Annotated in this window: 49 protein-coding genes and 1 pseudogene (2 of these 50 running past the window's edge); 20 read left to right on the top strand and 30 right to left on the bottom strand. The window is 63.7% G+C overall.

From position 1 onward, the window contains the following. Together LPA36_RS23730 and LPA36_RS23725 are read left to right on the top strand one after the other, a co-directional pair. Positions 1-854: the 3' portion of a helix-turn-helix domain-containing protein gene (locus LPA36_RS23730; protein WP_228882234.1), read on the top strand. The gene continues 91 nt to the left of window position 1, outside the view; the window shows 854 of its 945 coding nt (coding positions 92-945); its start codon lies beyond the left edge, outside the window; it ends in the stop codon at positions 852-854. A 92-nt stretch (positions 855-946) separates the two neighbouring features. Next, positions 947-3,769: a bifunctional diguanylate cyclase/phosphodiesterase gene (locus LPA36_RS23725; protein ID WP_228882232.1), complete on the top strand. Its 2,823-nt coding sequence runs from the start codon at positions 947-949 to the stop codon at positions 3,767-3,769. Between the two features lie 54 nt (positions 3,770-3,823). Here the strand turns inward: LPA36_RS23725 and LPA36_RS23720 are convergent, their stop codons facing one another. After that, positions 3,824-4,300: a VOC family protein gene (locus tag LPA36_RS23720; RefSeq protein ID WP_228882226.1), complete on the bottom strand. Its 477-nt coding sequence runs from the start codon at positions 4,298-4,300 to the stop codon at positions 3,824-3,826. A gap of 148 nt (positions 4,301-4,448) precedes the next feature. Then, entirely contained in the window at positions 4,449-5,759 is a 1,311-nt protein-coding gene (oxlT, locus tag LPA36_RS23715; RefSeq protein WP_228882224.1) for an oxalate/formate MFS antiporter, read from the bottom strand. 481 nt (positions 5,760-6,240) lie between these two features. Here oxlT and LPA36_RS23710 point away from each other — a divergent pair, with 481 nt between their 5' ends. Then, positions 6,241-6,990, top strand: coding sequence for an SDR family oxidoreductase (locus LPA36_RS23710; protein WP_228882223.1), 750 nt, complete (start codon positions 6,241-6,243; stop codon positions 6,988-6,990). Between the two features lie 61 nt (positions 6,991-7,051). Here the strand turns inward: LPA36_RS23710 and LPA36_RS23705 are convergent, their stop codons facing one another. The 4 genes from LPA36_RS23705 to LPA36_RS23690 are packed head-to-tail and all read right to left on the bottom strand — an operon-like array spanning position 7,052 to position 13,211. Beyond that, complete coding sequence (locus tag LPA36_RS23705; RefSeq protein WP_228882220.1) at positions 7,052-8,179, bottom strand: hybrid sensor histidine kinase/response regulator; 1,128 nt, start codon at positions 8,177-8,179, stop codon at positions 7,052-7,054. A 7-nt stretch (positions 8,180-8,186) separates the two neighbouring features. Then, on the bottom strand, positions 8,187-8,828 hold the full coding sequence (locus LPA36_RS23700) for a chemotaxis protein CheB (RefSeq protein ID WP_228882219.1): 642 nt from the start codon (positions 8,826-8,828) through the stop codon (positions 8,187-8,189). A 1-nt stretch (position 8,829) separates the two neighbouring features. After that, positions 8,830-9,690, bottom strand: a complete 861-nt coding sequence (locus LPA36_RS23695) for a CheR family methyltransferase (protein ID WP_228882213.1) — start codon at positions 9,688-9,690, stop codon at positions 8,830-8,832. A gap of 11 nt (positions 9,691-9,701) precedes the next feature. Continuing rightward, positions 9,702-13,211 carry a response regulator gene (locus LPA36_RS23690; RefSeq protein WP_228882211.1) on the bottom strand — a complete coding sequence of 1,170 codons (3,510 nt, stop codon included), beginning with the start codon at positions 13,209-13,211 and terminating at the stop codon, positions 9,702-9,704. A 267-nt stretch (positions 13,212-13,478) separates the two neighbouring features. Here LPA36_RS23690 and LPA36_RS23685 point away from each other — a divergent pair, with 267 nt between their 5' ends. Then, positions 13,479-15,134 carry a methyl-accepting chemotaxis protein gene (locus tag LPA36_RS23685; RefSeq protein WP_228882210.1) on the top strand — a complete coding sequence of 552 codons (1,656 nt, stop codon included), beginning with the start codon at positions 13,479-13,481 and terminating at the stop codon, positions 15,132-15,134. A 71-nt stretch (positions 15,135-15,205) separates the two neighbouring features. Here the strand turns inward: LPA36_RS23685 and LPA36_RS23680 are convergent, their stop codons facing one another. The 4 genes from LPA36_RS23680 to LPA36_RS23665 form a co-directional block, all read right to left on the bottom strand. Beyond that, entirely contained in the window at positions 15,206-16,561 is a 1,356-nt protein-coding gene (locus LPA36_RS23680; protein ID WP_228882207.1) for an MFS transporter, read from the bottom strand. An 85-nt stretch (positions 16,562-16,646) separates the two neighbouring features. Beyond that, positions 16,647-17,600 carry a hydroxymethylglutaryl-CoA lyase gene (locus LPA36_RS23675; RefSeq protein ID WP_228882206.1) on the bottom strand — a complete coding sequence of 318 codons (954 nt, stop codon included), beginning with the start codon at positions 17,598-17,600 and terminating at the stop codon, positions 16,647-16,649. Beyond that, positions 17,597-18,790 carry a CaiB/BaiF CoA transferase family protein gene (locus tag LPA36_RS23670; protein ID WP_228882204.1) on the bottom strand — a complete coding sequence of 398 codons (1,194 nt, stop codon included), beginning with the start codon at positions 18,788-18,790 and terminating at the stop codon, positions 17,597-17,599. Before LPA36_RS23670 ends, LPA36_RS23675 begins: the two co-directional genes overlap by 4 nt. A 136-nt stretch (positions 18,791-18,926) precedes the next feature. Beyond that, on the bottom strand, positions 18,927-19,862 hold the full coding sequence (locus LPA36_RS23665; RefSeq protein WP_228882202.1) for a LysR family transcriptional regulator: 936 nt from the start codon (positions 19,860-19,862) through the stop codon (positions 18,927-18,929). Positions 19,863-19,978: 116 nt separating this feature from the next. Here LPA36_RS23665 and LPA36_RS23660 point away from each other — a divergent pair, with 116 nt between their 5' ends. The 6 genes from LPA36_RS23660 to LPA36_RS23635 all read left to right on the top strand — a co-directional run bounded on the left by LPA36_RS23660 (position 19,979) and on the right by LPA36_RS23635 (position 25,556). Next, positions 19,979-21,616 (top strand): MFS transporter, encoded by a 1,638-nt coding sequence (locus LPA36_RS23660; RefSeq protein WP_228882201.1) that lies wholly within the window; start codon positions 19,979-19,981, stop codon positions 21,614-21,616. Between the two features lie 139 nt (positions 21,617-21,755). Then, positions 21,756-22,568, top strand: a complete 813-nt coding sequence (locus LPA36_RS23655) for a TetR/AcrR family transcriptional regulator (protein WP_228882199.1) — start codon at positions 21,756-21,758, stop codon at positions 22,566-22,568. A gap of 116 nt (positions 22,569-22,684) precedes the next feature. Next, complete coding sequence (locus LPA36_RS23650) at positions 22,685-23,026, top strand: NIPSNAP family protein (RefSeq protein WP_228882196.1); 342 nt, start codon at positions 22,685-22,687, stop codon at positions 23,024-23,026. A gap of 157 nt (positions 23,027-23,183) precedes the next feature. After that, positions 23,184-23,993 (top strand): class I SAM-dependent methyltransferase, encoded by an 810-nt coding sequence (locus LPA36_RS23645; RefSeq protein ID WP_228882194.1) that lies wholly within the window; start codon positions 23,184-23,186, stop codon positions 23,991-23,993. Between the two features lie 40 nt (positions 23,994-24,033). Then, complete coding sequence (locus tag LPA36_RS23640) at positions 24,034-25,392, top strand: LLM class flavin-dependent oxidoreductase (protein ID WP_228882193.1); 1,359 nt, start codon at positions 24,034-24,036, stop codon at positions 25,390-25,392. Further along, on the top strand, positions 25,389-25,556 hold the full coding sequence (locus LPA36_RS23635) for a hypothetical protein (protein WP_228882191.1): 168 nt from the start codon (positions 25,389-25,391) through the stop codon (positions 25,554-25,556). The genes LPA36_RS23640 and LPA36_RS23635 overlap by 4 nt, the downstream gene beginning before the upstream one ends. 18 nt (positions 25,557-25,574) lie before the next feature. Here the strand turns inward: LPA36_RS23635 and LPA36_RS23630 are convergent, their stop codons facing one another. Together LPA36_RS23630 and LPA36_RS23625 are read right to left on the bottom strand one after the other, a co-directional pair. Further along, positions 25,575-25,958 (bottom strand): cupin domain-containing protein, encoded by a 384-nt coding sequence (locus LPA36_RS23630; RefSeq protein ID WP_228882371.1) that lies wholly within the window; start codon positions 25,956-25,958, stop codon positions 25,575-25,577. Next, positions 25,958-26,134: pseudogene (locus LPA36_RS23625) on the bottom strand (LysE family translocator); the annotation flags it as partial. The gene LPA36_RS23630 and the pseudogene LPA36_RS23625, both read right to left, overlap by 1 nt. Before the next feature lie 174 nt (positions 26,135-26,308). Between LPA36_RS23625 and LPA36_RS23620 the strand changes: the two are divergent. Both LPA36_RS23620 and LPA36_RS23615 read left to right on the top strand, forming a co-directional pair. Beyond that, positions 26,309-27,178: a LysR substrate-binding domain-containing protein gene (locus LPA36_RS23620; protein ID WP_228882189.1), complete on the top strand. Its 870-nt coding sequence runs from the start codon at positions 26,309-26,311 to the stop codon at positions 27,176-27,178. A gap of 127 nt (positions 27,179-27,305) precedes the next feature. After that, a complete protein-coding gene (locus LPA36_RS23615; protein ID WP_228882187.1) occupies positions 27,306-29,786 on the top strand; it encodes a mechanosensitive ion channel family protein in 2,481 nt (826 codons plus the stop codon). Between the two features lie 103 nt (positions 29,787-29,889). Here LPA36_RS23615 and LPA36_RS23610 read toward each other — a convergent pair whose 3' ends face one another. The 6 genes from LPA36_RS23610 to LPA36_RS23585 all read right to left on the bottom strand — a co-directional run bounded on the left by LPA36_RS23610 (position 29,890) and on the right by LPA36_RS23585 (position 35,023). Then, positions 29,890-30,702 (bottom strand): c-type cytochrome, encoded by an 813-nt coding sequence (locus tag LPA36_RS23610; RefSeq protein ID WP_228882185.1) that lies wholly within the window; start codon positions 30,700-30,702, stop codon positions 29,890-29,892. Further along, positions 30,699-32,324, bottom strand: a complete 1,626-nt coding sequence (locus tag LPA36_RS23605) for a b(o/a)3-type cytochrome-c oxidase subunit 1 (protein WP_228882183.1) — start codon at positions 32,322-32,324, stop codon at positions 30,699-30,701. Before LPA36_RS23605 ends, LPA36_RS23610 begins: the two co-directional genes overlap by 4 nt. Next, entirely contained in the window at positions 32,314-32,883 is a 570-nt protein-coding gene (locus LPA36_RS23600) for a cupredoxin domain-containing protein (protein WP_228882181.1), read from the bottom strand. The genes LPA36_RS23605 and LPA36_RS23600 overlap by 11 nt, the downstream gene beginning before the upstream one ends. Before the next feature lie 10 nt (positions 32,884-32,893). Then, on the bottom strand, positions 32,894-33,070 hold the full coding sequence (locus tag LPA36_RS23595; RefSeq protein WP_228882180.1) for a hypothetical protein: 177 nt from the start codon (positions 33,068-33,070) through the stop codon (positions 32,894-32,896). 38 nt (positions 33,071-33,108) lie between these two features. After that, positions 33,109-34,323: a c-type cytochrome gene (locus LPA36_RS23590; protein ID WP_228882368.1), complete on the bottom strand. Its 1,215-nt coding sequence runs from the start codon at positions 34,321-34,323 to the stop codon at positions 33,109-33,111. 88 nt (positions 34,324-34,411) lie between these two features. After that, a complete protein-coding gene (locus LPA36_RS23585; protein ID WP_228882366.1) occupies positions 34,412-35,023 on the bottom strand; it encodes a c-type cytochrome in 612 nt (203 codons plus the stop codon). Between the two features lie 623 nt (positions 35,024-35,646). Here LPA36_RS23585 and LPA36_RS23580 point away from each other — a divergent pair. Both LPA36_RS23580 and tehA read left to right on the top strand, forming a co-directional pair. Beyond that, positions 35,647-36,084 (top strand): carboxymuconolactone decarboxylase family protein, encoded by a 438-nt coding sequence (locus LPA36_RS23580; RefSeq protein ID WP_228882177.1) that lies wholly within the window; start codon positions 35,647-35,649, stop codon positions 36,082-36,084. 38 nt (positions 36,085-36,122) lie between these two features. Continuing rightward, on the top strand, positions 36,123-37,094 hold the full coding sequence (gene tehA, locus LPA36_RS23575) for a dicarboxylate transporter/tellurite-resistance protein TehA (RefSeq protein ID WP_228882175.1): 972 nt from the start codon (positions 36,123-36,125) through the stop codon (positions 37,092-37,094). A 120-nt stretch (positions 37,095-37,214) separates the two neighbouring features. On the opposite strand, the gene norR is transcribed toward tehA, so the two are convergent. Then, positions 37,215-38,801, bottom strand: coding sequence for a nitric oxide reductase transcriptional regulator NorR (gene norR, locus LPA36_RS23570; RefSeq protein WP_228882173.1), 1,587 nt, complete (start codon positions 38,799-38,801; stop codon positions 37,215-37,217). A 138-nt stretch (positions 38,802-38,939) separates the two neighbouring features. Between norR and hmpA the strand changes: the two genes are divergently transcribed. From hmpA to LPA36_RS23555, 3 genes are all read left to right on the top strand, one after another. Continuing rightward, a complete protein-coding gene (hmpA, locus tag LPA36_RS23565; protein WP_228882171.1) occupies positions 38,940-40,121 on the top strand; it encodes an NO-inducible flavohemoprotein in 1,182 nt (393 codons plus the stop codon). Positions 40,122-40,151: 30 nt separating this feature from the next. Next, positions 40,152-40,538, top strand: a complete 387-nt coding sequence (locus LPA36_RS23560) for a hemerythrin domain-containing protein (protein ID WP_228882170.1) — start codon at positions 40,152-40,154, stop codon at positions 40,536-40,538. A 61-nt stretch (positions 40,539-40,599) separates the two neighbouring features. Continuing rightward, positions 40,600-41,562, top strand: coding sequence for a LysR family transcriptional regulator (locus tag LPA36_RS23555; RefSeq protein ID WP_228882169.1), 963 nt, complete (start codon positions 40,600-40,602; stop codon positions 41,560-41,562). Between the two features lie 103 nt (positions 41,563-41,665). Here LPA36_RS23555 and LPA36_RS23550 read toward each other — a convergent pair whose 3' ends face one another. From LPA36_RS23550 to LPA36_RS23510, 9 genes are all read right to left on the bottom strand, one after another. Further along, a complete protein-coding gene (locus tag LPA36_RS23550; protein ID WP_228882168.1) occupies positions 41,666-43,627 on the bottom strand; it encodes a PAS domain-containing hybrid sensor histidine kinase/response regulator in 1,962 nt (653 codons plus the stop codon). Between the two features lie 249 nt (positions 43,628-43,876). Further along, positions 43,877-44,173 carry a hypothetical protein gene (locus LPA36_RS23545; protein WP_228882167.1) on the bottom strand — a complete coding sequence of 99 codons (297 nt, stop codon included), beginning with the start codon at positions 44,171-44,173 and terminating at the stop codon, positions 43,877-43,879. Positions 44,174-44,195: 22 nt separating this feature from the next. Continuing rightward, entirely contained in the window at positions 44,196-44,372 is a 177-nt protein-coding gene (locus LPA36_RS23540) for a hypothetical protein (RefSeq protein ID WP_228882166.1), read from the bottom strand. 284 nt (positions 44,373-44,656) lie between these two features. Beyond that, on the bottom strand, positions 44,657-45,106 hold the full coding sequence (locus tag LPA36_RS23535; protein WP_228882164.1) for a response regulator: 450 nt from the start codon (positions 45,104-45,106) through the stop codon (positions 44,657-44,659). Positions 45,107-45,697: 591 nt separating this feature from the next. Continuing rightward, positions 45,698-46,351 (bottom strand): glycosyltransferase, encoded by a 654-nt coding sequence (locus LPA36_RS23530; RefSeq protein WP_228882162.1) that lies wholly within the window; start codon positions 46,349-46,351, stop codon positions 45,698-45,700. Next, a complete protein-coding gene (locus LPA36_RS23525; protein ID WP_228882159.1) occupies positions 46,348-46,947 on the bottom strand; it encodes a class I SAM-dependent methyltransferase in 600 nt (199 codons plus the stop codon). Before LPA36_RS23525 ends, LPA36_RS23530 begins: the two co-directional genes overlap by 4 nt. Positions 46,948-46,979: 32 nt before the next feature. Further along, entirely contained in the window at positions 46,980-48,059 is a 1,080-nt protein-coding gene (locus tag LPA36_RS23520) for an acyl-CoA dehydrogenase (RefSeq protein ID WP_407674329.1), read from the bottom strand. A 171-nt stretch (positions 48,060-48,230) separates the two neighbouring features. Then, positions 48,231-50,042, bottom strand: coding sequence for a hybrid sensor histidine kinase/response regulator (locus LPA36_RS23515; RefSeq protein WP_228882156.1), 1,812 nt, complete (start codon positions 50,040-50,042; stop codon positions 48,231-48,233). 209 nt (positions 50,043-50,251) lie between these two features. Continuing rightward, complete coding sequence (locus LPA36_RS23510; protein WP_228882153.1) at positions 50,252-50,569, bottom strand: hypothetical protein; 318 nt, start codon at positions 50,567-50,569, stop codon at positions 50,252-50,254. Between the two features lie 279 nt (positions 50,570-50,848). Between LPA36_RS23510 and katE the strand changes: the two genes are divergently transcribed. The 3 genes from katE to LPA36_RS23495 all read left to right on the top strand — a co-directional run bounded on the left by katE (position 50,849) and on the right by LPA36_RS23495 (position 54,263). Next, positions 50,849-52,972, top strand: a complete 2,124-nt coding sequence (katE, locus tag LPA36_RS23505; RefSeq protein ID WP_228882151.1) for a catalase HPII — start codon at positions 50,849-50,851, stop codon at positions 52,970-52,972. Between the two features lie 135 nt (positions 52,973-53,107). Continuing rightward, positions 53,108-53,899: an SDR family NAD(P)-dependent oxidoreductase gene (locus tag LPA36_RS23500; protein WP_228882149.1), complete on the top strand. Its 792-nt coding sequence runs from the start codon at positions 53,108-53,110 to the stop codon at positions 53,897-53,899. Between the two features lie 64 nt (positions 53,900-53,963). After that, a complete protein-coding gene (locus LPA36_RS23495) occupies positions 53,964-54,263 on the top strand; it encodes a hypothetical protein (protein ID WP_228882148.1) in 300 nt (99 codons plus the stop codon). A 28-nt stretch (positions 54,264-54,291) separates the two neighbouring features. Here the strand turns inward: LPA36_RS23495 and LPA36_RS23490 are convergent, their stop codons facing one another. After that, positions 54,292-56,193, bottom strand: coding sequence for a hybrid sensor histidine kinase/response regulator (locus LPA36_RS23490; protein WP_228882146.1), 1,902 nt, complete (start codon positions 56,191-56,193; stop codon positions 54,292-54,294). Next, positions 56,190-57,671: the 3' portion of an ATP-binding protein gene (locus LPA36_RS23485; RefSeq protein WP_228882144.1), read on the bottom strand. Its footprint extends 252 nt past the window's final position; 1,482 of the gene's 1,734 nt are visible here — the last part of the coding sequence; its start codon lies off the right edge, out of view; its stop codon occupies positions 56,190-56,192. Before LPA36_RS23485 ends, LPA36_RS23490 begins: the two co-directional genes overlap by 4 nt.

Below are 57,671 nucleotides of genomic sequence, written 5' to 3'. Positions count from 1 at the left end.
TCGTCGCCCACACCGCGCGCGACGATCACCGGATGGCGGTCACCGAACTGCAGTTCGATCAGCGGCCGCACGGCTTCACCGCGCCGATCCCGCCGGAAGATGCGTTCCTGATCGGCCTGCAGCTGCGAGGCGTCCACTACCATGAGCTGTGGGTGGACGGACGCGCCGTCGATGCGCGCCCCTTCGTCGCCGGCACGACACATTTCTACGATCTGGCGCGCAATCCAGTCGCCTATGTGCCGGAGCCTTCGCATCCGCTCTTCTTCTATCTGCCGCGCGCGGCGCTCGCCGAACAGGGCCGCGAACTGGGTCTCGGTGATACCTCCGACCTGCGCAACACGCCGGGCGCCTTCATCGACGATCCGGTGATTCGCGCGCTCGGCCTTTCGCTGATGCCGGTGCTGCACGCGGAGCGCCATTTCCACCAGCTGTTCGTCGATCACGTGCTGCTCGCGCTGCGCAGCCACCTCGTCATGACGTACGGCGGCACGCGCAAGGTCAGGCCGCTCGCCGCTTGCGGCCTCGCGCCGTGGCAGGAACGCGCGGCGAAAGAACTGATGGACGCGCATGCCGTCGGCGGCACGACGCTCGCCCAGGTCTCGCAGGTGTGCAATCTGGATGCGACCACGTTCGTGCGGGCGTTTACCCGAAGCACCGGACTTTCGCCGCACCGATGGCTCCAGCAGCGGCGCATGCACCGGGCGATCGCGCTGATGCTGGAGACGAAACTCAGCATCGCTGAAATCGCGCTCATGGCTGGCTTCGTCGATGAGGAAGAATTCGTCCGGGCGTTCAGCCACAAGGCGGGCATGACACCCGACGCGTGGCGCCAGATGCCCCTTTCGTCGCGCTGACAGTTTCTCCTCAAGTTCCCCCTCGCCGTGGTCGATATAGCAGGATGACGAGGAAAATATTCGGGAAGACGAGGGGCTGAGTCATGGGGAACATGTCGCCGTCATCCAGCCAGCGGCAGCCGTCGGGGGACAGTCTGCTCCGCGTGGCGCAGGAAAACGGCATTACCCGTTCGTGGGCCTGGTACCGCGCGGGCGAGCAGCTGCATCTTGCCTGTGCGGGAGGCACGCCGCAGGCATGGCCGCGCTTTATCGGCGAGGACGACCTTCCGCAGACCTGTGCGACGCTGGGCTGGCATGCCCGCCCGACCGGCCGCGGCGAAGGCGTGCTCGGCTGGCTGCTGACGGGGGCCGAACACGCCGATGACCCCGCATTCGTGGAATTCGCCCGCCATATCGCCGGAGAAGCGCAGGCCGAGGCGCTCGCACGCGCACAGAACGTGCAGCGCGTGCTGTACGACATCACCTATCTCTCCAGTTCGATCAGCGACCGCGCGGCGTTCCTGCATGCGGTTCACACGCGCCTCGGCGCGCTGATCGACGCCGAAAACTTCTACCTCGCGCTGTATGACCCGGCGACGAGCATGGTGACGTATCCGTACTACGTCGACGTGATCGACACGGACGCCGTCGATCCCGGCCACATGGACCGCGTCGATCCCGAACGGCTTTCTCTGACGGGTTACGTCATCACGACCGGCCAGCCGCTGCTGATCGGCGGTGATGGTATTGCCGCCGCCGAGGCCGCCGGCCACTTCCGCTGCGTCGGCCAGCGCCCCGAATTCTGGATGGGCGCGCCGCTCAAGAACGCGTCGGACCAGGTGATCGGCATGGTGGCGATGCAGGTCTACGACGTTTCGCGCATCTACACCGCCGAAGACCGGGCGCTCTTTCTGGTTGTGGCGCGCCACGTGGCGATGGCGCTCGACCGTATCCTGCATCGCGTCGATCTCGAACAGCAGGTCGCGCTGCGCACCGCCGAACTCTCGAAGCTGAACGACACACTGCGGCTCGAAATCGCCGAGCGCAAGCGCGCGGAACATCTGCAGGCAGCGCTCTTCGAGATCACCGAACTGTCGAGCCAGTCCGTCGAAATCGGCGAATTCTTCCGCAGCCTGCACGAGATCGTCGGCGGCCTGCTGTACGCGCACAACTTCTACGTCGCACTCTACGATTCGTTTACTGGCGAAGTCGTGTTCCCGTATTACGTCGACGAGAAAGTGCGCGAGCGGCCCGCGCCCCGTAGCGGCAAACGCGGCTTCACCGAATATCTGATCCGTCGGGCCGCGCCGTGCCTGATCGACCGCGACGAAGCGATCCGGCTCGTCGAGCGCGGCGAAGTCCAGAACGAAGACATCCGGCTGCAATCGTGGCTCGGCATCCCGCTTTTCGATCGCGACATGGTGTGCGGCGTACTCGTCGTGCAAAGCTATACGACGCGCGTGCGTTACGACGCGCACGATCAGGAAGTGCTGACATTCGTGTCGCGCCACATCGACACCGCGCTCGCGCGCCGCCGTGCGGCGGCCGCGCAGCAGGCCGCGAATCTCGAACTGGAGGCGCGCGTGCACGAGCGCACGCGCGAACTCGACGACGCCAATGCGCGGCTTTTGCACGAAAACTTTCACGACGCGCTGACCGGCCTGCCGAACCGCGCGCATCTGCGTCAGCGGCTCGAAAGCGCATGGCATGCGCACTGCACGGAAGGCGCAGCGCTATCGGTGCTGTTTATCGACCTCGACCGCTTCAAGGTCGTCAACGACAGCCTCGGTCACCATTTCGGGGACGAACTGCTGGTTCAGGTCGCTGGACGGCTGCGCGGCTGCATGCGCCACGACGACCTGCTCGCGCGCCTCGGCGGTGACGAATTCGCCGTGATGGTGCCGGGCGCGCCGCTGCAGGTGGTGCTCGCGATGGCCGAAAGGATCCTCGCCGCTTTCGACGAACCGTTCAACATCGGCGAACACGTGGTGTTTTCGACCTGCAGCGTCGGCATCGTGGATGCGGACAGCCATTTCCATTCGGCGCCGGCCGATCTGCTGCGCGACGCCGATACAGCGATGTATCGCGTGAAGAATCGCGGCCGCGACAGCTTCGCGGTGTTTAACCAGGAGCTGCGCCGCGAGCTGTCCGATCAGATCGAAACGGAAGGCGCGCTGCGCCAGGCGCTCAATCGCGACGACGAACTGCTGCCGTATTTCCAGCCCATCGTCGATGTGAAGACGGGTCAACTCGTCGCGCTCGAAGCGCTGGTGCGCTGGCGTCAGCCGGGCGGCGACGTCTGGGCGCCGGGGCGCTTCCTGCCGGCCGTCGAAGGGCTGAAGCTGCTCGGACGCCTCGACATGTACATGCTCACGCGCGTCGCGGCAATCCTCGCCGAGGCCGATCACGCGGACTGGCCGCCCGTGCATGTGAACCTGTCGAGCTACAGCATCACGCGCCCGGAATTCGCCGACGAGGTGCTCGAACTGTTACGCCGCCACGATGTGCACCCCTCGCGCATCTCGCTGGAGCTGACGGAAAGCGCGCTGATCGCCGAGCCGGAACTCGCGCGCACGACGATGCAAAGACTCGCGAAAAATGGCATGTCGGTGGTGCTGGACGACTTCGGCACGGGGTTTTCGTCGCTGAGCTATGTGCATCAATACCATTTCAGCGGCCTGAAAATCGACAAGTCGTTCGTGCTCGAACTCACGTCGAGCGCGCGCAGCCGCGCGATCGTCCGCGCCATCGTGCGGATGGCCGAATCCCTGGAACTCGGAGTGGTCGCGGAAGGCGTCGAAGACGAAGCGACGCTCGCGGTACTGCGCGGCATCGGCGCATCGCAGGTGCAGGGCTATCATCTTGCGCGGCCGATGTCGCTGGAAAACCTGATGCGCTCCTCGCTCGCGCCAGGCAGGCGCACCGTGGAGCAATAGCAGGCCGCCGGGCGAGCGCCGCATCCAGCGGCCGCCCCGGCCCACGACGCGTGCCTAGCAGCCCTGGCCGCTTGCCATCTTGCTCATTGCTTCTTTCATTTCTTCAGGCGTGACGTCGCGCTGATGCGTCGCGACTGACCAGCGGTGTCCGAACGGGTCCTGCAACTGACCGTAGCGGTCGCCCCAGAACATGTCGGCCGCGGGCATCGTGACCGTCGCGCCGGCTGCCGCAGCCTGCTGCATGACGGCGTCGGTATCCTCGACGTACAGGTGGATCGTCACCGGCGTGCCTTTCAGCGTTTTCGGCCCGACCATGTGATAGTCCGGTGCTTCGTCGACGAGCATGATCGCCGCGTCGCCAATCCGCAGGGTCGCGTGCATCAGCTTGCCGTCCGGCCCGGGCAGCCGAACCAGTTCGACGGCATTGAACGCTTTCTTGTAGAACTCGATGGCCTCAATTGCGCCCGCACAGATCAGATGCGGGGTAATCGAATGCATCCCCTCCGGAACGGGTTTGACGGGGGTGGTCATAGTGGCGGCTCCTTCCATGAGTTGGTGTGAGGAGGCCGTGAACGCCGTGCCTCCTTCTCCACGACGGGCGGCCGATCCGCAAATCGACACCGCCCAGGATTTTTTTTGACCACCCGTGCGTCTGTCCGTTCGATCTCGAGGATCGACGTCAGTCGTTCACCATCGTGCCCCCGCCGTAAGGCAGATCGACTGACGGATTCGCATGCCGCTGGCGATGCGCGCTGCGCATCGGCTTCAGCACGAAGAGCGCGAGAAGCGCCGACAGCGCGGCCATGCCCGAGGCCAGCATGAACACGGCGTGCCAGCTACCGGTCGCCGCCGTGATCACGCTGCTGAACGGCACGAGCAACGCGGCCGTGCCTTTCGCGGTGTACAGCAGGCCGGCGTTGGTTGCCGCGAACTTCGGGCCATAGGTGTCGCCGCAGGTCGCCGGGAAGAGGCTGTAGATCTCGCCCCACGCGAAAAACACGATGCCGGTCAGCACAACGAACGCGACTGGGCTATGTCCATACTTCGACAGCAGCAGAATGCCGACCGCCTCCGTCGCGAAGGCGATGAACATCGTGTTCTCGCGGCCGATCCGGTCGGATATCCAGCCGAAGAACGGGCGCGTCAGGCCGTTCAGCACGCGGTCGATGGTCAGCGCGAACGTGAGCGCGGGTAACGTCAGCCCCAGGAGCGAGACGGGCGTGTCCTGCAGGCCGAAGTCTTTCGCAATCGGGCCGAGCTGCGCGGTGGCCATCAGGCCGCCCGCGGCCATCATCACGAACATCAGATACATGACCCAGAAGATCGGCGAGCTGATCACCTGACGCGGGCTTGCGTTGTAGACGACGCGCTTGAGCGTGCTTTTCGCCGATTCGAGCAGGCTTGCCGGCGGCGCGAAGAGTGCGAGACCCAGCAGGAACACCACGAGCCCCTGGCCCAGGCCGAACCACAGAAACGTCTGCTCGTAGCCGCTCGACTTGATCATGTGCGCAATCGGCACAACCGTGGCCGCCGACCCCGCGCCGAAGCCGGCTGCGGTAATCCCGGCGGCGAGCCCGCGGCGGTTCGGAAACCACTTGAGCGCGTTGCCCACGCATGTGCCATACACTGCGCCCGCGCCCACACCGCCGATCGCCGCCGCGAGATACAGGAGCGGCAACGACGACGCCACCGAGTTCAACGCCCACGCCACCGCGCACAGGAGGCCACCGCCGACCACCACCGGACGGGGACCGTACTTGTCGACGAGATAGCCCTCCACTGGCACGAGCCAGGTTTCCGTCACCACGAAAATCGTGAACGCGACCTGAATGGCCGCCCGTCCCCACTGATATTTCTCGTTGATCGGGTTCACGAACAGGGTCCAGCCGTACTGCATGTTGGCGATCATCGCCATGCAGATCACACCGAATACGAGTTGCACCCACGGTGACGCCAGCCGCGACGTCCTTTCCTGGTGATTCACTCCCATGACTGTCTCCTGAATACCTGCGTTGTGTTTGCGGGCCATACGGTGACCCGAACGGTTTCGCCGAAGTCGCCCGTCCCTGTACTTCCTGCGAGCGATCTAGCATACACAGTATGTGATATATCAAGTAAGTCAAGCGAAAGAAATGACGGGGTTTTCACCAGGTCGTATGCTGCAAGACAGCAAATTGAAAGCAGGCGGGGCCTTCCGGGCAGACAGGCAAAAAAAAGCCCGCGAGCATGGCTGGCGGGCCGAGGCATGAAGCGAGACAAGGCGGTCCGCGTCATGTCTCCTCGTTATAGATGAAAGTTATTCGTAATGTAAAGTTTTTTCTCTGTATGGTTTGATGGCCGGAAGCTGGCTCAGGATGGCAGCACCCAAACCCGTTCGAAAAAATCGAACGTTTGCGTCAGAACCGTCGCATGGCAAACCCGGTGCCGGAGACCACAATGTCTTCACACCCTCCTCCTTCAAGGAAAACATCATGACCCGATTCACTGGCAAGACCGTACTCGTCACCGGCGGCAACAGCGGCATGGGCCTCGTCACTGCGCAGGCGTTCGCAGTCGAAGGCGCGCGCGTCGTCATCACTGGTCGCGATGCGGCCTCGCTCGAAGCCGCGCAGGCAACGCTCGGCGCAGGCGCAATTGCAATCCGCAACGACGCAGGTTCGGTTGCCGCCGCACAGGAACTCGCGGCGCGCATCAAGTCCGAAAACATCACGCTCGATGCAGTGTTCATCAACGCCGGGATTGCCCGCTTCGCACCGCTTTCAGATGTCGCCGAGTCGATGTGGGACCAGACGTTCGACGTCAACGTCAAAGGCCCCTTCTTCCAGATTCAGGCGCTTACGCCGTATCTGAACAACGGCGCTTCGATCGTCCTGAACGGTTCGATCAACGCGCACATCGGCATGCCCGCATCGTCGGTGTATGCGGCCAGCAAGGCTGCGCTCATTTCGCTCGCGAAGACGCTTTCGGCGGAACTGCTGCCGCGCGGCGTACGGGTGAACGTGGTCAGCCCGGGCCCGATCGAGACGCCGCTTTACGGCAAGCTCGGTTTCGACGCGCAAACGCTCGCCAGCACGGCGGAGCAGATCAAGAGCCAGGTGCCGCTCGGCCGCTTCGGCAAGTCAGAGGAAATCGCCGCGACGGTTCTGCATCTCGCGTCGAGCGAATCCGGGTTCATCGTCGGCACGGAAATCGTGATCGATGGCGGCATGAGCCAGCTGTGATCCCGGTGTGAAACTGCAGAAGGGCCGGCCATGACGGCCGGCTCGTGATGCAGCGGCGGCGCTAGGTCCGCACGAATTCCGCGCGTCGCCCGTTGTCGGCACGCGGCAGGTCGAGCGTGAAGGTGGTGCCGTTTGTTTCGTCGGACTGCACCGTCACCGCGCCGCCGTGCATCTGTACGATCTGCTGCACGATATGCAACCCAAGGCCAAGCCCTTCGCGTTGCCGCCCTGCGATGCTGCTCGCGCTGAACGCCTTGAAGAGCGTCGGCATCACGTCCGGCGGAATCAAACCCGCATTGGCGACACGCAGCAGCACGCGATCTTCCGCATCGCCATCCACTTCGACCGTGATCGTGCCGTCCTTCCTGCCGTGATGCAGCGCGTTGCTGACGAGATTCGACATCGCCTGACACATGAGATCCGCGTCCCAGTTACCGGATGAATTGCCGCGATGAGAGAACGCGATACGCTCACCGTTGCCGCGCGTAGCGAATTCGTCGAGCACGGTTCTGCACAATGCGGACAGTTCGACCGTGGCCGGCTGCAGCTGTAAGCGACCGCCCTGCAGGCGCGCGAGATTCAGCAGCTGGTCGACCATGCGCGCCATGCGCATCGAACTGTTGCGGATACGGTTTGCAACGGTCGTGATGCCGTTATCGGTCGACGTGTGCGTCAGGAATTCGGCCGACGTCAGCACCGCCGAGAGCGGCGTGCGCAGGTCGTGACTGAGCACCGCCATCAGCATTTCATTCGCTTCGAGCATCTGGCGCGTGGTGTCGAGCTGCGCTGCAAGCTGCCGCTTCTGCTGCTCCAGCTGCACGAAGATATCGACCTTCGATTGCAGGATGCGCGGATCGAACGGCTTGTAGAGAAAGTCGACCGCGCCCGCTTCATAGCCCTGGAACGTGCGCGAGGCGTCCTGTGCCGTTGCGGTCAGGAAAATGATCGGCACGTGCGACGTGCGCGGGCTGCCGCGCATCAGCGAAGCCAGTTCGAAGCCGTTCATGCCAGGCATGTTGACGTCGAGAATGGCGAGCGCGACCTCGTGTTTGAGCAGCAGGTCGAGCGCGGCCGTGCCGGAGGCCGCCACCAGCAGCGCCACGCCCGGGCGCGCCAGCAGCGCTTCGAGCGCCGTGATGTTGTGGACGATGTCGTCGACGATCAGGATATTTACCGGTGATTGCGCCATGGCATCATCATTGGGGTGGCAGTTGCGGCCAGGCGGCGAGCCGCCCGGCCATCGTGTTGGGATCCAGTACTTCGTTCACCGCGCCGCTCTGGATGGCGGCTTGCGGCATTTCCGGCGAGGTCGCCGTTTCCGGCGACTGCGCCCACGTTTCGCCGCCGGCGGCGCGCACGGCGGCGAAACCGCGCGTACCGTCGTCGTTGGCGCCCGACAGCAGGATCGCCAGCATGCGCTCACGATAAACCCATGCTGCCGATTCCATCAGCACATCGATCGAAGGACGCGAAAACCGCACGGCCGCCCCGACCGAGAGCGCCACCGTGCCGTCGTCCTCCACCAGCGTGTGATAGCCCGGCGGCGCGACATACACCTGGCCCGGCGCGATACGCTCGCCCGCGTCGGGTTCGATCACCGGCAGCGCGCAGCGCCCGGTGAGCGCCTGCAACAGATAGCTGGGCGTTGCGGGCGGCAGATGCGTCACCACCAGCACCGCAGCCGCGAAACGCGCGGGCAGCGCGGGCAGCAGCACGTTCAGCGCCTCGATGCCGCCCGCCGAGGCGCCAATCACGACGACATCGAACGTGCGGGCCGGCGCCTTGTGCGCCTCCGTTTGCTCCAGTCGCCGCTTCGACAATAGTCGGTTCGCAACCATGCTAGCGCTTCTGATAGATGCGCTCGCGCGCACGGAAATCGTCGAACGCCTCGTGACGGCTCGAAAACCGCAGGCTTTCCTTGCTGCCGAGCCCGAGGAAACCGCGCCGCACCAGCGCCGATTCGAACAGACCGAGCGCGCGGTTCTGCAGCGGGCGGTCGAAATAGATCAGCACGTTGCGGCACGACACGAGATGCGCTTCGAGAAAGACCTCATCGGTAGCAAGACTGTGGTCGGCGAACACGACACGCTCTTTCAGCGAACCGGAAAACCGCGCGCCGCCGTAAGCCGCATGGTAATAGTCCGACAACGAGCGGCGCCCGCCGGACGCGATGTAATTCTGCGTGAAGCCCGCGATGCGCTCGAGCGCATAGATGCCCGCTTCGGCGCGCGCAAGGGCATCCGGACTGATGTCGGTCGCGTAGAACAGTGTGCGCTCGGCAAGCCCTTCTTCCTCGAACAGAATCTTGAGCGACCATAGTTCTTCGCCCGTGCTGCATCCGGCTACCCAGACCTTGATCGAAGGATAGGTCTTCAGCAACGGCAGCACATGCTCGCGCAACGCGAGGAAATACGACGGATCGCGAAACATCTCGCTCACCTGAACCGTCAGGTACTGGAAGAGGCGCGAGAAATCGTCCGGGTCCTGAATAATGCGGTCCTGCAACTGCGAAAGCGTCACGAGGCCGAATTCCTCCAGCGCCTGCGAAAGACGACGCCGCAGCGACGACATCGCGTAGTGCCGGAAATCGTGCTGATACTTCAGATAGACCGCTTCCAGCAGCAGCTTGAGTTCGATGTCGAAATCGCTCATGCGCTGCGGCTCTGCATCGTCGGCGGGTTCGATCATGGTGTGACGCATGTCCTTTTCGTCTAGCGCTGCCGCAACCACACGCGGCACAGTGATACCAGTTTATCCACGTCGATCGGCTTCGAGATGTAGTCGTCAGCGCCTGCTTCGAGACAGCGCACGCGATCGTTCGCCATTGCCTTCGCGGTCAGCGCAATCACCGGCAACTGCGCAAAGCGCGGATTGCGGCGGATTTCGGCCATCGCGGTCAGTCCGTCCATCTCCGGCATCATGATGTCCATCAGCACGAGGTCGACGGTCGGTCCGTTTTCGAGCGCGTCGAGCGCTTCGCGACCGTTGCGCGCGATCTGCAATTTCGCGCCGAGCGGTTCGAGCACGTGCGACAGCGCGAAAATATTGCGCACGTCGTCTTCGGCGAGCAGGATCGTGCGGCCTTCGAAGGCATTGTCGCGCTGACGCACCGTGCGCAGCATGCGCTGCTGTTCCGGCGCAAGCGACGATTCGACGCTATGCAGGAACAGCGTGACTTCGTCGAGCAGCCGTTCCGGCGACTTCGCACCCTTGATGATGATCGACTTCGAATAGCGGCGCAGGCGCTGTTCTTCGTCGTCGGAGAGCATCCGGCCTGTGTAGACGATCACGGGTAGCGACAGATGCGCCGGGTCGGCGGCGAGGCGCTCAAGCAGATCGTAGCCCGTGCCATCGGGTAACGCGAGGTCGGTCACGACGCAGTCGAACGCGCCCTTCTCCAGCTGTTCGAATGCCCCGGCGAGCGTCGCGACCGCGACGATCTCGGTGCTGTCGCCGAGCAGCAGCGCGCGGATGCTTTCGCGCATCGCGGCGTCGTCCTCGATCACGAGCACGCGTTTGACCCGCTGCTGCAGGCGCGCTTCGAGACGGCGGATCGCCGCTTCGAGCGTGCTGCGCGCGGTCGGCTTGAGCGTGTAGCCGATTGCCCCGAGATGCAGCGCCTTGTCCGCGTGATCCGTGGCGGAGACGATATGAATCGGGATGTGACGCGTCAGCGGATCGTTCTTCAGCCACTCGAGCACGGTCAGGCCGGAACGGTCCGGCAAACCGACGTCGAGCAGCACCGCCGCCGGACGCATGTCTTTCACGAGTGCGAGGCCCGCGCTCGCGCTCGTGGCGTGCAGGAAATCGAAATCGAGTTCGTGCGTGAGGTCACGCAGGATCCCGGCGAACGCGACATCGTCCTCGATCGCGAGAATCGTACGGTTGCCGCGTGTGCGGTTGTCACGGTCGTCGGGAATGGCGCTGGCACCTTCCTGCGCGCTGCTTTCCTGCTCGCGGGCGCTACCGGCCGATGTGGACCCTGCTGCAAGCCGCTGGGCCGCGACCGGCGCCGGCGCCGACATGTTCTGTGCACCTTGCCCGGAAGCCTCTGCAGCGTCGGGCGCAGCGCCAACCGATGCATCGACCGGCAGCCACAGCGTGAACACGCTGCCCTTGCCCGGTTCGCTCACCACGCTGATGCGTCCGCCCAGAAGCCGCGCGAATTCGCGCGAAATCGAGAGTCCAAGCCCGCTGCCGCCGTATTGGCGGCTGGTCGAACCGTCGGCCTGCTGGAACGCCTCGAAGATCATCTGAAGCTTGTCGGCGGCGATGCCGATGCCTGAATCGCGCACGTCGAAACGCAGCGCGTCGTCGTCCGTGGGCGAAACGGTCAATGACACTTCGCCGTCTGCGGTGAACTTCAGCGCGTTCGACAGCAGGTTGCGCAGGACCTGCACGACGCGCTGGTTGTCGCTTGTGATCGTGTCGGGCACGCCCGGCGTGCGGTCGAACGTCAGTTTCAGATGCTTGCCCGCCGCCACGGGATCGAATGTTTCGCGCAACGATTGCAGCGTGGCGTCGATCGAAACGGGTTCGAGCGCGACCTGGACCTGGCCCGCCTCGACCTTCGAAAGATCGAGGATGTCGTTGATGAGCGCAAGCAGGTCGCTGTTCGACGCGTGGATCGTTTCCGCGTAGCGCACCTGCTCCTCGCTCAGATTGCCCGCGCGGTTCTGCTGCAGCAGCTTCGCGAGAATCAGCGAACTGTTCAGCGGCGTACGCAGTTCGTGCGACATGTTCGCGAGAAACTCGGACTTGTAGCGGCTCGACTGTTCGAGGCGCGCCGCGTTGGTTTCGAGTTCCTCCTGCGCGCGTAACAGGTCCGATTTCTGGCGTTCCAGCCGCTGTGCGTACTCTTCGAGCTGCACGTTGGTCTGCTCGAGCTCCGCCTGCTGCGCTTCGAGACGCGACTGCGATTCCATCAGCGCACGGCCGCGTTCCTCGAGCCCTTCGTTCGATACGCGCAGCTCTTCCTGCTGCACCTGCAGTTCTTCGTTGAGTTGTTGCGTTTCCGCGAGCGCATCCTGCAGGCGCTCGCGATACAGCGCCGCCTCGATGAAGTCGCCCATGCCGCCCGCGATCAGTTCGAGAAATTCGAGGTCGCGCGGCGTAAGCGCACGCATGAAACCGAGTTCGACGACACCGTTCACCTGTCCGTCGTTCTCGATCGGCGACATCACGAGATGCTTCGGCGGGCTCATGCCGAGGCCCGACACCACCTTGACGTAGTGATCGGGCACGTCCTGCAACTGGATCACGCGACGCGAAGCGGCCGCCTGACCCACGAGGCTTTCGGCGTCCTGAAACGCGAGCGCGCCCTGCTCGCTTTCACGGCTGAAACCGTACGTCGCGACCCGACGCAACACGGCGTCGCGCCTGTCGCGGATATACAGCGCCCCAATCGAAGCGCCGAGATACGCCGCGAGAAAATCGAGCATCGCGCTGCCGACCGCCGCCGGGCTCACCTGGCCGATCACCTTTTCGGCGAGCAGACGCTGGCCCGAACGCAGCCACACCTGATGCTGCAACACTTCCGTCTGTTCGGCCTGACGCTGCAGCGCACCATCATAGGTACCCGACAGATTGAGCAGCTCGCGCCGCCCGAGCCACGCGAGGAGCGCGCTTACCAGCAGGCTGAAAACGAGGAATCCGCCGACCACCCACAGCGTCAGATTGCGCGCTGCGGCAGAGCGCTCCTGCCGAAGCCGCTCTTCGATATCGAGAAAAAGGCCGAACTGGCGACGCGTTTCGTCGAACTCGATCTTGCCGCGGCCGCTCGCCACGACGCTGGTGTAGTCCTGATGCCGGCGGCGCAGATCGATGGTGGCGTCCGCGTATTGTTCCCAGCGTGCCTGGATCGCCTGAATGCGTTTGAGGCGCTCGACCTGCGGCGGGTTATCCGCGACCAGCCCTTCCAGCGAAGCGATCTGCGACTCAAAACGCGGCCGGCCGAGTTCATAGGGCGCGAGAAACGTTTCGTCGCCGGTGATCAGGAAGCCGCGCATGCCGCTTTCGCGATCGACGGCAAGCCGCAGCATCTCGTTGGCGTCGCCAATCACACGCTCGGAGTGCTCGACCCAGCTCATCACCGAAACCAGATACACGATCAACGAGACGAACACGGCAGCGGTCAGCAGACCCATGCCAAGGGGCAACGCGATGTTGCGGCGGATGATGCGGCGAAAACTGTTCTGGTCGACGGCAGCGTGAGCGGTCATTTTTTCTGTCTTCGTCCGGGCTGGCGGTTTCAATCGGAAATTTCGACCCGAAAATCGGGCGATTTACCGCGTTTTTCAAGCCATCGCGAGGGGATTTTGCGATCGCTCCGTATCATACAAAAAGTACGAGGGTTCGGGCGAGCGGCACCGCACGACGCGATCCACCCCAGGGTTTCCATCCACACATTTCATGCGGTTTTATGCCGATAACGTGGGGAGGCAGGGTTCTTCAGTCCGTCGTCCCAAAAGGCACACGAGGTTGCCGCAATGCACACACTCAGCTTCCGCAAGAAACTCTGGTTACCCCTCGTCGTCAGTCTGGTCGCACTGCTTCTCGTCTCGGTGGCCGCCGCCTGGCAGTCGCGGCAGACCCGCATCGAGGAGCGCAAGAACGATCTCGTCAACGTCGCGCATATTGGTCTGAGCATTGTCACCGAGTACGCCGCGCTCGCGAAAAGCGGCAAGCTCACCGAGGAAGAAGCACGCAAACAGGCACTCGATCGCCTGCGTGACGTGCGTTACGGCGAAGACGGCTACTACCTCGTGATCGATTCGGGCCCGCGCATGGTGATGCATCCGATCAAGCCGGCCACCAACGGCAAGGACCTGCGCAACACCGCCGATGCCGACGGCCGTCACCACTATGTGACGTTCGCGACGGTCGCGCAGCAGCCCGAAGGCGGCTTTGTCGATTATGTGTTCACACGTCCGAATGCGAAAGACGGGGCAGCGGTCGACAAGATCGGTTACGTGGTGCGCTACGCGCCGTGGGACTGGATCATCGCGACGGGTGCCTACGTCGACGATATCGACGCCGCGCTCGTCCGCTCCCTGTGGTTTGCGGCTGGCGTGTTCGTCGTGCTGGCGATACTGCTCTCGACTTTCGTCGCGTTTACGAATCGCAGCATCCAGCGCACGATCGGCGGCGATCCGGCGGGCGCCGCGCACGTCGCCGACCTGATCGCGGCAGGCGATCTGACCGTCGACATCCAGACCCGCAGCGACGACACCGCGAGCCTGATGCTCGCGATGCGCAGCATGCGCGATGCGCTCGCGCGCACGATCAGCCAGATTCGCGATTCCGCCGACCAGGTTGCGACCGCCTCGCGCGAAATCGCCATGGGCAATGCGGATCTATCCGCGCGCACCGAGAACCAGGCCGCATCGCTCGAAGAAACGGCGTCGAGCATGGAGGAAATCACCTCGATGCTGCGCCAGACCGCCGACCATGCAGGCACGGCGAGCCAGCTCGCGAGCGGCGCGGTGCAGATCGCCGGGCGCGGCGAGACGATGGTGATGGAGGTTGTCACCGCGATGCGCGACATCTCGGAAGAATCGCGCAAGATGGAAGATATCGTCGGTGTGATCGAGAGCATCGCGTTCCAGACGAACATTCTCGCGCTCAATGCCGCGGTCGAAGCCGCGCGTGCGGGGGAAGAAGGACGCGGCTTCGCGGTGGTGGCGGGGGAAGTGCGCACGCTTGCGCAGCGCAGCGCGACGGCGGCCAAGGAAATCCGCTCGCTGATCCAGAGCGCAGTCGGCAAGGTGGGCACAGGTGCCGCGCTTGTCGAACGCACCGGTGAGACGATCCAGGAGACGCGCACGGCGATTGCGCGGGTTACGTCCGTCGTGCAGGAAATCGCGGCGGCAGCGGCGCAGCAGAGCATGGGCGTCGAGCAGGTCAACACCGCCGTCGCGCAGATGGATACGATGACGCAGCAAAATGCAGCGCTCGTCGAGGAAGCCGCAGCGGCCGCGCAGTCGCTCGAGGAACAGGCGCGGCAACTGCAGGCAGTCATCGTGCGTTTTCGCACCGGCCATGCCGATGCAGGTGATGGCTGGCACGACATGCAGGCCACCGGCGCAACATCGAAACCCGCGCATCGCGGCGCGAATGCTGCCCACCTGCGCGCACCGGCCTAGGTCACAAGGTTTGCATGGATGCGGTGCGCAATGGCTGACTGGCTATATGCAGGCCGGTCAGCCATAGAGCCCTACCGTGATGCCGGATGATCCTTGCTGCGCAGCGTAGCAGGCACGCCATAAAGCAGGATTAGCGCGCATACGAGGCTCATTGCACCGATCACATACAGGGCCGGTGTCGTGCTGCCGGTCAGGTCCTTGATGCGCCCCACCATCACGGGGCTCACGATGCCGCCGAGTTGCCCGAGCGTGTTGATGAGCGCGATGCCGCCGGCCGCGCCGGCGCCTGTCAGCAGCTTCGGCGGAAGCGCCCAGAATGCGGGAATCGACGCCACCACGCCTGCGCCCATCACGCCGAGCGCAACGATCAGCCAGGTCGTCTGTTTGTCGAAGTATCCGGCAGCGAAAAACCCGAGCGCGGCCATCACCATCAAACCGCAGACAAACTTGCGCCGCTCGCCCGTCGCATCCGACATCCGCCCGACGACGACCATGCAGATCGCGCCGCACACGTACGGCACAGCAGTCAGCAACCCGATGACCGTCGGATTCTGCGTACCGGCGGCATGGATCAGATGCGGCCCCCAGAAGTTCAGCCCATACGACGCGACCTGAATCAGGAAATAGACCAACCCCAGCATCAGGAAACCCGGCGTTCTGAGCGCGCTACCGAGCGAATGACCGCCCGGGTGGCGCGGTTGCTGCTGCGCGATACGCGCAGCGAGGTACTGCTTTTCGGCGCTGGAGAGCCAGGGCGCGTCTTCGATACGATCCTTCAGCACCTTGAGCACGAGCACGCCCAGCAGCACGCATGGCAGGCCCCCCAGCAGAAACAGCCAGTGCCAGCCGGGCATGCCCCACGTGCCGCTCAGGTGCGCAAGCACGAGCCCTGATAGCGGCGCGCCGACCAGCCCCGAAAACGCCGACGCGAGAAACAGCAGCGACGTGATGCGTCCGCGATAGCTCGCCGGAAACCACAGTGTCAGGTAATACAGCACGCCAGGCGCGAAGCCCGCTTCCATCGCACCGATGAGAAAACGCAGCCCGTAGAACTGCCACTCGGTGTGGACGAACACCATCGCCGCTGTCGCGAGTCCCCACGAAATCATGATGCGCGCGATCCAGCGCCGCGCGCCGACCTTGTACAGCAACATGTTGCCCGGCACTTCGAAGAGCACGTAGCCGATCACGAAGAGACTCGCACCGAGACCATACGCGGTGTCGGTGAAGCCAAGATCGTGCTGCAACTGGAACTTCGCGAAGCTGATGTTGATCCGGTCAAAAAACGCAAACAGGTAGCAGATCATGATCAACGGCATCAGCCGCAAGGCGACCTTGCGGATGATCGCGTTCGTTCCCTGCCCGGTTTCCGGGATCTGCCCGGCTTCGTAGTTCAACGGATTGCCTGATGCGCCCAGATCGCTCATGTCTGTCTCCTGTACAACGTGGCTGTTGTGCCGGACTTACGCGTGCGCGGTCCGGTCGTTTGTAGATGGAAAAGTGGGGATTGCGTTAGACGATGCTGCGAACGTAGTCCGGCACGGGATGCACGTCGCAGTTGCGGCCGGCTTTCGCGAGTTGGCCCGGCACTTCGTGACCGAGCAGCGCGGGCAACGCACGCGACAGTTCCAGCAGCTTCACGAGATCGATGCCCGTCGGAATGCCCATCTCGTCACACAGGTTGACGAGGTCTTCCGTACAGATGTTGCCCGACGCGCCCGGCGCAAATGGACAGCCGCCCAGACCGCCAAGCGCCGCGTCGAAGCGGCGTGCGCCGGCTTCATACGCGGCCAGCACGTTCGCGAGACCGAGGCCGCGCGTGTTGTGAAAGTGCAGCGTCAACGCGTCGGGTCCGAGACGTTCGAGCGCGCGCCCAACGATGCGTGCCACCTGACGCGGATTGGCCATGCCAGTCGTGTCCGCAAGCGTGATGCCCTGCAGCCCGAGTTCGAGATACGTATCGACGATCGCCATCACGCGGTCTTCGTCGATCGCGCCTTCGAACGGACAGCCGAACGCGGTCGCCACCGTGCCGTTCAGTGACACATGCGAACCCCTGACGAGGCTCACGATATCGCCGAAGCCGACGAGCGACTGCTCGCAGCTCATGCGCATGTTCGCCCGGTTGTGCGTCTGGCTTGCGGACATCACGAGGTTCAGTTCGTCGGCAAGTGCGGCGACCGCGCGCTCCGCACCCTTCACGTTCGGCACCAGCGCAACGTAGATCACATCGCGATTGCGCCTGATGCCATGAAACACCGCGTCGCCGTCGCGCAATGCGGGAATCGCTTTGGGCGACACGAACGAGCCCGCTTCGATACGGGAAAATCCTGCGCCCGAAAGCTGGTCGATCAGCGCGATCTTGTCGACGGTGTCAACCCACGTCGGTTCGATCTGCAGCCCGTCGCGCGGCGCGACTTCCTGCACGATCAAGGCGTCCTGCAATACGTTGAATGTGGCGTTCATTGCACGGCTCCCGTGTTGCGCAGCTGTTCGATTTCAAGCGGGCTGAAACCCAGATCCGCGAGCACCGGGTCCGTGTGTTCGCCGAGCGTTGGGCCCTGCCAGTTCACCGCGCCTGGCGTGTCGGACAGCTTCGGCACGATGCCCGGCATCCTGACCGGCGTGCCGTCCGGCAGGCTCGTCTGCAGCAGCATCTCGCGCGCTGCGTAATGCGGGTCCGCGACGATATCGGCAATCGAATAGATGCGGCCGGAGGGCACCTGTGCAGTTTCGAGCGCCGCGAGAATGTCGCTCGTCGAATGACGAGAGGTCCATGCGCTGATCGCCGCGTCGAGCATCGCGCTCTGCGCGACACGGCCGTCGTTGTGCGTGAGCGCCGGGTCGTCGGCGAGATCGTCGCGGTCGATCACCTGCATCAGGCGCCGGAAAATCGGATCGCTGTTGCCGGCGATCACGACGAAGCCGCCATCCTCGCTGCGATACGTGTTCGATGGCGCGATGCCCGGCAGCGCACCGCCGCTGCGTTCGCGCACGTGGCCGAGCAGATCGTATTCGGGCACGAGGCTTTCCATCAGGTTGAACACGCTCTCCACGAGCGAGACGTCGACCACCTGGCCGTCGCCCTGCCCCGTCTTTACGCGCAGCACCGACATCAGCGCGCCGATCACGCCATGCAGCGAAGCGAGCGAATCGCCGAGACTCACGCCGACGCGTGCCGGTGCGCCGTCGACGTCGCCCGTCGTGTAGCGAATGCCGCCCATTGCCTCGCCGATCGCACCAAAGCCCGGCCGGTCACGATACGGGCCGGACTGGCCGTAGCCGGAGATGCGCACCATCGTGAGTTTGGGGTTGATGCCGTGCAGCACGTCCCAGCCGAGGCCAAGCCGTTCGAGCGCGCCGGGGCGCAGGTTTTCGATGACGATATCGGCGTCTGTGGCGAGCCGTTTGACGACGTCGACACCTTCGGCGGACTTCAGGTTCACGCAGATCGACTTCTTGTTGCGCGACTGCAGATACCACCAGAGCGACGTGCCTTCATGGAGCTTGCGCCATTTGCGCAGCGGATCGCCGTCGTTCGGCGCTTCGATCTTGATGACTTCGGCACCGAATTCGGCCAGCATCCTGGCGGCGAACGGCGCGGCGATCAGGGTGCCGATCTCGATGACCCGGATACCCTTCAGAGGTCCACTCATGATGCTGTCTCCCGACTGTGTTTCGTATGGGAGACAGCTTATGGGCGACGCAGCGGCGCCGTCCAACCGCATTCCGGCAACGAGCGTTCGCCAAACGCGAACGCTCGCCTGCCGGAGTGCGTGTGGGCGATCTGGTTCAGGCGGCCGGCGCCCCGCCGGTGCGCGCTTCGACCGTGCTCAGGTGATCGAACAGCAGACGGCTCACGGGTGAAAGCGTGTCAGGATCGCGCACGACGATCAGCAGGCTGCGCGCGGCCCATGCTTCATCGAGCGTCACGGCGGTAAGCCCAAGCGAGCGGCCGATCGCGTTGTACACGTCGAGCGGCAATACACCGACGCCCATGCCCGCCTGCACCATGCGGCACACCGCGTCGAATCCGGGCACGTGAATGCGCAGCCGCAACGGTTTGCCCGCCTGGCGCGCGGCGAGATGCGTGCGCATGTTGATCGAACTCGCGGCATGCAGGCCGACGTGGTCGCTGTCGAGCGTATCGGCAAACGTCACGCTTTCGCGCGTGGCGAGCGGATGATCGTCGCGCATCACGATCACGAGACGGTCGTGACGGTAGTGCGTGGCGTGCAGGCCCCGCGTATCGGCGTCGCCCGAGCAGATGCCGAGATCGACAAGACTGTCGGCCACGCCGCCGATCACACCGCCGCTAGGCCGCTCTTCGAGTTCGATGCGCACGCGTTCGTTACCCGCAAGAAACGCGCGCAGATCTTCGGGCAGGAATTCGACGATCGCCGAAAGGTTCGCCATCATCCGTACGTAGCCGATCACGCCGCTCGCGTGCTCGGCGAGCTCAAGCCCAATGTTCTCGATGTCGCGCAGCACGCGGCGCGCATGATGCAGCAACGTCTCGCCAGCTGCGGTCAGCTCCATGCCGCGCGCCTTTCTCACGAAGAGCGCCGAACCCACCGCATGTTCAAGTTCGAGCAGACGCTTGCTCGCGGCCGACACCGCGATGGCTTCGCGTTCGGCCGCCCGCGTGAGCGTGCGCTCCTCATACACGGCCAGAAAGAGCTGCAGCGTCGTGAGGTCCAGCTTTCTCAGGAGATTTGTCAGGGCCATACCGGGTTGGCGGATCGCTGAAAGCCGCATTTTGACCCGAATCGGCAAGGATCGTCTGTCGCCTGGGGGTCCGGGTTGCTATGCTGGAGCATCGATCGACCGCACAGGAGTCGTTTTTGGCTGCTCACGAGCGTCCCGCCGGGCCCGACAGCGCCGTGCATGTGGTTGCCGCACAGGCGAGCCCCTGCGATGAACTCGTCATCCGCTCGCAGCCTTCGATCGTCGACCGCCCATGCCGCGGCAAGCGCCTTGCGCTTGCCGCGGCGATACTCGGCTCCAGCATGGCGTTTATCGACGGCTCGGTGGTCAACGTCGCGCTGGCGTCGATCCAGAGCGAACTCGGCGCGAGCGTCGCGGCGATTCAATGGGTCGTCAACGCGTATCTGCTGTTTCTCGGTTCGCTCGTGCTGGTCGGCGGGTCGATGGGCGACCGGCTCGGCCGGCGCACCGTCTTTATCGCCGGCATCGTGCTTTTCATGCTGGCCTCGATTGCCTGCGGCCTCGCACCCGGGCCCGGCACGCTGATCGCCGCACGCGCCGTGCAGGGCATCGGCGCGGCGCTCCTCGTACCCGGCAGTCTCTCGATCATCGGCGCCGTGTTCGACGACCATGAACGTGGCCGTGCGATCGGCACGTGGGCGGGCGTGGGCGCGATCACATCGGCCGCCGGCCCGGTGGCGGGCGGCTGGCTCGTCGATGCGTTTTCGTGGCGCGCGATTTTTTTCCTCAACGTGCCGCTTGCGTGTCTGACCGTGGCGCTCGCCCTCATCGCCGTACCCGACAGCCGCAGCGCCGATGCGCCGCGCAAACTCGACTGGGCCGGCGCCCTCACCGCCGCAGCCGGTCTCGGCGCGCTGACGTGGGGCTTGACCGTGGCGTCGTCGCGCGGGTTGTCCAGCGCTTCGGTGCTGGGAGCGATGAGCGCGGGCGTCGTTCTGCTGATCGCGTTCGTCGTGATCGAAATGAGGAGCCGCAATCCGATGATGCCGCTCGACGTGTTCCACTCGCGCGATTTCACCGGCGCGAACGTCGTGACGTTGCTGCTGTATTTCGGCATGAGCGGCATCTTTTTCTATTTGCCGTTCACATTGATACGCGCTCACGCTTTCACCGCCACCGAAGCCGGCGCGGCGATCCTCCCGGTGCCCGTCATTATTGGTGTGCTGTCGCGCGTCACCGGCGGCCTCGCCGACCGCTTCGGTCCGCGCCTGCTGCTGACGGTCGGGCCCGTCATCGCGGGCCTTGGCTTTGCGATGCTCAGCCTGCCGTTCGTGCGGGGCAGTTACTGGAGCGGCTTCTTTCCGGCGCTGGTCGTGATCGGACTCGGCATGACCGTGACCGTCGCGCCCCTGACCACCACGGTGATGGGCGCGGTATCGAAAGAACGTACAGGCGTCGCTTCCGGCATCAATAACGCCGTGGCGCGAGTGGCCGGGCTCTTCGCCATCGCCGTGCTCGGCATTGTGTTCGTGGGGTCTCACAACGCCGCGCTCGCGGTGCGCCTGAAGGCGCTCAACATTCCGGCCGACATCCATCAGGGCGGTCAGCTGCTCGAACCGGAAGCCGACGCGTCCGCGGCCATCAATACGGTTCGCATTCCGCCGCACACGGCGCTCGCCGACGCGCACGACGACGCCATCGACGACGCGTTGCGCGCCGTCGCGCTGGTGTCGGCGCTCTGCGCATTCGCGGGGGCGGCATGCTCGGCGGCGCTGATCCGTGCCCGTCCGGGACGCTCCGATGCGGGCGCGTAAGCATCACCGTGTTGGCGGCCAGACCCGTTGTAATACCGGACATGGCGCGCCAGATTCACCATTCAGTTCATTTTTGATGGGATAATCGTTCCGCTTTCCTATGCATGCACATAAGGGCAAGTGATAATAAATACGACCCATGTCAGGCACGCGCCATTGCGTATTCATCAGACAGCATCAACGAGGTGCCAAGATTCGAGACCAGTCCAATCCGCCTGACACGCCACCTGTACGCAGGCAACCCAAGCAGGCCCGCTCGACCTTCGCGCTCGACGCGATTCTCGAAGCCGTCGCTCGCACGCTGGAAAGCCACGGCAAGGCCGGGTTGACCACGCAGCGCGTTGCCGATACGGCGGGCTTCAGCATCGGCGCGGTCTATCAGTATTTCCCCAACAAGGAAGGTCTCATCGAAGCGCTCGCGCAGCGCGAGCTGGCGCGCCTCACGCGGATGATGGCCGCTACGCTCGAAAAACCCGCGCATTACGGCACGGGTATCAACGCGCGACGGATGATCCGTGTGATCGGCGAGTTCATCGGCGAGCGGCCGCGTCTCTATGGCGTGCTGCGCGCCGAATGGGCCGATGCTCCGCCGCAGTCCGAGCTGGGCATCGGCATGCGCGAATACTTCGCGATGATCTCCAGCTCGCTGCGCAAGGAGAACCCGTACCTGGGCGAGCGCATCGCCACCGACGAAGCGCGCTTTGTGCTGTTTCGCGCGATTTCCGGCGTGATACTCGCGACTGCGCTGGAGCGGCCTGACCTGCTGCGCAGCGTTGCGTTCGAAGACCAGATGGTGCGTCTGATTCTCGGCTTCCTCAATTTCGACATGACGCCGTTCCTGCTGAACGCCGCGCCCGGCAATGCAATCGCGGGCGCGGTCACAGACGCACCGTGTACCGCGCACGATTCCGGGCAGGCCCCCGCAACGGACCCTGCCGCGACCAGCAACTGAGATCCCCGCCCTCGCCACGACGTTTCGGCTCAGCCTGAAACGTCGTCGCCCGCATGCTGCGCATACTGTGAAGACGCACCGGACGTCGTCCGGACGATCCCACAGGAGCGCATCGCATGGCACTGACCTGCTTCATCCGCTATCAGATCGACCCGTTCCAGCGCGACGCATTCAAGGAATACGCCGGGCAATGGGGCCGCATTATTCCGCGTTGCGGCGGCCATCTCATCGGCTACTTCCTTCCGCATGAAGGGACCAACGATATCGCGTGGGGACTGATTGCCTTCGAAAGCCTCGCCGCTTACGAAGCCTACCGGACGCGCCTGAAAACCGATCCCGAATCCGTCGCGAACTTCCGCATGGCGCAGACGAAGCGCTTCATCCTGCGCGAAGAACGCACGTTTACCGAAGTCGTGGACGGGACGTTCTGCATTCCTGCGGTACCCGTTAGCGCCTAACGACGGAACGCATTCAATCGCGACGCTGGCGCGATTCACACGCATTCGACGCTATAGCGACGAATGCGCGCCGGCGTCAGATCGATAGCAGGATTTCTCATTTCAGTTGCGCTCAGGCGGCCTCTACCATGTGCAATCGTCATCACATGGACCCGCTATGTCGACACCGCTCAGCCTTGAACTCGATTCCGTCACGCTCGCGGAACAATACGACCGGCTCGGTACGCGCCAGTTTCATCACGGCCTCGAACTCCTCGATGTGCTCGCGGTGCAGCGGGGCGAGAAGGTGCTCGACATCGGCTGCGGCACCGGCCTCCTGACAGAAGCCGCTGCCGAACGTACCGGCCCGGAAGGCGAAGTGCTGGGCATCGATCCGCTGGCGCTGCGCGTCGAACTCGCGCAAAAGCGCGCGCGAGGGCGCTTCGATGCGCGCATCGGCCGGGCTGAAGCGCTGCACGACGTGCCGGATGCGCACTACGACGTCGTCTATCTCAACAGCGTCATTCACTGGGTGCCCGATCAACTCGCCGCGCTGGCTCACGCGTTTCGCGTGCTGAAGCCGGGCGGTCGCGTCGGCTTCACGACGATGTCGCAGGAAGCGCCTCACGATCTGCATGTCGTGCTACGTGCGTTGCTGGCGCGCGAGCCGCGCTGGCAGGCGGCGCGTGTCGGCGCGCCCCATCAACTCACGCAGGAGCGCGCGGCGCTGCTGCTCGCCGCGGCCGGATTCAACGTGACGTACAACGAAATCCGCGAATTCGACGACGCGTTCGACACGGTCGACGACGTGATCGCCTTTAGCCGCGCCAGTTCGTTCGGCAACTTCCTTTCCGCGCTGGACGAATCCGATACCGCACGCGTGCGCAAACGGCTCGGCGAGGCGCTCGAAGCGAAACGCGGCCCCCGCGGCATCGCGCTGAAACGGCGCATGACGTTCGCCACCGGGCGCAAGCCTGTCGCACAGTAACGCGTGCAGCCGTCCGTCGACACAAGGCACGGAGTACACCATGAGCAATAACAAACGGCAGATCAAACTCGGCGCGTTCCTGATGGAAACAGGTCATCACATCGCGGCCTGGCGACACCCGGACGCACACGCAGGCGGAGGACTCGACTTCGCGCATTACGCCGAAGTGGCGCAGATCGCCGAACGCGCGAAGTTCGACACGATCTTCTTCGCCGACAGCGTCAGCGTGCGCGACACGAACCTCGCATCGCTTTCACGCACCGCACGCGCCGATCATTTCGAACCGTTGACGCTGCTCTCGGCGCTGTCGGTCGTGACCAAAAACATCGGTCTCGTCGCGACCGTCTCCACGACGTTCAACGAACCGTACAACCTGGCACGCAAGTTCGCATCGCTCGACCACCTGAGCGGCGGACGCTCGGGCTGGAATCTCGTCACGTCGAGCACGGAATCGGAAGCGCTCAACTTCAACTTCGAGAAACATCCTGACCATGCGGTGCGCTATGAACGGGCCCGCGAGTTCTACGATGTCGTTGCGGGCCTCTGGGATAGCTGGGAAGACGACGCGTTCCTGCGCGACAAGGCAAGCGGCGTCTATTTCGATCCCGACAAACTGCACGTGCTGAACCATCGCGGCAGGCATTTTCAGGTCCGCGGCCCGCTGAACGTCGCACGTTCGCCGCAGGGCTGGCCGGTCGTCGTGCAGGCTGGCGCATCGGACGCGGGCCGGGAACTCGCGGCGCAAACCGCCGAAGTGATCTTCGTCGCACATCAGACGCTCGAAGAAGCGCAGACGTTCTATCGCGACATCAAGAGCCGGCTGCCGAAATACGGCCGGCACCCCGACCATCTGAAGATCATGCCCGGCATCTTCCCCGTCGTTGGCCGCACGCAGGACGAAGCACGCCGCAAGTTCGACGCGCTACAGGATCTGATCCATCCGACTGTCGGTCTCTCGCTGCTGTCGAACATGTCGGGCGGCGTGGACCTGTCGGCCTGGCCCGTCGATGGTCCGTTGCCGGACCTGCCGGAGACCAACGGCGGCAAGAGCCGGCAACGCCTGCTGTTCGACCTCGCCCGGCGCGAGAACCTGACGATCCGGGATCTGTATCTGCGCATTGCAGGCGCACGCGGACACCAGCAGGTCATCGGCACACCCGAAAGTATCGCGGACCAGTTGCAACAATGGTTCGAGGAAGAAGGCGCGGACGGCTTCAACATCATGTCGCCGTGGCTGCCGGGCGGCCTGTCTGATTTCGCCGAACTCGTGGTGCCGGAATTGCAGCGACGCGGCCTCTTTCGCACTGAATACGAAGGCACTACGTTGCGCGACAATCTGGGGCTGCCGCGCCCGCAAAACCGCTACGTGCAACAGCCACGCGAGGAGGCCGCGGGTTGAGCGACAACTGCTGCGCGAAGGGTGCGCTTCGGGAAACGTATCACCGCCTCGACGAACGCGAGGCGCTGATTGCGCACCTGTTCGGGATTGCGTTTGGCGCCGTCGCGATCGTGAGCCTGGCGATGGCGGTTACTGCATTGATGCGCTGGTTCGTCGAGGGATAGCGCGAGCTTCAGGGCAGATCACGGCTCGCCAAGCTGCTGCGCGAGCGTCTTCGTGAGCGGCGATTCGACGTCGCCGGTGTGTTTCGTGCTGACCGTCTCGATGAGCACGATCCAGCATTCTTCACGCGCGACGGGCTTGTGCAGCACACCACGCGGCACGACGTGCAGCGAGCCCGGCGCGAGGCTCACCGTGCGACCATTTTCGTACTCGATGTCGAGGTTGCCGCGCACGACGTAAAAGAGTTCGTCCTCGCCAGCATGACTGTGCCACGTGAACTCGCCCTGCACCTTCACAACCTTCACATACTGGTCGTTGACCTGCGCGACGACCTGTGGCGACCAGTGTTCATGAATCGCATCGAAGGCCGTTGCAAGATCAACCGTTTCAGCAAACGCACGCATCATTCTCTCCACATTGGAACTATCGAAGCGGCCAGCAGCACACCCAACATTACGTTGAGCACGCGCCACTGCCGCGGCGTTTTCAGTCGCCGCGCGAGCACCCTGCCGGCGGCACACCACAAAGAAAGCGAAGCCAGCGCCGCGATACCGAACGCGGAACCCAGCAGCGCGGCGAGCCACGCGGCGTGACAGTGGCGACGGCCGCGACCAGCAGCAGGGGCACGACGGAACCGGCCAGGATCATGGCGATGCAACCAGTATGGATCGGAATGAGCCAGACTGTAGGGCCGCCATCTGTATTAGTGAAGCCATGTTTACGGATGCACAGCATTAGCAAATATAATGGCTGAATGACCCGAAACCTCGATATCACGCTCGTGCGCACCTTCGTCGCGGCGGCGGACAGCGCCAGCATGACGGTTGCGGCGAACAGCCTGCATCTGACGCAGGGCGCGGTAAGCCAGCAGATTCGCCGTCTCGAAGAAGCACTCGGCGTGCCACTCTTCGAGCGCGAGCGACGCGGCCTGCGCCTGACGCCGGCTGGCGAGCGCATGCTCGGCAAGGCCCGGCGGCTACTCGGCATGAACGACGAAATCTGGCGCGAGATGACCGCGAGCGCGCTGCAGGGACGCGTACGGCTTGGTGTGCCGTACGACCTCGTCGGCAGCACACTGGCCCCCGTGTTCAAGGCCTACACTGAAGCGTGGCCGCAGGTCGAGATATCGCTCGTGTGCGGCTCGTCCCCCGAACTCGTGGATGCGCTTGCCGATGGCGCCGTCGACCTCGCGATCGTCGAAGCGCCCGTGGGCGTGGCGAGCGGCGAGTGTCTGCGGGTCGAGCCGCTCGTGTGGGTGGGCGCGCGCGGCGGCGTCGCGCGTACGAAGCGGCCGTTGCCCGTTTCGATGGTCACCGATACCTGCGCGTTTCGCCCCGTCGTGCTCGACGCGTTGCGCGATCAGGGCGTCGAATGGCGAACCGTGTTCGAGAACGGCAACATCGAGGCGACGACCGCCACCGTGCGCACCGATCTGGCCATTACGGCGTGGCTTGCTTCGACGGTGCCCGCCGATCTCGAGATTCTCGGCGCCGACGCCGCATTGCCCCCACTGCCCAGGTTCGCGATCAATCTTCATCTGCCCGCACACGGCGGCGATGCGACCACACTTGAATTCGCGCGCTTTCTGCGGGCCGAACTGACGCGGCAGCCCAAAGCCGCGTGAGCCGGCATCGCGCGGTATCGGCGCGGAACTTGTGCACGCGCGCCGCTGTCGGTTTGACTGGCGGTGATCCACGGGCCCACAGGTTGCATCCGTGACTGCCGCTGTCTTAAACGTCCACCGGACCACCATGCGCACAATCCTTCTCGCCTTTCTGCTCTTCACGTTTGCGCTCTCTGCGTTCGCTGCAGCGCCACCGTCCGCGGCGCCGGCTGCGGCAGCGAGCGGCGCCACGCCGCTGCGGCTCACGCCCGACGAGGCGCGTCAGGCGCTCGACGTGCTGAACGATCCAAAACGGCGTGGCCAGATCGAGGACACACTGCGCGCCGTGGCCGCGGCTGGCGCGCTCTCCGCGGTACCCGCATCGGCGCCTGCTTCGGCTTCGGCGGCCGCCTCTGGCGCTGCCGCCGCGAGCGGTGTGCCCGCGGCGTTCCAGAGCAATGGGCTCGCTTCGCAACTCGCGCGCCAGGGCGCGCGCTGGCTCGCGCACGGCGGCGCTTCGCTGCGGCATTCGGTGGCGGCGCTGCTCGATGTGTCGTCGGTGCGTGCGTGGTGGCACAACGCACTCGTGAACCCAGGCGCCCGCGCGCTGCTCGGCCACGTCATCCTGACGTTGTACATGGCGCTGGTGCCCGCGCTCGCGTTCGAATGGCTGACGCGCCGCCTGTTGCGTCGTCCGCGTGAAGCGGCCGTCGCCCGTCAGTCGAAACGCATCAGCGCGGCAGAACAGGAAAAACGGGAACAGGACGAGGAACATCAGCAGCAACTGGAGGAAGGCACGCTCACGCCACCCGCGACGCCGGTCGCAGGCATCTCCACGCTCGCCGCCGCGAGCCGCCGGGCGCGCAATGCGGCACATCACTGGGCGTTGCTGCGCCGCCTGCCGGGCGCCCTGCTCCATGCGATATTCAAGGTGCTGCCGCTCATCGTGTTCGTGATCGTCGCGACCGTGCTGATGTCCGTTCTCACCGACGACAACACGCCCGGCGCCCGCGCGCTCGATGCGCTGATCGACCTCTATGTGTCCTGTCGTGGCGCGGTGATCATCAGCGGCTTTTTCCTTCAGCCCGACGCGCCCGCGCTGCGTCTGTGGCGCATCGGCGACCGCTGGGCCACGCTCGTGCACCGCTGGGTGATCGCGATTGCGAGCGTGGTCGGCATCGGCGTGGGTCTTGCCGAACTCGCCGCACAGCTCGGCATGAACGAAGACGCCCATCTCGCGCTGATCAAGGTCGTGACGCTCATTGCACACGTGATGCTGTCGATCCTGATCCTGCAATGCCGCCAGCCCGTGGCGACCCGGATTCGCACGCGCCTCGCACACATACCGTCGATGGAGATTGCCGGCGACTGGTTCGCCGACATCTGGGCTTATGTCGCGGCGGCCGTCGTGATGGCGCTGTGGTTCGTGTGGGCGCTCGACGTGCACAACGGGTATCAGGCGCTGGTGCATCTCGGCGGCTTGTCGCTTGCCGTGGTCGTCGCCGCCCGCGTCGTCGCGATCGTGATCATCGGCGCGCTCGGCCGTGCGTTCAACATCGACGAAGACGCGCAGGCGTCGATCCCGCATCGGCATGCATCACGCTATTACCCGCTCGCAAAGCGCACGGTGTCTACGGTGCTGGTCGTCGTCACCGCGCTCGTGCTGCTGCAGCTGTGGGGTTTCAACGTCTCGCAGTTTTTCACGCGCGGCACGATCGGACATCGCCTCGCCTCGGCGCTCGTGACGATCTCGATTGCGGCGTTTGTCGCGCTCGTTGTGTGGGAAGGCGTGAACGTCGCCATCGAGCGGCGGCTCGACCAGTGGACGACCGGCGGCGACCTCGTTCGCGCGGCACGCCTGCGTACGTTGCTGCCGATGCTGCGCTCCGCGCTCTCCGTCGTGATCGCGCTCGTCGTCGTGCTGACGGGACTGAGCGAGCTCGGCGTCAACACGGCGCCGCTACTCGCGAGCGCGAGTATTTTCGGCGTCGCGCTTGGCTTTGGCTCGCAGAAGCTCGTACAGGATTTCATCACCGGCATCTTCCTGCTGATGGAAAACGCAATGCAGGTGGGCGACTGGGTCACGCTCGCCGGTGTGTCCGGCACGGTCGAGTATCTGTCGATCCGGACGGTGCGTCTGCGCGGCGGCGACGGCTCGCTCTATACGGTGCCGTTCAGTTCGGTGTCGATGGTCAACAATACGAATCGCGGGCTCGGCAATGCGTCGGTACGCGTGAGCATCGCGTACGGAGAGGACGTCGATCGCGCAATCGAAACGCTCAATGAAATCGGCGCCTCCATGCGCAACGACGATGCGTTCAAGGACGGCATCCTGTCCGACTTCAGTTTCTGGGGCGTCGATTCAGTCGATGGCGCGGCAATCACGCTTGCCGGCCAGATGCAGTGCCGTGACAAGTCGCGCTGGCCAGTCCAGCGCGAATTCAACCGGCGCATCGCCGCGATGTTCCAGGCGCGTGGCATCCAGATCGCGAATCCGAACCGTAGCCTGCTCGTTCAGACGGAGAGCGTAGCGGAACGCGAACCCGGCACTGCAGAGGCACCGCCGGACGCCAGACCGGCGGGAAATACGCAGCCGGCGAACTCCCCGCAAGCCCGGAAAGACGCGTGATGAAACCGGGAATCGGACGGGTCGTGCTGGTCGCCGACCTTGCGGGCACTGTTGTGTTCGCGCTGGAAGGCGTGCCTGACGTCACACGCGACAAAGCTTCCGTTCAATGCACCGGGCTTGCCCCGGCGTAATACGCTGCCGCCGCGTCCATTTCTTCCTGCGTCATCTGGCGCGCGACGTTGCGCATCTGTTCGTTGATGTCGTTGTGACGCGCGCCCGTCGCGAACGCCTGCAACTGCATCCTCACGTAAGCCGCCGGCATGCCTTCGAGCCACGGCGTCCCTGCCTTGTTATCGATATCGCCATGACACGCCGTGCACGACACGATGTTACGCATCGGCGAGCCGTGCGCGACGATCTCCGGCATCGGCGGATTCGGCTTCGTGCCCGCCAGCATCGGCCGCGGCAACGATGCGTAGTACGCCGCCAGATCGCGCATCTCCTGATCGCTCAGCGTGCGGATCATCGGCGACATCACGGCGTTGGTCCTCGCGCCGGACTGGAAGTCGAGCAGTTGCTTGTAGATCACAACGGCGTATTGTCCCGCGAGGTTCGGCGAGTTCGCTTCGCTCATGCCGCGCTCGCCGTGGCACATCGTGCAACGCATCGCGAGCGTCGCGCCGCGACCAATCGAAGCCGCGCTCGAATGCGCAAGCAGTTGCGGTGTGATTTCGGCGGTACTGGTACGGACTTTCGACTCGACCGGTTCACCGCCCGCAAGCCATTTCTGCGGCACACCCGCCGCGCTGCAGATCGCGTTCCAGATGCCCTGAAACGGCGCGTCCTTCTGCGCGGACGGCAGCCACACGAACCCGATCAGCACGCCGCACACGACGAGCACAATCGTCGCGCCGACGCTCGTCCTGAACCACGGATTGCTCAGCGAGAACAGGCGTTCATGACCCGTGTTATTCATCGCGAGCCTCCAATCGGCACGGCCGGCACGGATGTCTGCGGTTGCGACAGCAACTGCCCGATCGGATAGCCGTAGTTCGTCACCGTCAACACGACCATCAACGCGACCCACAGGCCGAAGCTGTTCAGCGCGACGGGCAGCCTCACCGGCTCATGCACGGCGGTGCTGAAGCGGTATTCCGGGGGCGTGACACGCGGCCCGCGTTGCGTCTGGTACAGGATCACGAAGAACAGGATGGCCGAGATCACGAGAATGAACCCGCCGATCGCCGACATCGTCACCCAGATCGCCTGCGCGGCGATTTCCGGGTTCGTGTAGTCGTAGAACGCCATACGGCGCGGCATGCCGAGAATGCCGACGTAGTGCCACGGGAACGTCAGCACGATCATGCCGATGAACCACAGCCATAGTTGCAGGCGCATCAGCTTCAGGCTCGTCACCGCGCGGCCCGTGAGTTGCGGCCACAGGTCGTAGGCGATCACGAAATACATGATGACGATCGCGCCCGCGAAAATCAGATGGAAGTGACCGGTGATCCACTGCGTGTTGTGGACCGTCGAGTCCATCTGGTAACTCATGTTGATGATGCCGCCCGCGCCGCCAAAGCCGAGCATCACGAACGAGAACGCCACCGCCAGCATCATCGGGTTCTCCCACGGCAGCGCCTTCAGCCAGCCGAGCGCGCCCTTCCCGCCACGCAGCCGCGCCGCGATTTCAACCGAGGCGCTGATCGTGAAGACCGTGAGCAGCGTCGGCACGGCCACGAGCGCCGTGAACACCGAGTGCAGGAACTTGAAGCCCGAGCCCACCTGCGGATCGGCGAACAGATGGTGAATACCGATCGGCATCGATACCACGAGGAACAGGATGAACGAGATACGCGCCATCGAGTCGCTGTAGAGACGCCCACCGATCGCCCGCGGAATGATCGTGTAATACGCGATATACGCCGGCATCAGCCAGAAATAGACGATCGCGTGCAGCGTCCACGAGAAGAACACGCGTGCGAGACCTGCGTCGATCGTATTGGTGAAGCCGAGCGCCACGGGCAGGATCTGGAACAGCAGTTCGAGCGCGGCGCCGACCGCCGTCCAGCCCCACAGGTAAGCGCCCGCCACGGTCGCGAACATCGCGAGCGGCACGGGCTTGCCCGGGTTCTCGCGTTTCCACACGCGCATGTTGATGCCCATCAGCGCGACCCAGATCCACGAGCCGACCACGACGAGCACGACGCCGATGTAGTAGAACGCGTTGCCGATCATCGGCGGATAGAACGTGTACAGCACCGAAGCGAGACCCATCGCGACCGGGACCATCGCCGTGACGGCGCCCACCAGCACCAGCCAGAAACCGGCCCATGCCCAGCGCAGGCCGACGAGCGGACGCTTGAGCGCGAGCTCGGAGACCGCGTAGCCGAAGCCCATTGCGATCAGCGTCGGGAACACGTAGCCCATCGCCGAGCCGTGCGCCGTGACCGACCGGTAATAATGCTCCGGATTCTGCAGCCACGGATGCAGCGGGCTGCGCACGTACATCTGCCACGCGCCCAGCAGCAGCGCAAGACCGAATGCGGCGAACGCCAGCCAGAAATGCGCGAGAACGACCCGTTTGCTATGGAACACAGCTGACCCTCCGCGAACCGGCTGCCATCTGCGCGAACGTTGCCTTGTCCACGACCTTGACATGCGCCCACATGCCCTGATGGCCGACGCCGCAGAATTCATGGCACGGCATCAGATGGTCGCCGGGTTGATCGAATGTCGTCCTGAAGGTCGAGACGTAGCCGGGTTCGAGCATCGAGTTGATGTTGGTGTGGGTGATCAGGAAACCGTGCACGACATCCGCGCTGGTGGCGCGGAACGTGACGGGCGTGTTCGCCGGAATCACGAGACATTGCGGCGTGAACGAGTACTGCTGCGCGACGATACGCACGGTGACCGAGCCATCGCCTTCGGTCGCGGTGCCGAGATTGCTCTCGATGAATTCGCCGGAGACGTGCAACGAAAGCGGATCGACCGTCTCGACGCGCGAAGGCGGCATCATGGCCCAGTGCAGGCCGGTGTAGACCACCATCGCGACCAGCACCGTGACGATGCCGAGAACGAGCATCGCCCAGCGCCGCTCGACGCGCGCGGCGACTTCTTCCGATGATGAACCGTGGGGTGCGGGAGTCATTGCCATGCAAGGAGCCTCACTGGATCACGCCGCGAGGCAGGAACACGATGAAATAGAACGCAAACCACAGCCCGATGACGATGGCCGTGGCAATGCCCGCGAGTGCAATCGCGCCACTCGGGCCGCGGCCGACGATCTCGTCGACGGCCTTGTCCTCGGCGCTGTGCGCGTGGCCGGAAGGGGAATCGCTCATGCTTGCCTCTATATGCTCAAAATACTGTGACGATGCGCTCAATACAGCGGCGCGGTGCGCAGCTCGTTCGCTTCCTTGCCGCTGATCGGCGTGCCGTTGTTGCCCCACGCCGTGCGGATATACGTGACGACCGCCGCCACTTCTTCATCCGAGAGCGTGTGCGCGAATGGCGGCATGCCGTACGGCGACGGATTCTTCGTCGTGCCCGGCGGATAGCCGCCGTTGAGCACCATGCGAACCGGGTTCACGGCCGAGGTCATCAGGATCGACTGGTTCTGCGCAAGCGGCGGGAAATGCGGCACCTTGCCCTTGCCGTCGACGCCATGACACACCGCGCACTGCGCGTCGTAAATCTTCTTGCCGAGCGGATAGAGACGGTTCTTCTCTTCGGTGACCGCTGCCGTCGGCGTGCCCGCGCTCTGGCCGCTGCGTGCCGGCAGGCTCTTCAAATAGACGGCCATCGCGCGGATGTCTTCATCCGACAGGTATTGCAGGCTGTCGTAGACGACCTCCGCCATCGGACCGTACACCGCGCCGCGCTTCGACACGCCCGTTTGCAGCAGATCGGAGATTTCCTCGATGCTCCAGTCGCCAAGCCCGGCTTCCCTGTTCGACGTGAGCGACGGTGCGTACCAGTTCTGCATCGGGATCAGGCCGCCTTCGAAGGCCTTCGATGCCGAGCTGCCACCCAGCGCATTGATCGCCGTATGACACATCGCGCAATGGCCCGGACCTTCGACGAGATACGCACCACGGTTCCATTCGACGGACTGCGTCGGATCGGCCTTGTATTCGCCCTGACGGAAATACAGCGTGCGCCAGCCGAGCAGCAGTTCGCGCTTGTTGAACGGGAAGCGCAGCGTGTGCGGCCGGTTCGGCTGATGCACGGCCGGCACCGACATCAGATACGCATACATCGCGTCCGAATCCTCGCGCGTCATGCGCGTGTACGACGCGTACGGCATCGCGGGATAAAGGATCGTGCCGTCCTTCGACTTGCCTTCGTGCAGCATCCGGTAGAAGTCGTCGGCGCTCCATGCGCCGATGCCCGTTGACTTATCCGGCGTGATGTTCGGCGTGTAGAGCGTGCCGAACGGCGTATCCATCGGCCGCGTACCGGCAAAGAGCTTGCCGGCCGGCATCGTGTGACAGGCGATGCAGTCGCTTGCGCGCGCGAGGTATTCGCCGCGCGCAATAACGCTGGCTTTGTCTTTCGGTGCGGCATTCTGCGCGTGGACGACGCCCACGGGCATAGAAGCCAGTGCGACGGCGCACGCCACGTTGCGCGTGAAATGCTTGAGCGTTCTGACGTATCGGAGAGCGTGCAATTCGGTTCTCCGGTTAGTGAGGGACGCTGCCGCATGCAAGCGGCATCTTGAGCGAACCGGCCGCGACCGGAGACGGATCGGCGGGTGCTTTCTGCGACGCGAGCCATGCGGCGACCGCGGTGATATCCCGCTCGGTCAGGTGGGTCGCGACGACCTTCATGCAATCGGGCGCGGCCGTGCCGCGCGTGCCGTAACGCCATGCGCCAAGCTGCGCGCTCAGGTAGTCCGCGTGCAGCCCGAGCAGGCCCGGTATGGCCGGTTCCATGCCCGTCAGCGCGCCGCCATGACACGCCACGCAGGCCGGAATCTGACGCGCTGCGTCGCCCCGCGTGACCAGCGTCTGCCCGAGCGCGAGCGTGGCCTGATCCACCGTTGGCGCGGCAGGTGGCGGAAACGGCGGGCGTTCCGCGGCGAAGTAGTCGGCGATCTTTTGCAGGTAGGCGTCGGGGAGATACGCGAGCAGATAGTTCATCGGCGGATATTTGCGCCGGCCATCACGGAACGCGAGCAGCTGGTTGTACAGATACCCGGCGGGCTTGCCGGACAGACGCGGGAAGTAGTCGTTATCGGTGCCCTCGCCGCGCTGGCCATGACAGGCCGCGCAGGCGAGCACCCGGGCATGCATCGTATCGGGCGCCTGACCGGAAGCCGGGTCCGCGGCAAACGCCGTCAGGCTCGAACACGCAAGAAGCGCGATCGCAATGAGTGTCCGCCGTTTAACCACCTCGACCCTCTCAGGTTGCTGATGCATTGGTCTGTCGCGCAAACGGCAGCCGGCAACGCGGCGAAGCTCTTGATACCGCCATGCGCAAATTTCTTGTCACCGGTTGATGCATTGCCCGTGGCAATCATCAGGGTCCGGCGCATTCTAAGGCTGCAGTACGGCTGTATGAGTTATAGGGAATCGCAGCCGAAATTACCATATCGCTTTCGGACGTGCGTATTCAAATACATATCGATTTTCGCGTGAACAATCTCGCATATTTTCCTGAAACTGGAAAAGATTGCGTCGCGGAAAACAACAATAATGGTCGCCTGCAAGCTGTGCGCTTTTGATTGTGGTACGGCAATTGGCCTATTGCACCGGCGTGACCGTTAGCGTTTTCCCCGCGCCTTTGTGCGCGGCAGCATGCCAGCCAACTGGTTACCTGAAAAAATAAAAAACCGGTCATTTTCAGGAACCACCTCTTCGCCTAATCTTGATCCTGCCGTGCCGCTTCGCGCACATCAATCTTGAGGAAAACTGTCATGTCTTCACGTCTCGACTTCTACTCCGCCAATCCGGACGCCATCAAGGCTGTCCTCGCCCTCGAAGAGCGTATCGGCAAATCGGGCATCGAAAAATCGCTGGCTGAACTGGTCCGTCTGCGTGCGTCCCAGATCAACGGCTGCGCGTTCTGCGTCGACATGCACGTCGCCGACGCACGCAAGGGCGGCGAGACGGAACGCCGTCTCGCGACGGTCGTCGTATGGCGTGAAACGCCGTTCTTCACGGACCGCGAACGCGCCGCGCTCGAATGGACCGAAGCGCTCACGCTGGTGTCGCAGGATCACGTGCCCGATGCCGTGTGGGAAGCGGTCCGCCCGCACTTCAGCGACGAGGAAATCGTCGACCTGACGCTCCTCATCAATGCGATCAATACGTGGAACCGCTTTGCGATCGCATTCCGCAAAACGCCGGCCTGAGTCTGCAGGTTTTGCACGTCCCCGATAACATCGCTTCGATGAAACCTGCACCCGCGTCCTTACCGTTGCCTGCGTCGCTCTTCAGTGTCGTGCTCGGCCTCTCGGGGGTCGGGCAGTCATGGCGCGTGTCGGTGAAGCTGTGGCACATGCCCGCTGTCATCGGTGAAACGGTGCTGCTCAGTGCAACCGCCGTATGGCTTGCGCTGCTGATTGGGTATGTGGTGAACGCGGTGCGCCATCCAGCGCGTGTGATCGGGGAATTCCGGCATCCTGTGGCGGGTGGCACGCCCGCATTGCCCGGCATCTCGACGCTCCTGATCGTGCAGGCGGTGCTGCCGTGGTCGCGTCCGCTTGCATGGGCGCTCGCAGCGGCCGGTATCGCCTGGCATCTGCTGTTTTCCGTCTGGCATACCGGCGAGTTGTGGCAAGGCGGCCGTGAGCCCGAAGACGTCGCGCCCACGCTCTATCTGCCCACCGTTGCGGGCAATTTCACGTCGGCCGGTGCGCTCGGTGTGCTGGGCCATGCCGACTGGGCGTGGCTCTTTATCGGCGCTGGCGTGTTCTTCTGGCTGGCGACGGAGCCGCTCGTGATCCGCCGTCTGTGGCACGGCACATCGCTGCCCGATGCGCAGCGTCCGCTGCTCGGCATCCAGTTCGCGCCGCCCGTGGTGTGTTCCGCGGCGATCCTCGCGATTGCCCCCGGCTCGACACAGCCGTGGCTCATCATGCTGCTGGGATACGGACTCTTTCAGATCCTGATCGGCATGCGCCTCGGCCCGTGGCTGGGACGGCATACGTTTTCGTACATGTGGTGGTCGTATTCGTTCGGCGTCGCCTCGGCGACGGTCACCTGCGTGAAACTCGCGCTGGCGGGCGTGGCCGCCGCGCAGATCCTCGCGCTGCCGGTATTCGCCGGCGCGAATCTGTTTATTGGCTATCTGGTCGTACGCACGATCGCGAAGGTGGCAGGATGGGGCGAATCCGTCACCCCTCGCGAAGCGGCCGACTGACGACGCGATCCCGCCTGCGCGATGAAATCTGCAACGCTCAAGGCGCTTGCGACTGCCAACGCCTGCCCGCCGCAAGTGCCTCGGCGCGACGCCGCGCTCGCATCCACACCCATGCACGCCTCACTTCAAACCGAGACGCTTTGCGAGCCTGTTCAGGTTAGCGCGATCCATGCCAAGCTCGCGCGCAGCCGATGCCCAGTTGCGATCGTTACGCGCGAGCGCTTCGCCGATGAGCGTGCGTTCGTAGTGCTCCACCGCCGAGCGGAAGTCCACGGGCGCGTCTGCGCTGCCGTTTGCTGCGCCCGTCTGCGCAGACAACGCATGACGCGCATCGGACAGCGCCAGATCGTCCTGCGTGATCGTGAGAATGCGCGGACGCTGTCCGTGGCGCACCAGCGCTTTTAGCGCGCTGCGCCCGATCAGATGCTCCAGTTCGCGCACGTTGCCTGGCCACGTGTATGCAAGCAGCGCCGCCTGCGCCTCGTTCGAAAGCCGCAGGCTCAAGAGGCCGAGCCGTGAGCGGTTCTCCTCGAGAAAAAAGCCGGCGATCAGCAGCACGTCACGGCCGCGTTCGCGCAGCGGCGGCGCCCACAGCGGATACACGCTCAAGCGGTGATAGAAGTCAGCGCGAAAGCGGCCTTCGCGCACTTCCTCGGCGAGATCGCGGTTGGTCGCGGCGATCAGTCGCACGTCGACGCTATGTTCGCTGTCCGACCCGATGCGCTGGATCTGCCCGTTCTGCAGCACGCGCAGCAGCTTCGCCTGCACGCCGAGCGGCAGTTCGCCCACTTCGTCGAGAAAGAGCGTGCCGCCATCCGCGAGTTCGAATTTGCCGCGCCGGTCCGCCGAGGCGCCCGAAAACGCGCCGCGCACGTGACCGAACAGTTCGCTTTCGACGAGCGTATCGGGCAGTGCCGCGCAGTTCAGGCTGATCATCGGTTTGCCGGCGCGCGTCGACAGCCCGTGAATCGCATTGGCGACGAGTTCCTTGCCGACGCCCGTCTCGCCCGTAATCAGCACGGTCAGATCGCTGCTGGCAACCACGGAGATTTCGTCGATCAGGCGCTTATGCGGTGCGCTGCTGCCGATCATCTCGCGACGCATCGTGCTGCTCGCCAGTCGGTACGCCTCGGCACGCGCGTGCTCTTCCTCCGAATTGCGCGCGAGCGTGTCGATCCGGTCGACCACGCTCACGGTAGCGGCTGCGAGACTCAGGAACGCCTGCAGCGAAGGCAGGTCGAGCGCGTCGAACTGGGACGGGTCGAGCGCGTCGAGCGTCAGCAGGCCCCACAGGCGGCCGTCGATATAGAGCGGGCAGCCGAGGCAGTCGTGCACCTCGAGATCGCCCTCGACGCCCTGCACGAGACCGTCGTACGGATCGGGCAGGCCGGAATCGGCGGCGAAGCGGGTCGGTTCGCGCTGCGAAAGCAGTTGCGCGAAGCGCGGATGGTCGCTCACACGAAAGCGCCGGCCGAGCGTGTCGCTGCTCAAGCCGTTGATCGCAAGCGGCACGAGTGTGTCGCCTTCTAGCCGCAGCAGCGCGGCGGCGTCACCCGGAAAAAGCGTGCGCAAGGTGTCGAGCAGCCGCCGGAAACGCTCGGTGGGCGGCAACTCGCGCGACAGGTCCTCGACCAGTGGAATCAGCGCGTCCAGAACCGCATGAATAGTCAGAGTGACTACGTTGGCAGTCTTTTCGACTCGGGTCATATCAACTACACCAATTCAAAGGCACTTGATTCTAAAGGAATTTCCAGCTGGCATGAAACGTGTATATAAAAGCCAGAACGACGGAGACCGCCAGCAAGGCGATTCCCTCTTCCAACCGCAACGATAAGGAATCTACAGATGCTTTCATCCGAACATCGCGCCATCGTCAAGGCAACCGTCCCGCTTCTCGAAAGCGGCGGCGAAGCGCTGACCACGCATTTCTACAACATGATGCTGAGCGAATACCCGTCGGTGCGCCCGCTTTTCAATCAGGCTCACCAGGCCAGCGGCGCACAGCCGCGCGCGCTTGCCAACGGCGTGCTGATGTACGCGCGCCACATCGACGAACTGGAACAACTGGGCGGCCTCGTCGCGACGATCATCAACAAGCACGTCGCGCTGCAGATCCTGCCTGAACATTATCCGATCGTTGGCGGCTGCCTGCTGCGCGCAATTCGCGAAGTGCTCGGACCGGAGATCGCAACCGACGCTGTGATCGAAGCATGGGGAGCAGCCTATCAGCAACTGGCCGATCTGCTGATCGGTCTTGAAGAAAACATTTACACCGAGAAAGAAAACGCGCGCGGCGGCTGGCGCGGTGCGCGCACGTTCCGCATTGTGCGCAAGGTGCGCGAAAGCGAAGAAATCACGTCGTTCCACTTCAGCCCCGTCGACGGCGGCGATCTGCTCGAGTTCCATCCGGGCCAGTACATCGGCATGCAGGTGTTCATCGACGGCGAAGAAATGCGCCGCAACTATTCGCTGTCCGCTGCATCGAGCACGCACGAATACCGCATCAGCGTGAAGCGCGAGCCGGGCGGCCGCGTGTCGAACCATCTGCATGACTACGTCCATGAAGGCGACACGATCGAACTGTACGCGCCTTCCGGCGAATTCAAGCTCGAACACAGCGAGAAGCCGCTTGTGCTGATCAGCGGCGGCGTGGGCATTACGCCGACGCTCGCCATGCTCGAAGCCGCCCTCGAGACGGACCGTCCGGTGCACTTCATTCACTCGGCGCGTCACGGCGGCGTGCATGCGTTCCGCGACTGGATCGACGCGCTCGCCGGGCGTCATCCGCAGCTGAACGCGTACTACTGCTACGAGCATCAACGCGAGGGCGACGCCGAAGCGCACGCATACGGGCTGCTCGATCAGGCGCGTCTGAACGAATGGCTGCCGGAAACGCGCGACATCGATGCGTATTTCCTCGGACCGATCGGCTTCATGAAGGCGATCAAGAAGCACCTGAAGGAACTGGGCGTGCCCGAAAACCAGAGCCGATATGAATTCTTCGGCCCGGCTTCCGCACTCGAATAAGCCCTGTCCAATCACAACGGGTAACGAGACATGTCTTTCACCGACACGCTGCGGCACGATCACGAAGCGATCTTCAAACTGCTGGACGAATGCCAGAAACTCGGCATTTCCAGCGAAGAAGGCAAAAAGAAACTGGTTCAGGCCCGTGCCCTCGTACAGGCGCACCTCAAACGGGAAGACACACAGCTGTACCCCGTCATGCAGCGACATGAGGAGACGCGCGAACTCGGCGCGATGTATTCGACGGAGATGCGACACATCACCGCCGACGTGAACGGATTCTTCGACGCCTATGCAAACGGCGGATCCGGACTCGACTACGCACGGCATCTGGGACGCACCATTTCCCAGCTCCGCCAGCGCATGACACGCGAAGAAATACGTCTTTATCCCGCGTTCGCGAATTATTGCGAGTAGTAGCAGGCAGTAGCCGTGCGGGGGCACTTCTGCTCCCGCACGTTTTCCCTGGCGACCCCCAATGGACCTGTACCGGAACATGCGACTGTTCGTGCGCGTCGCGGAAGACCTGAGCTTCACGTCCGCCGCGCGTTCACTGACAATGAGTATCGGTGTTGCTTCACGGCTCATCACCGAGCTGGAGCAGCATCTGGAAACGCGTCTCCTGCATCGCACGACGCGCCAGATCGCGCTCACCCAGGCGGGCAAGCGCTATCTGGGCCGCTGCCGCGCGATCCTGGCTTCGATCGACGAAGCCGAAGCCGAAGCGCGTGCGGTTCATCTTCAGCCAGTCGGGCGGCTGCACGTGCACGCGTCGCCCGCGATCGGCCGGCACTACCTCGTGCCTGCCATCGGACAATACCGGCAGCAGTACCCGCACGTTCACGTTGCCCTGTCGCTCTCCGACGAGACCACGGACCTGCTCGAAGACGGGTTCGACACGGCGATCGTCGCGATGCCCGCATTGCGTGACTCGTCGTTCATTGGCGTGAATCTTCGCGAGACGTATAGCGTGCTGTGCGCGGCACCGGGTTACCTGCGACGCGACACCACCGTCGAGACACCGTTCGATCTCGAAGCCCATCCGTTCGTGAGCTTCGGCCCGGCGTTCGCTGAGTCGGTCGATCTCGTGCTCTTCGACGGCAACGACGCCTCCGTGACGGTGACGATCAAGCCGGCGTTCTGTGTGAACACGCTTGAATCAGCGGCTTCGGCGCTCGAACTCGGCATGGGTATTGGCGCGCTGCCGCTCCACGTGGCAGTCGAAGCGATCAGTGCGGGCCGGCTCGTACGCGTATTGCCTCCCTACCGTTTGCAGCCGCTCACGCTGTACGCGCTCTTCGCGTCGCGGCAATTTCTCGACGCGAAAGTGCGCACGTGGCTCGATCATCTGAAGATTCATTTCGAAGGGGCTGTGCGGCGCGAGGAATCTGTCCTGGCCGTTGCCTCGAAGGTCGCAACCGTGACTGCATTGCGGGCCTGATTTTTACCCCTCTCCTGTCGCTCTTTTGCCGGCTTCCGTTCTGGAGCCGGCATTTTTTTTCAGTTTCCAGGTTGAGTTTGAAAAACGCGTCGCCGCGCCACGCTTACCGGTTCTGCGCGCGCAACAGGAGGGTTTCGAATTTCGCGAGTTCGACGGGTTTCACCAGATGCGCTTCGAAGCCAGCTGCGCGAGTCTGGGCAAAATCGCTCGCGTGGCCGAAGCCGGTCATCGCCGCGTACAGCGTCGTGTCGAATCCTGGCAGTGCACGCAACGCGGCCATCACCGCATAGCCGTCCATTTTCGGCATCGCCAGATCGATCAGCGCGGCCTGGGCCGTAAAGTCGCGCGCAATTTCGAGCGCATGGGGACCGTCGTACGCGACGCGTACGTCGTGACCCATCAGTTCGAGCAGTGTGCCGAGGCTGTCCGCGGAATCGCGGTTGTCATCCACGATCAGCACGCGCAGCGGCGCTGCAGCGGGCTCCCGCGCGACGTCCACTGTTTCAGGCGATACAGGGGTGGCGCGTGCGGTTGCGAGCGGCAGGCGAACGCTCAAGGTCGTACCTTTGCCCGCGCCGTCGCTGGCGGCGCTGATGGTGCCGCCGTGCAGTTCGACGAGCGAGCGGCACAGCGTGAGCCCGATGCCGAGGCCGCCCTGCGCCGGCAATGGCCACTGTTGTTCCTGCACGAACAGATCGAAAACCGCATCGAGCAGATCCTCACTGATGCCGCGACCTGAGTCGCGGACCTGCAGCAACGCGTGGCCGTCCACGGCGCGTGCGCTGATCGAGATCGTGCTCGCTTCAGGCGAAAATTTCGACGCGTTGTGCAGCAGGTTTTGCAGCACCTGGACGAGCCGTGTCGGGTCGGCCGTCACATGCACTGGTTCATCCCACGCCACGATCCGGACGATCTGGTTACGCGATTCGGTGAACGGCTTCGACACCTCGATTGCGCGCGCCATGAGCTCGCCGACCTCGATGTCTTCGAGCCGGAGTTCGACCTTGCCTGATGTGATACGACCCACGTCGAGCAGATCGTCGACAAGGCGCGTGACGTGCGTGACCTGGCGGTCGATCACGTCACGGGTCTGTTCGAGTGAAGGACTCAACCCGGTTTCGAGCCGCATCACGCCGACTGCGTTGCGTAACGGTGCGAGTGGATTGCGCAGTTCGTGCGCAAGAATCGCGAGAAAGCGCCGCATGCGTTCGCTCGACACTTCGAGTTCTTCGCGATGCCGCTGCTCGCTCATGTCGCGTGTCACCTTCGCGAAGCCGCGCAGCGAGCGCGATTCGTCATAGACAGCCGTGATCATGACGTTTGCCCAGAACATCGTGCCGTCCTGCCTTACGCGCCAGCCTTCATCCTCGACGTGTCCCGTCAGTCGCGCGGTCGCCAGTGCGCGCTCGGGGTTGCCCGCGGCGATGTCTTCCGCCGGATAGAACACGGAGAAGTGCTGGCCGATGATCTCGTCGCGCGTATAGCCTTTGAGGTTGCGCGCGCCCGTGTTCCAGCTGACGACGCGGCCGTCGGGGTCGAGCATGAAGATCGCGTAGTCCTTGACGCTTTCCACGAGCAGCCGGAAGCGTTCTTCGCTCTGCCGCAGTGCCTCGATCTGGTTGCGGTGGACCGTCAGATCGCGGGTAATCTTCGCAAAGCCGCTCAATTCGCCATGGGCGTCGCGTAGCGCCGTGATGACGACATTCGCCCAGAACTGCGTACCGTCCTTGCGCACGCGCCAGCCTTCGTCTTCGAAACGGCCGTAAATCGTGGCCTCTGCCAGTTCGTGCTGAGGCCAGCCGCGCGCCACGGCTTCTTCTGTGTAGAAGGTTGAGAAATGGCTGCCGATGATCTCTTCCGGCTTGTAGCCCTTGATGTGCTCCGCGCCGATGTTCCAGGTGATCACATGGCCCGTCGGGTCCAGCAGGAAGATCGCGTAGTCTTCGATGCCCTGTACCAGCGCGCGGAAACTCGCGTCCTGGACGGCCGGCGCGTCGGCGTGCGTGCCTGGCGACGCACCGGACGCAGTGAGGCTGGAAGATAGCGGCGTATCAGACGGAATCATGGCGCGTGGAGTATGTGTTATTGCCGCAGCACAGGATACACCCCGCGCGGCAGGATGCCTCCGTGGTCGGGGTAATCCCGGGTGGGCCGTGGGCACAGTTCGAGCCTGAAGCCGGGCTTGCCTCTTCAGGCCACCCGAACGGGCAGACCGGATTACCGGTTGCACCCGCTGCCGCAGGGGCGAGCTGGGGGAAGATCGCACATGGCGCCAGCGTGTCCGCCAGAGCGCCAGGGGACAGCGCAGGTGCGGCTAATCTTCGTAAGCGGCCATGACGAGCCACATGTCGCGCTCGCCGTCGTGGATTTCGGCGGCGAGTGCATAGGGCGCGTCTGGATCGCACATGTCCACGAGCGTGCTTTGCGCCAGCTCGCCATTGCTGAATACCCGCTCCGAAACGCGGCGCACTTCTTCCTTGCCTTCGAACATGTTCTGGCCCGCGCGAAACACAAGAGGCTCGTGTTTCCAGCGGTCAAAACATTCGACGACATTCCCGAAGTCGCCGCCGCAGACGTTGGTCTCGTAATGGACCCTGGTGATCGATTCCATGACCTTCTCCGCGGGCAGAGCGTTACTGGCTCGCGCCTGATGCGGCCATGGCGCCGGCGGCTGCTGGCGTGCTGGCGGAATTGCTCATGCCGGTCGCGCCGGAATCGCTGCTGGTGTCGGCACGTTTGCAGCCGGCTGGACCCGCAGCCAGCGCGACAAGGGACATAGCAACCAGAACTTTTCGCAGGGTCGGATTCATGTCATTTCTCCTGATTCCGTTGTGGAACGACAGTGTCGGGTGACCGGCCGCATCGCAGCGCCCGGCTGGCCTTCTGCTTCCTGAGGGACTAAAGGACATGGAAATCGCAGCAAGGTGTGTGCCTTCCTGCACCGTTATGCCACGCGAGGGGCGCGCCGGCGATCCGCCCTGGCGCGTCACTGCGGTGCAGGCAGACAGGCTGGGGCGGCGCATGAAGAAATTGCCTGGGGAAATTACAACGCGACCGCAAATATTCCCTGCAGCGCCAGGCGCCAGGCAGACTGTCAGTCAGGTGAAACGCTGGATGCCGCTGTTTCAAGAACGCGAATGATGCGCTCGGGCGTCAATGGCTTTGCACAATGTGCGTCGAATCCCGCAGCGCGGGCACGCGCCTTGTCCTCGGTCGATGCAAACGCGGTACATGCAATCAGCAGCATGTGCGAGGTCTGCGGGTCAGCGCGCAGCCTGCGTGCCAGTTCGAGACCGTCGAGCCCAGGCATTGCGATATCCAGCACCACCGCGAACGGCTGCCATTCACCGGCAATGGTGCAGACGTCGAGCGGGTCGTGAACCGCGCGACACTCGAAACCATCGGCGTCGAGCAGCATTTGCAGTGCATCCGCGGCGTCGTGATAGTCATCCACGACAAGCACGCGCCGATGATCGGCCATCGCTCGCGTGAACGATCGCCACAACACCACATCGTCTCCATCGCTTTCGCCCGCGCTGACCATTCCATTCTCCTGTCGACCAGAGTTAGCGCTTTAGCGCTTACTCTGGTCCCATGCAGGTTCTTGCGGTCGACCAGAGTTAGCGTGTCGGCCGGAGTTGGCGCTTTAGCGCGTACTCCGGCCCCATGCGCCAACTCTGGTCCCATGCAGGTTCTTGCGGTCGACCAGAGTTGGCGCTCCTCTGGTTCCACGTAACCTGGTTTCCACCTGCGTAAAAAAGCACCGACGCTGCGACCGCAAGATACACACCTGCCTGCGTTACATGCTTACCGGTTTGATTCGTTGAATATTCCCGTCGCCTTGCCGGGTAAGGAGCCGTGTTCAAACCAGCCTAAGACGTCAAAAGAATGAATACAACCGGGGTGAACATTGATTGGCCTCGGGAGAACCCGATGCGCGCAACGCCTTCAGGCATGACCTGAAATCGGCGAAGCGCGACGCAAGCGCTGCCAGACAAGGCAGCGCGGTGTATTTACAGCGCAGGACAGCACAGCGAATCTTTCGAAAAAAGTATTTCAGGGAAAACCCTTCACCTGACGCGCGAAACATCGCTACGTATGACAACGCGATGAAAAGCGCTTCAACCACCCGGGTTCAGCCCGTCGCCCACTGCGCGAGCGTATCGCCGAATCCGCCCCGTGCGCGCGCTTCGATCCGCGCGCTTGTGACCACACGCGGCTGGGCGCTCCACGCAATGCGTGCGCCCGTTGCGATCAGCAGATCGACGAGCGCCACGTCTTCGCGGCATTCAAGCGGAGGAAAACCGCCTGCGCGGACATACGCTTCTGCGGAGACGCCCAGGTTCGCACCGTGCACGTGGCGATGGCCCTCTGCATCCATATAGTGGTTGCGAAAATACTCGCGCACGCACGGCGGATGCGTGGACCAGTCGTCGACGCTGATCGATCCGCACACCGCGTCGGCGCCCAGAGACAATTGCGCGACAAGCCATGCAGCGGACACGCAACTGTCGGCATCGGTAAAGGCGAGCCATCGCGCCCCGGCATCGAGCAGATGGGATGCACCCGCCGCGCGCGCGATGCCGACATTGCGCGCATTCAACGTGAGCGTATCGACGCCGAAGCCGTGCGAAATCGCGCCCGAAAAGTCGGTACAACCGTCGAGCACGACAACGATCTGAACAGGCTCGCCTGCGAGTCCGGGATGCACGGCCGCCTCCCTGACAGCCGAAAGACACGCTGCAAGAAGTGCCTCTTCATTGTGCGCAGGAATGACAACGCCGATCATGCGATGCCCTCCTCCTGTGCGACCGACGCGCCGTGTCTCGTCCATACGTCCAGCAGCAGATCGGACTCCTCATGGCGGGCGATGCGCGGCAACGCGCAGAGCGTATGCAGCGACGCATGCACCGCTTCTGCGGATTGCATCGCCTCGTCATAACGATGTCGCCAGTGACAGGCGATCAACGTGCCGTCGGCCGACAAGGTCGCGCGAATTTTCTGCGCAAGCGTTTCGAGTTCGGCTTCATCGAAGTAATACGCGATCTCGCTGAGAACGATCAGATCGAACTCGCGCCCGGGCCATGCGTGCGGCACGCTGCCCTGTTCGACGTGCACGGCCGGCATGCCGGCAAGACGTGCACGCGCAAGCTGCACGGCTCTCCCGTTCAGGTCAAGCGCGAAAACCGCATCGCATCGTGTCGCGAGCAATGCGCTCAGTTCGCCGTTCGAGCAGCCCGGTTCAAATGCACACCGGTAACGTTCGCGCGGTAGCGCTGCCATCGTGAGCTCTCGTTTGCGGCGCTCGTACCAGCGCGCGCGCAGGCCCCATGGGTCGTCGCTGATGGCGTACAGCGCATCGAAGCAGGTTGCGGGCGAGGCCATGCTGTCCGTCCGATGTTCCGCGCGGGAACCGTTTAAAGCAGCCACGCAGGGCCGGGATCGTCGATGCAGGTCTTGCCGAGCGCGGCGAGATCGCGCTCGGCATGACTCTGGCGCAGAAACACAGGCAGGTCCGCCATCAACCGGGCCAAACGCGCATCGCGACACAGCGGGCCCGCACCGAGCGCACGACCGGCATGCGTCATCACCACGCAAGCGGCATTCTCGACGGCGAGGCGTGCGCGTAGCGCGACATGCATCGCATTGCCCTCGGGATGCGCGTCGATAAAGGTTGCCGTTTCACGCAACACCGCAGCGGCACCTGCAAGCGCGACATCGACCGCGCCAAGATGCGCGAGCGCATAAGGATCGGCGCGCCGGATCACTGCTTCGCGCAGCACGTTGGCAATACCGCACGCGGCGCCATACCAGCACGCGGCAATGCCCGCTCCGCCCTGCCAGAAACCCGGACGCGTCACGTAGTCGTGTGCGCCGCCAACCTGCGTCGCGCTTGCGCCTTCAAAGCACACGTCGCCGCTCGCGGTGGCGTGCATGCCCACTGCCCGCCAGTTATCGGCCGAGATCGAGATTGAAGGCTGTTGCAGATCGACGGCGGCAAGCACGGGCGCATCGTCTTGCCACGCCGTGACGAGTGCGTGGCTCACGACCTGCGCGCCGGAACACCACGCCTTGGTGCCGTGCAAACGCAGCATGCCGGTGCCCGACGCAGTCGCCACGACTCTCGCGTCCGGCGGCTCTGCAGCCCACGTGCCCCATCTGCTGCGGCGAGGCGCCACCGGGCCGCGCAGTTCGGCGAGTATCGCGAGTGCGTCGGTGTGTCCTTCGTAGAGTTTGACGAGCCCGAGATCGCGGGCCGCGACCGCGGCCAGCATCCGCCAGCGCATCAGCGTCGCGCCTTGCCCCGGTAGCGGCAGACGGTCGAGTCCGCGGAGCGTTATCGCGCTCAACACGTTGCCAAGGTCGGTTACAGCGTTCGCGTCAAAACGTACATCGGCAAGGAAATGCTCAAGCGAAGCAAGCGTCATTGCCGGTCGCTCGCCACCGTACACGTTCTCCATGTGATGTGTGTCGTTCGCGGCGCGCGCTAAAGGCATGTCAGACATTTCGCTCTCCAGTGAAAGGCGTCGCGGGACAACGCGCCTGTCTGTCCGGACAGCAATATCGCAACGGCGCCGACACATAAGGGCAAACGGCATGCCCGCCCGATTTGCGCCCTGAGGCGTGCACCGATGTGCGTCAATGCAGCCTGAGAACGAAAAAGAAAACTACACGAGCCCCTGAATCATGCCGCCGCTTCGATGCGACAGAAGGTAATTGAGCTTGTCTATCGAGAGCGGCTTCGTCAGGTGATAGTGGAAGCCCGCGGCAAGTGCGCGCGACTTGTCCGACTCTGACGCGTAGCCGGTCAAGGCGACGATCATGACGCTGGAAAGCTCGACATGGGAGCGGATCGCGCGCGCGACTTCGAAGCCGTCCATCCCCGGCATGCCAACGTCGACCACCGCCACTTCCGGCAGCCATGAACGGATGAGCTCGACGGCGTCCCTGCCGTTGTCGACTGCGACCACTTTGTGACCTTGCACTTCCAGCAGGGTTTTCAGGGCCTCGAGCGCGTCGCGGTTATCGTCGACGAGGAGCAGACGCGCGGGCGCCGGCATCGGCGTTACATCACGGCGCGAAGGCTCGAGCGTCGAGCGTTTTCGATCGAGTATCGGCAGGTGCAGCGTGACGGTTGTGCCGCTCCCGCCGCGTGTGCTGCCGATCGCGATCGTGCCGGCATGGAGTTCAACCATCCGCTTCGCCACCGCGAGGCCTATGCCAAGTCCGCCTTCCGCCCGCGCATTGCTCGATGGCGACTGTGCAAAAAGATCGAATACGTGCGGCAGCATTCCAGGATCGATGCCGACGCCATCGTCCGTTATCGTGATCACGACGACGCCGTAATTGTCCTTTCCCGAAGCGCCCGTCGTAAGAGGCTCCTCGGGTAACGACGCCACGTTCAGTTCGATATGGCCGCCGGCGGGCGTGTACTTCGCCGCGTTCGAAAGCAGATTGCCGAGCACCTGGCTCAGCCGCACATGGTCCGCGCGGACATAAACCGGGTCGTCGATACCATGCAGCGTCAGCACATGCTTGCGCGCCTCGACGTGATGATTCACGGCTGTCACTGCATCGAACACAATTTCATTGAGCGACGTATTGCTGCGCCTGATCGCGACCTTGCCATGCTTGAGCCGCGCCGCGTCGAGGAGATCGTCGACGAGCGTGCGCAGGTGACGCATCTGCCGTTGCGCGACGTTCAGCACGCCAAGCGCTTCGTCGTTACTTGCGCACAGATGCTTCGACGCGCCAATCGCACTCTCGATCGGCGACATCGGGTTGCGCAATTCGTGTCCCAGCATCGCGATGAATTCTTCACGACGCACCTCCGATTCTTCCAGCTGTGCACGCGCTGCCTCGGCCACCGCGGCTTCCTCGCTGGCACGACGGCGTGCATTCAGATGCGTCAGCGCCGCGCCCGCGAGCGTCGCGATATGCGTGAGCAGTCGCGCGTCTTCAGGATCGAACATGTGTGCCGGATCGTGAGAGATCACCCAGATCGCGCCATGCGGACCTTCAGCAGCAGGAATCGGCACGACCAATCCTTCAACGACTTCCGGTTGCGTATCCTGCAGGCAGGCAAAAAAGTCCTGCGGACGCTCGAAAAGCTGCGGCGTGCCGAGCGCGAGCGTCATGCCGCACGGACATTCATCGCGTTCCGTAGACGTGCCAGCAAGGCCTTCGCACAGACCGGCTACGGCAATCCAGCGGAACACGGCATCGCTTGCCGACGCGCCTTCGAGAAGGCTGATACCGGCGCTGCCCGCCTTGCAAAGCGCAAGCGCCGAGCTGGCGAACGATTGCAGCAAGGCGTCCGGCGAGCCGGTCAAGGCCCGCACGAGCGCGAGCAGGACGTCGTTTTCGGCAAGATGGTCGGCGGCTCGGGCGGGCCGTCGCAGAAACGCCTCTGTTGCCAGCACGCCAGCGACGCGGGCCCGCTCGATGTCGGTATTTGCCGTGGGTTGGGCGGGTTTCATCGGGGTCCCAGATTTTGACGAAAGGGGTCGTCAGAATTCAGCAATCTGCGTGCCTCGCGGAATGCGGGCGCGCGACCCCGCCGCATTTTGACCGTGCATAACGAAAACGGGCGGCCCACAGGCCGCCCGTACGGACGCATTGCGTTAAATTATCTGTGCGACTCACGCGCCGCGTGCGGTCGAAACGGACGTAACAGTGGAAGTGACAATCAGACGCGCAGTACGTGCCCGTCTGGCCCGATCTTGCGGGGAATATCCGTATTCGGATCGATTGGGCGCACCTTCACGTGCGGCGCAGCGGCGACGGCATTCGCGTTCGCACTGTTCGCGGCCGGATCGGTCACTTTCTTCGCGATGGTTGCGGACGGCTTTCGGGCAGCCGGCCGGTGGCTGGTCTTTTTCTGCGCGCCGGGTTTGGCGGGCGCAGACTGCGCTTCCGGCGGATTCCAGACCTCGACGTACCGCTCCCCGGCATACGCGCTCGACGCGATGCCCAACAACGCTACCGGCAAGATGAATGTGCGCAAGAAAGGTCTCCAGCGGGCCCGGCCGCGCCCTGACAAAGGCGGTGCCGGCTATATGGTCGCAACACTGTACATTCATACAGGCTTACGCGCAAACGTTACATAAGAATCTGATGGGCCGATGCAACAGCGGCCCCTCCCACCCGCCTTGACCGCCGGCGCACCGAACGGCCACAGCCCGCGTTGCCCAGCCGACGTGCCATCCGCCGGCGTTACGGGAACATGCCTTGCGACCTGCCAGGGGCAACCACCGCCTCAATTTGAAGAAACAGGAGCGTTTCCATGGCAACGAAGCAAGGTAACGGCCGTGCGGCCAGCGGCCAGTCCGGCAGGAAAAACCCATCTGGCGACGACGCCAAAATGGCCGACCTCGACCGCTTTCGCGCGAAGCCGGACGGCGAGGCGCTACGCACGAACCAGGGTGTGAAGATCGCCGACAACCAGAACACGCTCAGCGCGGGTCCGCGTGGCCCTTCCCTGCTGGAAGATTTCATCATGCGTGAAAAGATCACACACTTCGATCACGAGCGCATTCCCGAGCGGATCGTCCACGCCCGGGGCTCGGCTGCACACGGCTTTTTTCAGGTGTATGAATCGCAGGCGAAAATCACGAAGGCCGCGTTTCTTCAGGACCCGGCCGTGCAGACGCCGGTCTACGTGCGGTTTTCCACCGTGCAGGGACCGCGCGGTTCGGCCGACACTGTGCGCGACGTGCGTGGCTTCGCGGTGAAGTTCTACACGCAGGAAGGCAACTACGATCTCGTCGGCAACAACATGCCGGTGTTCTTCATTCAGGACGCGATCAAGTTTCCGGATTTCGTGCATGCGGTCAAGCCCGAAGCGCCCGATGAAATGCCGACAGGCGGCACCGCGCACGATACGTTCTGGGACTTCGTCTCGCTCGTGCCGGAAACCGCGCACATGGTCACATGGGCCATGTCCGACCGCGCGATTCCGAAGAGCCTGCGCACCATGGAAGGCTTCGGCGTGCACACGTTCCGCTTCGTCAACGCTGAAGACAAAGGGTGTTTCGTGAAGTTTCACTGGCGGCCGGTGCTGGGCTCGTACTCGCTGCTATGGGACGAAGCGCAGAAAATCGCCGGCAAGGACCCCGACTATCACCGGCGCGATCTGTGGGAAGCCATCGAGCGCGGCGACTTTCCCGAGTTCGAACTCGGTGTGCAGGTGATCGATGAAAAAGATGAACACGCGTTCGACTTCGATCTGCTCGATCCGACGAAACTCATTCCCGAAGAACTCGTGCCCGTGCAGATCATCGGCAAGATGACGCTCAACCGCAATCCGGACAACTTCTTCGCCGAGACCGAGCAGGTTGCGTTTCACCCAGGGCACATCGTACCGGGAATCGACTTCACAAACGATCCGCTTTTGCAGGGCCGGCTCTTCTCGTACACCGATACCCAGATCAGCCGTCTGGGCGGCCCGAATTTCCACGAGATCCCGATCAACCGGCCTGTGTGCCCGTTTCATAACAACCAGCGCGACGCGATGCACCGGCAGACGATTCACGTGGGCCAGGCGTCATATGAACCGAATTCGGTGAGCGGCGGCTGGCCGAAGGAAACGCCGCCTGCCGAAGGCGGCTTCGAGAGCTATCAGGAACGCGTCGAAGGCACGAAGATCCGCGTGCGCAGCGAATCGTTCGCCGATCATTTCTCGCAGGCCACGCTGTTTTACAACAGCATGTCCGATGCCGAACAAGGTCATATCGCGGCAGCCTTTACGTTCGAACTCGGCAAGGTGAAGAAACCGGAAATTCGCGCGCGCGTAGTGAACGACATCATCGCGAACATCGACGCGGCGCTCGCAGCAGGCGTCGCCGAAGCACTCGGGCTGCCGAAGCCGAAACCGGGCAGCAAGCGCGGCAAGCCAACGCCGGCGAAATCGCCCGCGCTCAGCCTCGTGAATCGCGTGAAGCCTGGCATCAGGACGCGCAAGATCGCGCTGCTCGCGGCACCTGGCGCCGACGTGGCGGCGCTCGGGAAACTGCGCGACGCATTCGGCAAGGAAGGCGCGATGGCGATGGTGGTCGCGCCATCGCTCGCCGCAATCGGCGACGTCGTGCCCGACGCCACACTTGCCGGCATGCCGTCGATCATGTTCGACGCAGTGTTTGTCGTGCCGGGCAAGGACAGCGCCCAGACGCTGTCGAAAAACGGCGACGCGCGTCACTTCGTGCTCGAAGCGTACCGGCACCTGAAGGCAATCGGCGCAACGGGCAGCGCCCGCGAGGTATTGAAGGCTGCACACCTGCCCGATGAAGAAGCAGGCGTCACAACCGGTGAGGACGGCCAGCTCGCCGATGTCATCAAACAGTTCATCGAAGTTGCGGGACAACATCGCGTGTGGGCGCGGGAGGCGGCGGCGCAAACAGTGCCCGCGTGACGGGCGTAGCGACCCTTGCGTAACGCAGCGGGCTGCATGGATTACATCCATGCAGCCCGTTTTTCATGGCCGGACCGTTTTGTACCGAATGCGCGCAGAATCGCAACAGCGGCCCTCTTCTACAGGAGACACTTCATGGATCTGAATCTGCGCGGCAAGGTAGCGGTTCTGACGGGCGCGAGCGTCGGTATCGGGCTCGCGGTGGCGGAAGGATTTGCGGCTGAAGGCGTGAACCTCGTGCTGGCCGCGCGTCAGCAGGACCGGCTCGATGCCGCCGTCGCGCAGATTACGGCGAGCCACGGTGTAGAGGCCATCGGCGTGGCGTGCGACGTCGCGACCGCCGAAGGCGTCACACGCCTCGTCGATGCCGCAGTCGAGACGTTCGGTGGCGCCGACATCCTCTTTAACAATGCCGGTACCGGCAGCAACGAAACGATCATGAACGCGCCCGACGACAAATGGCAGTCGTACTGGGACCTCCATGTCATGGCGGCCGTGCGGCTCGCACGCGGTCTCGTGCCTTCGATGAAAGCACGCGGCGGCGGCGCGATCCTGCACAACGCGTCGATCTGTGCGGTGCAGCCGCTCGGCTATGAGCCGATCTACAACGTGACGAAAGCCGCATTGATGATGTTCTCGAAGAACCTCGCGAACGAACTCGTGAAAGACAACATCCGCGTCAACACGATCAACCCGGGGCTCGTGCTGACACCGGACTGGATCAAGACCGCGAAGGCACTCACGCAGCCTTCGGGCGAAGACTGGCAGGCGCATTTGCAGCAGGTCGCCGACGAGCACGCTCCCATTGGCCGCTTCGCAACGCCAGCGGAGCTCGCCGATTTCATCGTGTTTTTGTGCTCCGAACGCGCGAGCTACAGCGTCGGCGCGACGTATTTCGTCGACGGCGGCATGCTGAAAACGGTGTGATGCGGGCCGACGCGTGTGACGTAGAATCGCTGGACGCAGGTGACCCGACGAAAGGAGGTAGCGCATGCCAAGCCCAACCGGATCGGTCGTGGCGCTCAGTTCAGCGGCCTCGACCGTGTTCTCCATCGGCATTGTGTTTCTCGGCTACTGGGGTGTCCACGAAAGCTCCCGCTGGGCAGTCTCGCACGTCTTCGTGGTCGGCTTCGCGCTCGCGGGTTTCGCGTGCCTCGGGCTCGTTCCGTGGATGGCAACCAGCCCGGTGGAACCCGACACCAGCGACGTGAAAATACGCGTCGCGCGCAAGATGTTCGTGGCGGGCATGACGGCCGTCTGGATCGCGATCGCGCTTTCAATCATCGTATGAGGCGCAAATGCGGCACACCCGCCAGACGCTAGCTGGCCGCCGCGCGTTCGATAACTGCCTGGATCTCGGTGAACGACACCGGCTTCACGAAGTGATGATCGAAGCCGGCCTCGCGCGAGAGCTGGCGGTCACGCTCCTGGCCGTAACCCGTCAACGCAATCAGCAGTGCAGCCGCCGTGCCGGGCTTGCCGCGCATCATGCGGGCAAGCTCGAAGCCGTCCATGCCGGGCAAGCCGATATCGAGAATGATCACCTGCGGGTTGAACGCATCCGCGAGTTCGAGTGCAGTCCACGGATCGTTTGCGGTACGCACGTCGTGGCCAAGCGTGCCGAGCAGCAGCGACAACGCCTCCGCTGCATCGACGCTGTCATCGACCAGCAAAAGACGGCGCGCATGCGGCGCCTCGCCGGTATCGACAGGCGCGGACGCCACGGGCACCTGATCGGCAGGCAGCAGTGGCAATGTTACGACGAATTCGCTGCCCTGCCCGAGCCCTGACGAAAACGCCTCGATGGTGCCGCCGTGCAGGTCGACCAGCGTTCGTGCGAGCGGCAAGCCGATGCCCAGCCCGCCTTCGGATCGCTCCAGCGAACTTTCCGATTGCACGAACAGTTCGAACGCGCGCGAGAGCATGTCCGGCAGAATGCCGATGCCGTTGTCCCTGACGGCAATCTTCACGTTCGCGCCCACATGCGTCACGGTGATGGACAGCTCGCCATGTTCCGGCGTGTACTTGCACGCATTCGACAGGAGATTGGCGATCACCTGCGAAATACGTACTGCATCGCCGGATACATAGAGTGGTTCGTCCGGCAGATGAACCGAAATGTCGTGCTGCTTCTTTACGATGGCGGGCTGCAATGTCTCAAGCGCCGCGGCGACCGCCGCTGTCATCTCGACAGGTTCGCGCCTGAGCGTGATCTTGCCCTGCGTGATACGCGACACGTCGAGCAGATCGTCGACAAGCCGGCTCAGATGTTTCACCTGACGCGAGATGATGGCGCGCGCGCTGTCGAAGGTCTCCGCAGAAGGCAGGCGGTCGGCCTGCATCAATTCGATTGCGTTACGGATCGGCGCAAGCGGATTGCGCAGTTCGTGCGCGAGCATTGCGAGGAACTGGTCCTTGCGCTGGTCCGCATCGCGCAGCAGCAGTTCGTTGCGCTTGCGCTCCGAAATATCGCTGGCAATGCCCGCAAGACGATAGATGCGGCCATGCGCGTCGCGCACCGGAAAACCCCGTTCGCTCACCCAGCGCACGTTGCCATCGGGACGCACGATGCGGTACTCCTCCTCGAACTTGCCTTCAGTGAGTAGCGCCCGGTACGCTGCGGCAATGCGCGCTTCGTCGCCCGGATGCACGTCGTCGGACCAGTGCTTCGCGCCTGCTTTCGGCGTCACCGCGTCGCGGCCCCACAGGCGGTGATACGACGGGCTGACATAGAGCAGTTCGTCGGTCATCGGGTCGAGCATCCAGAAGACATCCTCGATGTTTTCCGCCATCTGGCGGAAACGTTCCTCGCTTTCGCGCAGCGCGTTCTCCGCGTGCCTGACGCGCAGCAGCGCGCGCACGTTCGCGATCAGTTCGGGCGGCTCGATCGGTTCGGTCAGGTAGCTGTCGGCGCCGCCATCGAGCGCGCGCACCTTGTCGATGCTATGCACAGCCGCGGCCGATGTCTGCAGCACGAGCGTCGATGCTGTTTCCGGGTCGGTCTTGATGCGCCGGCACACTTCGAGGCCGTTGATGTCCGGCAGTTTCACATCGAGCAACACGAGCTCAGGCGACTCGTTGCGCACCTTGTAAAGCGCTTCGTGACCCGTCGCGGCTTCGAGCACCGTGAAGCCCGCGCGCTGCAGGATGCGCGTTTTCGCGTAACGTGCGCCTTCGTTATCATCGACGTTGAGGATGAGGCTTGAACGTGGATCGTTCATACGTCCTCCTCCTGCGGGTCGACAAGGCGGTCGATGGACGACATCAGGTCACTGCGTGTAATCGGCTTCAAAAGATAGGCATCGGCGCCCAGCGCCTTGCCCTTGTTGCTTTCGTTGACCGCCGTCGCGACAATGATCGGAATACGCTGGCCGTATTCCCCGGCTTTCAGCTCCATCAGCCAGCGCCATGTGTCGTCTTCTCCCAGCAGCAGATCGAGCACGATCGCGTTCGGCGTAATGAGCTTCATCATCTGGTCCGCTTCGCGCAGGTTCTTCACGGAGACGGCCTGGTAGTCGGTGTTGCGCAACCAGCTCTCGTACAGCAGACGTACTTCGGGTTCGTCTTCGATGACAAGGATCGGACGCTTGCCCGCTTCGATCGTCAACGTTTCGCGTTCCACGGCGCTGTCCGTCGCCTGGCCAAAGTAGATGGGCAGCGTGGCCGAAAAGACCGAGCCACGCCCTTCGGTGCTATCGACGCTGAGCGAGCCGCCCAGCAGCGCACACAGTTTTGCGCATAGCGGCAAACCGAGACCGGTGCCTTTCACTGCGTTCTGCAGGCGGTTCTCCACCTGACCGAACTCCTCGAAAATGAGCTGAAGATGTTCCGATGCGATGCCGATGCCCGTATCGGCCACGCAGAACGTGACCATCCCGGTATCGGCGTGATATGCGGCACTCACACGTACTTCGCCCTTTTCCGTGAATTTCAGCGCGTTCGAAACGAAGTTGCGCAGGATCTGCGCGACCTTCGCCTCGTCGTTGTAGATCGGTGGAGAATCAGGGCACGGCTCGAAGATCAGTTCGACCGGCGCATCGGCAAGAAGCGGCCGCATCATGCCGCGCAACGCCGAAAAGAGCGAATCGATTTCAAATTCCGCCGCACGAATCTCGATCTTTCCGGACTCGATCTTCGCGAGATCGAGCAGGTCGTTGACGATTTCGGAGAGATCGTCTGCCGCCTTGCGGATATAACGCACCTGCTTTTCCTGCTCGGTTGTCAGTTCGCCGTCGATGCGGTCGAGCAGCAGTTTCGACAGCGCGCGGATCGACGAAAGCGGCGTACGAAACTCGTGGCTCATGTTCGACAGGAAGCGCGACTTCATGTTGTCCGCGCGACGCAGATGATCAGCCCGTTCGTCGAGTTCCGCATAGAGCGCGACGACGCCGCGGTTCGTATCCTCGAGTTCACGCGTGAGCCGGGTAAGCTCGTCCTGACGCTCGTGCAGATCGGTCAGGGCAGCGAGCAGTTCGCGGTTTTGCCGCTGCAATTCTTCGTACGTGTACTTGCCCTCGAATGCGTCCAGTCGCGCCGTGAGGCTCTCGATCGTGTCCGCCGTAACAACGGGCGCGCGCTCCGGCATCGCCTTCTTGAGAATCACCGTGGTGCCGGCGCCGGGCGCCGAGTCGATCAGGCACTGATCCATCAGGCGTTGCGCGGCAACGAGACCGCCCGCTGGCATGCTCGCCGGGTCCGG

The organism is Paraburkholderia saeva (assembly GCF_907164555.1).
GTDB lineage: Bacteria > Pseudomonadota > Gammaproteobacteria > Burkholderiales > Burkholderiaceae > Paraburkholderia > Paraburkholderia saeva.
Note: the sequence above shows the minus strand (reverse complement) of the source record. Positions and strands in the feature narration are given on the sequence as shown.

Excerpts from the sequence above, each read along its gene's own strand:
- LPA36_RS23725 (WP_228882232.1), top strand. The coding sequence starts at position 947 with ATGTCGCCGTCATCCAGCCAGCGGCAGCCGTCGGGGGACAGTCTGCTC.
- LPA36_RS23720 (WP_228882226.1), bottom strand. The coding sequence starts at position 4,300 with ATGACCACCCCCGTCAAACCCGTTCCGGAGGGGATGCATTCGATTACC.
- oxlT (WP_228882224.1), bottom strand. The coding sequence starts at position 5,759 with ATGGGAGTGAATCACCAGGAAAGGACGTCGCGGCTGGCGTCACCGTGG.
- LPA36_RS23710 (WP_228882223.1), top strand. The coding sequence starts at position 6,241 with ATGACCCGATTCACTGGCAAGACCGTACTCGTCACCGGCGGCAACAGC.
- LPA36_RS23705 (WP_228882220.1), bottom strand. The coding sequence starts at position 8,179 with ATGGCGCAATCACCGGTAAATATCCTGATCGTCGACGACATCGTCCAC.
- LPA36_RS23700 (WP_228882219.1), bottom strand. The coding sequence starts at position 8,828 with ATGGTTGCGAACCGACTATTGTCGAAGCGGCGACTGGAGCAAACGGAG.
- LPA36_RS23695 (WP_228882213.1), bottom strand. The coding sequence starts at position 9,690 with ATGCGTCACACCATGATCGAACCCGCCGACGATGCAGAGCCGCAGCGC.
- LPA36_RS23690 (WP_228882211.1), bottom strand. The coding sequence starts at position 13,211 with ATGACCGCTCACGCTGCCGTCGACCAGAACAGTTTTCGCCGCATCATC.
- LPA36_RS23685 (WP_228882210.1), top strand. The coding sequence starts at position 13,479 with ATGCACACACTCAGCTTCCGCAAGAAACTCTGGTTACCCCTCGTCGTC.
- LPA36_RS23680 (WP_228882207.1), bottom strand. The coding sequence starts at position 16,561 with ATGAGCGATCTGGGCGCATCAGGCAATCCGTTGAACTACGAAGCCGGG.
- LPA36_RS23675 (WP_228882206.1), bottom strand. The coding sequence starts at position 17,600 with ATGAACGCCACATTCAACGTATTGCAGGACGCCTTGATCGTGCAGGAA.
- LPA36_RS23670 (WP_228882204.1), bottom strand. The coding sequence starts at position 18,790 with ATGAGTGGACCTCTGAAGGGTATCCGGGTCATCGAGATCGGCACCCTG.
- LPA36_RS23665 (WP_228882202.1), bottom strand. The coding sequence starts at position 19,862 with ATGGCCCTGACAAATCTCCTGAGAAAGCTGGACCTCACGACGCTGCAG.
- LPA36_RS23655 (WP_228882199.1), top strand. The coding sequence starts at position 21,756 with ATGTCAGGCACGCGCCATTGCGTATTCATCAGACAGCATCAACGAGGT.
- LPA36_RS23650 (WP_228882196.1), top strand. The coding sequence starts at position 22,685 with ATGGCACTGACCTGCTTCATCCGCTATCAGATCGACCCGTTCCAGCGC.
- LPA36_RS23645 (WP_228882194.1), top strand. The coding sequence starts at position 23,184 with ATGTCGACACCGCTCAGCCTTGAACTCGATTCCGTCACGCTCGCGGAA.
- LPA36_RS23640 (WP_228882193.1), top strand. The coding sequence starts at position 24,034 with ATGAGCAATAACAAACGGCAGATCAAACTCGGCGCGTTCCTGATGGAA.
- LPA36_RS23630 (WP_228882371.1), bottom strand. The coding sequence starts at position 25,958 with ATGCGTGCGTTTGCTGAAACGGTTGATCTTGCAACGGCCTTCGATGCG.
- LPA36_RS23620 (WP_228882189.1), top strand. The coding sequence starts at position 26,309 with ATGACCCGAAACCTCGATATCACGCTCGTGCGCACCTTCGTCGCGGCG.
- LPA36_RS23615 (WP_228882187.1), top strand. The coding sequence starts at position 27,306 with ATGCGCACAATCCTTCTCGCCTTTCTGCTCTTCACGTTTGCGCTCTCT.
- LPA36_RS23610 (WP_228882185.1), bottom strand. The coding sequence starts at position 30,702 with ATGAATAACACGGGTCATGAACGCCTGTTCTCGCTGAGCAATCCGTGG.
- LPA36_RS23600 (WP_228882181.1), bottom strand. The coding sequence starts at position 32,883 with ATGGCAATGACTCCCGCACCCCACGGTTCATCATCGGAAGAAGTCGCC.
- LPA36_RS23595 (WP_228882180.1), bottom strand. The coding sequence starts at position 33,070 with ATGAGCGATTCCCCTTCCGGCCACGCGCACAGCGCCGAGGACAAGGCC.
- LPA36_RS23590 (WP_228882368.1), bottom strand. The coding sequence starts at position 34,323 with ATGCCCGTGGGCGTCGTCCACGCGCAGAATGCCGCACCGAAAGACAAA.
- LPA36_RS23585 (WP_228882366.1), bottom strand. The coding sequence starts at position 35,023 with ATGCATGCCCGGGTGCTCGCCTGCGCGGCCTGTCATGGCCAGCGCGGC.
- LPA36_RS23580 (WP_228882177.1), top strand. The coding sequence starts at position 35,647 with ATGTCTTCACGTCTCGACTTCTACTCCGCCAATCCGGACGCCATCAAG.
- tehA (WP_228882175.1), top strand. The coding sequence starts at position 36,123 with ATGAAACCTGCACCCGCGTCCTTACCGTTGCCTGCGTCGCTCTTCAGT.
- norR (WP_228882173.1), bottom strand. The coding sequence starts at position 38,801 with ATGACCCGAGTCGAAAAGACTGCCAACGTAGTCACTCTGACTATTCAT.
- hmpA (WP_228882171.1), top strand. The coding sequence starts at position 38,940 with ATGCTTTCATCCGAACATCGCGCCATCGTCAAGGCAACCGTCCCGCTT.
- LPA36_RS23560 (WP_228882170.1), top strand. The coding sequence starts at position 40,152 with ATGTCTTTCACCGACACGCTGCGGCACGATCACGAAGCGATCTTCAAA.
- LPA36_RS23555 (WP_228882169.1), top strand. The coding sequence starts at position 40,600 with ATGGACCTGTACCGGAACATGCGACTGTTCGTGCGCGTCGCGGAAGAC.
- LPA36_RS23550 (WP_228882168.1), bottom strand. The coding sequence starts at position 43,627 with ATGATTCCGTCTGATACGCCGCTATCTTCCAGCCTCACTGCGTCCGGT.
- LPA36_RS23545 (WP_228882167.1), bottom strand. The coding sequence starts at position 44,173 with ATGGAATCGATCACCAGGGTCCATTACGAGACCAACGTCTGCGGCGGC.
- LPA36_RS23540 (WP_228882166.1), bottom strand. The coding sequence starts at position 44,372 with ATGAATCCGACCCTGCGAAAAGTTCTGGTTGCTATGTCCCTTGTCGCG.
- LPA36_RS23535 (WP_228882164.1), bottom strand. The coding sequence starts at position 45,106 with ATGGTCAGCGCGGGCGAAAGCGATGGAGACGATGTGGTGTTGTGGCGA.
- LPA36_RS23530 (WP_228882162.1), bottom strand. The coding sequence starts at position 46,351 with ATGATCGGCGTTGTCATTCCTGCGCACAATGAAGAGGCACTTCTTGCA.
- LPA36_RS23525 (WP_228882159.1), bottom strand. The coding sequence starts at position 46,947 with ATGGCCTCGCCCGCAACCTGCTTCGATGCGCTGTACGCCATCAGCGAC.
- LPA36_RS23520 (WP_407674329.1), bottom strand. The coding sequence starts at position 48,059 with ATGCCTTTAGCGCGCGCCGCGAACGACACACATCACATGGAGAACGTG.
- LPA36_RS23515 (WP_228882156.1), bottom strand. The coding sequence starts at position 50,042 with ATGAAACCCGCCCAACCCACGGCAAATACCGACATCGAGCGGGCCCGC.
- katE (WP_228882151.1), top strand. The coding sequence starts at position 50,849 with ATGGCAACGAAGCAAGGTAACGGCCGTGCGGCCAGCGGCCAGTCCGGC.
- LPA36_RS23500 (WP_228882149.1), top strand. The coding sequence starts at position 53,108 with ATGGATCTGAATCTGCGCGGCAAGGTAGCGGTTCTGACGGGCGCGAGC.
- LPA36_RS23495 (WP_228882148.1), top strand. The coding sequence starts at position 53,964 with ATGCCAAGCCCAACCGGATCGGTCGTGGCGCTCAGTTCAGCGGCCTCG.
- LPA36_RS23490 (WP_228882146.1), bottom strand. The coding sequence starts at position 56,193 with ATGAACGATCCACGTTCAAGCCTCATCCTCAACGTCGATGATAACGAA.